A 57,671-nucleotide genomic window follows, 5' to 3' on the forward strand; every position below is an offset into this window, starting at 1 on the left:
GTATAGATTTTTGCAAATTCAGTAGCATTACTAATAGGATTAATAGGTTTGTTATCTATTAAAATATCACTAAATGTAGCCCTATATTGGGTATTTACTTTAATATTTTTCGTTTGACTATCATCTTTTACTGCAATTGTAGATAACGCTTTCCAATTGTTAACTTTACTAATATTAGTATTCTTGATTTCAGAAATTAATCTTCCTGTATAGCCTTTTCCGTTTGTTCCCCAGTAGGTTGCCCTAGTGTTGCCATTTAAGTTTTTATAAATCGTAAGTTGGACTTCAGTTCCTGGTTTAAAGCCATTCAAGTTCGTAAACTCATCTTTCCCCTCAATATAAATAGGGTATTTATCTTCACCTACTTTCATATAGGGTTTCCAAACATTATATGTTTCACTATACAAAAATCCAATATCTGATTCCACCGGACCAGAAAAACCAGAATAAATATAAAGTTCGCCACCTTTCGCTTTAAGAGTTCCATTACTATTTTTGATTTCTGGTAATGTTACTTTGGTAGTTAAAACTGAACCTGTACTATTTAAGATTGCTCGGCCACCAATTCCTTTTTTAATCGGTTCCGCTTGGAGCGCCTTCATATATGAAGGCGCTATCATTTCATCGGCATTGGCTTGAGTTGTACCAATCCCTCCCAATCCACTAATTACCATCCCACTTACTAACGCAACACCCATTATTTTTCTGAATTTACCCATTATAATTCCTCCTCTTAATTTTATATATTACAATTCAAATATATCATACATTTTATTCCATGGGATTATATAACATTTTTATAAAATTTAGACTAATTATTAAGAAAATTCAATCTTTAATTGAGTTTTTTTGTTCAATAAAAATGTTTTATTAACCAAATAGAACCGAATTCAAATAAACTTCTTTAGATAATAAAGTCCATTTCAATTGAAATGGACTTTGAAACATTATATAAGAAAGCTTCTGATCGATTTTTCATTACCAGAATTCGGAATCGCCTTTTAACTTATAATACTGCATGCCAACATGTAAAGTAGAACAAATTCATCATAGTTTTCCTTTATCAATAGTCCAAAAGGTAAGATATCTATTTTAATTTCAATGTATTTCCAATCTCTTATATATTTTATTTTTTCATTTCCATAAATCCAGCATATTTTAGTTCAAATTGATGTTCATTTGGCTTAGAAGATTCTAATTTAATGAACTGATATTCTAGTTGAACTACCCCCACTTCAAACAGTCCGTTAGGACGTTAAGTGGCGGGTAGTTCACTTACATAGAAATAAAAAAAGCCGCCCAACTGATGTGCACCCCAATTGTTAGACACGAAAGACAATTGGAGGTGTACTTTTTTATGGTTAAATTTTCACCAGAAGAAAAATTAGAGGTAGTAAGACGATATTTAGATGGCAGTGATGGAGTGAAAAGACTTGCGAGGTCTATAAAAATTCATCCAAGTGTAATACAACAGTGGGTTAAGCAATATAAAGCAGTAGGTGAAAAAGCTTTTGAAAAACGCTATACAAGCTATTCCCTTCAGGATAAACTGGATGTACTTAATTATATGGATAAACAAGGGACATCTATTAGAGAAACAGCAGCTATTTTTAATATTCCATCTTATGAAACAGTTCGTAGGTGGAAAGAAGCATATGATTTAAATGGCGTGGATTCCTTGCTTACAAAGAAAAGAGGACGTCCAGCTATGGAAATAAAAAATATAAGACCAAAATTAAATCATAAAGTCGTTGAAGGGTCTATAGAGGCATTACAAGCAGAAAATGAACGGTTACTTATGGAAATTGATTATTTAAAAAAGTTAAATGCCTTAATTCAGAACAAGACAAAATTACAGAACAAGACAAAGCAAAAGTGATTTATGAATTAAGGCACAAATACAAGATCATCGATCTTGTGAAAGTCGCTGGTATCGCTCGGAGTACATACTATTATTGGATTAAACAAATGAATCGTCCAGACAAATACGAGAAAGCTAAAGAACTGATAAAAGAAATCTTTGATGAACATCACGGTAGATATGGCTATCGTCGTATTACATTAGAATTACAAAATAGAGGATGTTTATTAAATCATAAAACAGTCCGTCGTTTGATGAATTCTATCGGATTGAAATGTCTTGTACGAATGAAAAAATACCGTTCATATCGGGGAACTGTAGGGAAATTCGCTCCTAACATTTTGAAACGTCAATTCCACACATCAAAACCTAATGAAAAATGGGTAACAGATGTGACTGAATTTCATTTGCATGGTAAAAGGTTGTATTTATCGCCTGTTTTAGACTTATATAACGGAGAGATTATAGCTTACAATATAGAAGATAAGCCTGCATATTCTCTCGTTTCTAGAATGATAGATAAGGCATTTAAATGTTTAAACAATGGGGAAACCCCTATCCTTCATTCAGATCAAGGGTGGCACTACCAAATGAAGCGATATCAACAATCGCTAAAAGAGCATGGGGTTGTTCAAAGTATGTCCCGTAAGGGGAATTGTTTAGATAATGCGGTCATAGAAAACTTCTTTGGCTTATTAAAGTCTGAATTATTGTATCTTGAAGAATTCGAGAGCATGGAACATTTTAAGATAGAATTAGATAATTATATTCATTATTATAATCACAAAAGAATTAAAACAAAGTTAAATGGAATGAGTCCAGTTCAATACCGGACTCACATTCCATCAGCTGCTTAAATTCTTTGTCTAACTTTTTGGGTTCATTTCAACAGGACGGCTTATGTTTTATTTCAAATACTCGTACCACCAGTTTCTTTCGTCCATCCAAGCTGTAATCTTATCAAGCTCACCATTTGGTAACACTTCGGTTTGCAAGTATGCTAAACCAGTTAATGGATCAGAAATAACTTGCCCTTTAGTTCCACGCTCATTCATAGCATATAGAGCTTCTTGAACTAATGAAATACCAAAACCACCAGATTTAACATATTGATAACCGCCATTAGCAACAGATTGTTTTGATTGTTTCTCTCCGGTAAACCAATCCAGCGTTTTGTCACCTTGCAATAAATTAATATCCACTTTTCCAATACCATCAATATAACCATTATCGGTATATTGCCAAATGTCACAAGTATAGGCTGGTTTCTTCTGTGGACTGCCGTCATTTGTTCCGTATCGTGGTAACCAAACAAAATCAGCTTGTACACTTTGTAAATTATAGTCACCGTACATATGGTGTGCTACATAAAATCCTACTTTCCAACCTGCAGCTTTACATGTATCAATAAAAGCTTGTGATGCTTTAGCTAAATCACTAAGGTTACCTTTGCTTTTCATTGACTTTACTGTGTCATCTTCCACATCTAATACAAGGAATTTAGCATTAGGATTTACCCTTGCTAAGAAATCCTTAGCTTCCACAATTGCATCTGCTACTGATACGAAACATCCATAAGCATATGCAGCATGTGGAATACCGTATTGTTCTGATTTTGCTACATGCTCCTTATACAAATGATCTACTAGATTTGAACCATATTGTACCCTAGCAATTACTAAATCTAATTGCGCTGCTGCTACATCCCAATTAATACTTCCATTCCATTTTGAAATATCTACAATGTGTCCCATTACTGAACATCTCCTCTAAATAGTTTTTATTTAATTTCTGTTACGTCTTTAGAAATAAATCCAAGAGCTTTTCCCTGTTCTTCAATAACTTCCTGGTTCTTTTGAATAACAGCTTGGTACTGCGCTTCACGCTGTTCATTCTTTTTTGTGTAATAAAAAGCATCCACACAAATAATGCTGCGCATGCTTCCTGTTGAATAACTGAAATAAAATCTCGATAAACAAAAAGAGCAACTCAATTGAGACTGCTCCTTTTGCTATCATTATTTAAATTTGTCTTTATTTAATTTTTTTCTTTTCTAGATTCCGATCTTCTAATTTTCGCTTCAATTTCAGAAGATACACTTTCTAACAACCAAGTAGGAATCCATCTATCCCAGCCAATTCGTACACAATTGGCTGTAAAGCTATTAAAAATATGATAAATCAAACCACCCGTTACCATAAAATAGAAAAACTCTGGTAGTTTAAATGCAATATCAAATAAATGCGCTAAAGAAGGTAATAAAAAAAGCACCACAGTTCGTGCAATGCCCTCAATTCCATATTGTGATGAATACGTACCATCTAATTTTGAAGCCTTACTACCAGTTATCCAATCTAATACAACTACCCATACCAAAATGATAATCCAAATTAAATTAGATTTACCATATAAAAAATTAAATATAGTTCCCAATCCTCCACTAATTACAGAAGCAACTTTAAATTGGGTGGTATTAATAACATCAAGTACATTTAATGTTTTTACAAGCTCATGAATCCGTTCCAAACTTTCACCCCCCTTTTTTACATTTCAAAGCAAAATAAAAAAGCCTGCTTTAGCACGCTATTGTATAAAAGATTTACATATTCATTTTCTTCCACGCATACTCTAGTGGTTCAGTTCGTGGTGGCTTCATTACTTCTTTTTCAGCAGTTCCTTTCTTACCTTGAGATAAATTGTGCACAACACCTTGACGGGTGGAAATCTGCCTAATACCTGTTCGTATCCAATCATCAGGATTTAAAATAACCCCTCGATGTGTTAGGAGTTTCCTAACTCCTGTATGTGAAAAATCAATTGGATTGACTATGGTACCTTGACGGGTGGAAATCTGCCTAATACCTGTCCGCATCCAATTATCAGGATTTAAAATAACCCCTCGATGTGTGAGAAGTTGCCTAACTCCTGTATGTGAAAAATCCACCGGATCGACTATATTACCTTGACGATGTGTATTTATTTCACGTAATCCGGCATGAGATAGCATTGTTGGAGATATGATCATACCTTGAAGTACTGCCATATACTTACCTCCTACTTATTCAATCCGTAAAGCTACATAGTAATCACTAAATGAATTAAATTGATTAGATATAGGGGCCGACGTGTAAAATAATTTGTACTTATGAATTTCCTCATTTTCAACAACCTCTGTAATATCACCATAAATAAAACCGCTACCTCTATAGATGTAAAAGCCATCGTACTTCCCTCTAAATCCTTCACGACTATCTCCCATGTATAAAGGAGTGAAAACTATCTTTCCTTCATTAGAGGGTGCCTTTAGAAGGACTTTATCCCAATAAAATGTAGAGTTTGTATCAGAATATGGAACGGAACCTGAAAATTTACTTCTATCAGTTATATGTGTAGCTGTTTGACCGCGAGAACCGCAGCTAAACATAACACTGAACGGGCAAGAATACGGTGAAAATAATTCCGGTTGATAGTATTCGTCTGGAAGGCCTATAAAACCAATCACTGTCTTTCCTTTGTGAGATGGGATTTCATCATCATTTGCATATACACAATAAATGACAGTATCTTTATCGACGTATAGATATAGGTCAACCATATATTTTTCATAATTTAAAGCAATTGCCCCACTAGAATAATTTGCTTTCCCTTGATGGAATACTAAAGAGAACCAAGCTTCTTCTCCAGTTCCACTCCCACCCTCTTTATCGTAACCTCTGATTAGTCTGTAACTACCATCTGTATATTTCACATTCGGTTCTCTTATGTCATACGAACTTGATAATGAAGAATTTTTTGCAAGCGTATCATAAGGACGCAGCTCAATATAATTGTTTTTGGTTCCATCATTACCTGTAGAATACATAACAAAAATATTATTCTTATCCGGTTTGTCAGCATTTAATTGCTGCCATCCAGCCTTTTTCATTTCATCGATAATCTTCATAAAGACTTCTCTGCGCTCTAGTCTGTGTAACTTACAAATTTTATTTGTCATTTTATATGTTCCTCCTTAATTTAAACGTATTGCTTTCATAGAAACATTAAAAGTAGAGGTTGCTACGCCCTATTTTCTATATAAAGATGTACCTTGTTTGTATGATCTTTATCCTCACAAGGAATAGCCAAAATATCATATGTTCTTTTTTCTGATAAGCTTTTATAGACTTGATTCCCATTCTCTTTTTGATCGTACATAAATAACATTGCTTCAACGTTTGAATCATTTGTAACTTGAATCGTACGAATATCGTATTTGTTACACCCTACATCCAGTGGCGTATATAGAACTTTCCCTGGTTCAATTGTAATTTGTATACTCCTCTCAATAAAATTTGTAATTATTTTACTTGCTATATGTTCGCTTTTTCCATGGTGATTCTAATGGTTCTTTTCTTGGTAAATTCTGCTCATAAATTTCTTCTTTTGATAAAAATGAGTTCTGCAAAAAGAATCCTTCTGTATCCCTGGGAGTTACTCGAACGCCACCAAGGTAGAAAAACCGTACAAAGTAATCACCTGCCTCATTAAGCATACTCATTGCTTCACCATCACCATACCATACTGCCGGAAATTCACTCATCGTATTATTCTGAGATAATTTGTCACCAGAATAATAAGTTGTAAGAACAAACTCACTCGCTCTATGAAGATATATTTTTGAATAGTTATTTTGAACTAACAAAGGAGTGAAATACTGAGCTTTAAATACCTCCATTGATATCCCCCTACCCTATTCTAATTGCTATGTTAGTACCAAAAAATGAACCTGTAGATTTATAATTAGAGTCACTACCAAAATATCCAGAAGGATGAACTATATACAAATAACGTTCTATATTATTCTCAGTGGTCACCTCAATAATATCACCATTTACTATTTTACCATTAGAAGGACATATCTTTATAAATCCTAATTTACCTCTTAATCCTTCCGTTGGTATATTTAAATAAAAGTCCGTAAGATACATCATACCCTCGGGTCCTGGACTTATCCCCATATAGTCGAACCTTGCATAATATGGACTATTATTAGTAATAACATTTGCAGGTTTATCCATTATAATATACGGATAATTATCTGCCCCCCATGTTGAATCAACGTTGTAATAAGAAGTTGATGATGCAGCATGAATAACAAATGAGTAACTTGGTTCATTCCTCTCTTCCAAGTAAGACTCTTCTGGTATTCCAAAAAAGTTAATATGAGGTTGAATAACTTGCCCCCATGCCTGATAACTTGATCCCCCTGGCTTATACGTAGTAAAATCATTATTGTCAGGTACGGTTACAAATATTACTCGATCCAAATCACAATAATAGTAGTAATCTACTTTAATATCAGAACGCATAGAGATATATCCAGACGAGGAAGTGGTAGGATATCTACCATTGAAGAAATTAAATCTTTGATAGCTAGAACCTCCTATCCCCTTTTTCTTCTCGTCATCCCAGTTTGTAAAGTATCGATATAAACAGTTTGACCCATAGGTCCCTCTTCTTATATCGTAGCTGGCATTATCAAATACGTTAGTACCTTCATATGGAATAAATTCAATATACATAGGTGTATTTCCTAAACTACCTTTTGAGTGAAGGACTACACTACCGTCAGCCGACACCTTAATGCCTTCATTCATAACTTTCCAACCTACGTCCTTCATTATATTAATAAATGTATCAAATAACCCAGCTTTTGTCGTTGAACCCTTTGTAAAAATAGCTTCCATTTTATATCACCTCATTCTACTCGAATTGCTACTGCTTGTGTAGGGAACGATGTATAATTCTGATCAGCCGCTCCCAGTGTTGTATAGCGATATCTTTGAACTTCGTTATTAATCGTAATTTGAATAATATCACCATCAAGCATCCCCCCCGGCGGTAATGCGTATACTCTCCCTAGCCGTGCACGCATTCCGATGCTGTTACCATAACTAATAAATATTTCACTTAAACAAAACTTATTATCTAGGTTTGGTGACATTTGAGGTATTAAACTGTTTACAGAATGTGGTTGGCTTGTTAAAGTAGCTAATTCTGGTAGATTTTTCGGATTGTCTACAACCCGAATACGCTTAGAACCAATCGTTGTCCCAGCATGACCACTATTAGCATAAATTCCACCTGAAAATGGTTTAGTGTAGTTTCGTTGAGCTTCCTCCACAAACGACTGTTCAGGAAAGCCAAAGTACATAATAGTATTTTCTTTTCCTGTATATTTAAATGGTAAAATAACAAAGATAACACAATCCTTATCTGCATAGTAATAATAATCAATATCCCAGTTTAACTCGTAACCTGCACGATTGTAGCTACTTCCATTTTGCCACGTATCATATCTCCGCCCTGGGAAGAATGCTAATGTATCCCATTGGTCTCCACTACGGAAACTTATAGAGTTGCTTGCAGGATCTTTGGTAACACAGCCTAATTTAAAAACTCCATCTGCATATGTTGTCTTTCGAATATCTGCAGCAGTTACGAAACCATCCTCCCAACATAAATTAATAGCAAAATGCCTGTTGCCATTTTTACCGTTTGTGTACAAAACGGGATATGAAGTTGGCGTATCTTCGTTATGGTATATCCAACCTGCATTTTTCATAATATTAATTAACGTTTCGAATAATTCAGATTTCTTGCAAGTTCCTTTTGTAAAAATAGCTTTTGTCATAAATTATCCTCCTCACTGTTTCTATTGATAACCCAAAACTATTTGTATATATAAAACTTACTTTATACTAACGTCGTTACTTTTAATACCACAGTATACAACGAAGGAACATTACTAAAATTTTCAATAAATAGGTGACAAGACTTTGTTTGATCTTTATCGTCACAAGGAATATTGATTATATCGTATGTTCTTTTTTCTTTAATACTGCTGTACTGAATTTGCCCATCTTTTTGTTTATCAAAAATTGTACACTCATAATCATTATTTGCTGTATTTTCAATAAAGATTGTCCTAAGTTCATACTTGTTTATACCTAGTTCAATAGGTATATACTTCTTTTCATTACTATTAATCTCAACCTTTACTTTTTTTTCGATAAGCTTTGGAAGAATATTTTCTGTTTGTTCTTCTTGCTTATAATATCGATTTACGACCATTGATGTTCCCATCTTTTCACCCCCCAGCTACTCATGTTCAAGATGTATTTGAAATTGTAATGGAGCAAGCCCAACATAATCTGTTCCCTTTGTTACTTTTAACCAAAACTTTATTGTTTTTTCTGGATTTACATAAGGAATATTGATACTATCTTGATATTGACCTGGTTTACAATTACTGTCTAACGCAAGATCCGCCCATGACCATCCAAATTTATCTTCATATTGAGCAATACTTAAATTCACATTATTCGCTCGTGCAACTGAAGGATTCACAAGTTCTAGCATAATTTCTGATTTCCCTGATATCATATCTGGCAATCGAGTTTGTGCTAATGTTGAAAGCTCCTCACCTGAAAATTTAATTTCTAAATTAGATCCGAATCCATATACATCTCCACCATAAAATGTAGTCTTAATAACACCCAATTCTTTACCTTCTACATTTGTCAAAATAACTTTACCTGTAAATTCTAGTGACGGGAGAGTAATTTGAATACCAGTGTTATACCCTGTATTTCCATTGAAAATAATTCCCCCAAATTCATCTTCCATCTCCACACTTATATTCGGCGCTATATTAGCAATGGTTAACTTTCTTCCTCTTGTAGCAATAATGGAATCAATATCAAGATTTACAAATTTTGAATTCGATCCTTTTTTTAATACAACACCAAACTTACTACAGTTCATTCTATCTGAGTCATAAAAATTAAAACCTTCGCCATAATCAGAAAAAAACGTCCAATCTTCATTATCTTTGCACGCCATCCACTTCAATTCAGTTGTTTCTCGAGTACCATCTTCTGTTTCTAAAAACTCAATATTCTCCTCACCGTTTTTCCAAACGATAATACCGCCTTTGTCATCTTCATGGGTTGGCGTATAATCAGCAGATACTTCAAATGCGAATTCTTTCTCATTTGGAAGATCTGCAAGTAATAATGTGTCACGCGAAACATTGTGTAGCATTCTAAAATATCCTTTTCGATCAATTAAAGAATAGCTACCGACAGGAGATGCAATCCATCTGGAATCGAACGTATCAAAATCATCCTTAAAGATTAAACCACTTCTTATTTGATATGGTTTTAATTTCTCATCAGGTAGTTTTAATAGTGTTGCACCTTCTTCTAAGTCAATAGCATCGATACTGATGTATTTCCCTGACAACTCAATAACATGAATCATATCTTCAAGGTTTTTCTTTTCATATGCAAGTGTTTGGTATTGCATATCTTCTCCTGAAAGTTTAAGGATTTCCTTTTGTCCATCGATTTTCAATTCAATGTCTTCCGGATAAGATGGACTTGTCATACTAATTAATCGGAACTTAGTACCCTTGAATAAAAATCTAGCTGATATGGTGCTATCGTTATTGTCTTCCTTACTCTTCCAATGATGAGTATTATTGTAGTAACTAACATCAGCTTCAGTTGTTTTCCAGAAACCGTTGTATTCAATATTCTTATGAGTATCATCGAAACGTACCCAACCAGGTTCCGGCTCAACTAACTTGTCACCTAATCTAGCAAGTAAGTATCCGTCAGCGTCAATATCAATGGAATCTAACGACATAGCTTTACCAATCACTTTTACAGTATGCTTGCCACGGTCTAAACCTATTTTCTCGTAACGTATGACTTGGTTACCTGAAGGACTATTGTAAATCATAGTTTCTTCTTTACCATCAATAAATACTTTAGAAGTTGCATCGTAACCACTGTCGCCATAAGCTAGAAGTCTAAGCTTAGTACCTACGAACTCAAATTCGAAACTCGTGTCAAGTTTCTTGTCGAGATTGTAATGAGTTGTCTTGTTGTAGTGCTTATCATTACCCGTGGTTAGTTTCCAGTTACCGATATAACGAATTAATGGATCGGTATCATCAATCCGTTTCCAACCTTTTTCAGGCTCTGTAAGAACAGTACCTACACCAGGTCGTGAAACAAGAGTACCAGAGTCATCAATATCAATAGCATCCATTCGGAAGTCATATTCTAAAGCACCGGGTTGAGTTGTGATAACTGTTACCGTTACATCGTGCTCAATATCTTCTAAACCGAGTTTCTCATATTTCAAGACTTGGTTTGTATCTTGTGGTGCAATAGCGTCAAAATACTCTTCCGGTAAGTCATCAATTTTTACTCTGATTCTATCTGAATAATATTGATTAGTAGCACAACCAACAATGAGTCGTAACTTAGTACCTTTAAATTTGAATACCATACTTGCATTTTTACCCTTTTTAGCACAAGTACTTTTTCCGCCATAAGCACCATTATAGGCTACGTTTTTACTCCAGTTAGCATCATATTGAATGTATGTGGCGTTGTCATCATAACGTTGCCATCCATAGTTTGGATAAGTAGAAACATCACCAATACTTACAGGTAGTCTATCAATGTGTCCAGTAGCGTCGATATCAACACCAATAAATTGAGGGTCCCAACCTTCATGAGTTCCACCGTTGACTGTTACCACGTGATATCCTTCATCTAGATTAAGTACTTCACAAGCAATTTTAGCTGGTCCGGATACAGGGAACATATTAACAGGATACTTTACTCCATCAATTAATACGTGACCAAGTTGGTCTTCATTTGAGCCTAAGTTAGACGAATAAATTAATCTAAATTTTGTACCGAAGAATCTAAACTGAATTTTATCGAACGAGTACTTGATTGGTGGTGTTTGATTTTGGTAATCCATGCCACCGGTATAATCGAAATACATATTCTCCTTCGTGAAACGTTCCCAACCGTCTTCTGGTGTAGCTAAGAAATCTCCAACTGTTATAGGTGGTTTTTCAATATAACCATCTGCATCAATGTCAATTGCATCAATATTAAGTCGATAAGTGCCTTTAGTTCCACACTGAATTTTAACTCTATGCTTCCCTTTAGTTAAGCCTAACTTCTCATATGCAAGACCTTGATATACCTTAGCAGATGCTATCTCGCTATACTTTTCTGTCACGCCATCAATTGTAATTAATATGTCATCTGTACGATATGATGCAACATCGAAGCAAGTAATAATTCTAAGCTGAGTTCCATAAAAATCGAATTCAACTGCACCTTTAGAGTCATTGTCTTTTACATAATGATAAGTACCATTATACCAATCAGAAGATGAGCCTTTTTCCCAAGTACCTTGATATTTAAGTAACGAGTCAGTATCATCAACTCGTTTCCAACCATCTTCGGGTTGTAAAAGTTGGTCCCCGATCTTAACTGATGACTTACCTCCAATTGAACCAGATTCATCAATGTCGATTGCATCGAGATTTATATATTTACCTTTTATTTCAACAGTATGCAATTTATTTGATAAACCTAACTTTTCGTATATTAACGACTGGTAGATAGCAGTTAAGCCTGAGGGTCTAAAGAAATTGATAGTTTCTTCTACTCCGTCAATTAGAATTTTAGCGCCAGAGTCATACTCAGATAACCCAATTCCAATAATCCTAAGTTTTGTCCCTGTAAAGTTAAATTTTATAGAAACTGGGTTAGAATCAGGTGGGATGTTTGAACTTGCTTGTTTATAATGAATGGTTTTGTTGTAGCATCTACCATCAGCATCGCTTGTTGCCCATACACCATTGTATTCAATATTACTATCTGTATCGTCAATTCGTTTCCAACCAGGTTGAGGCTCAAATAATATATCACGAAGGTTAGTAGAAGTTTCTACTAAATCACCGCCTTTTATATCAAAAGCGTCTACTGTCATTACCGTACCAGTAAGTTTCACTGTATGAACGCCGTTGGGTAAGTTTTTCTCGTATAGTATAACCTGATACCGAGTCTTGTCCTGGTCAGTTGGAGTTTTAACCTTATATTTCTCAGTCACACCGTCAATTTCAATGGTAACATCCTCCCAAGAACTTTGGGAGTAGTTTGCTGAAATGACACGAAGGCCTGTACCTTTGAAAGAGAACTCTACTGTCCCTAATGTCCTGTTCGAGTGGTCAGGAACTCTATAAGTTGCCGTTTTATTATATCCGGGTTCATACCCTCCACCCTTAACTAATTCCCAGTAATCACCTCTGTAATGAATTAGGGGATTTGTATCATCTACACGAGTCCACCCTGGTTCGGGTTGTAATAGAATGTCTCCTACTTTAGCAGGTGGGTTTGGTTTTACTATAGACCCCGTTTTGTCAATATCGATTGCATCTAGCGTTATGTCTATACCAGATAACTCAACTAAATGCTCTTTATCCTCAAGTCCACTTGCTTCGAACATTAAGGTTTGCTGAATTCCGCCAATTGGTGATCTTCCTTCAACCTTAGTTAAGTCGTAAGACACTCCGTCGATCTTTAAAATAGCTTTTTTCTGGAAGTAACTGCTTAATGCTACAAGTCTTAACTTAGTACCTTTAAATTTAAAGGTAGCAGACGCTTCTTCTGTACTCCCCGATGGTGCAGAATAATAATGAATAGTTTCATTGTATGCACCTTTCTGAGTAGTTATGAAATTCCATTTTCCATCATATTGAATATTTGAATCTGCGTCATCCATACGCTTCCATCCAGATTCTGGTTGGAGTAATTGGTCCCCTACTTTAACAGGTGGTTTTTCAATACTTCCGTCACTATCAATATCAATAGCATCGAAGTTTATATTAAGACCGGATAGTTTAACTTTATGCTCACCGTTTGCTAAACCTAGTTTCTCATAAACTAAGGACTGATATTGAGCATTTGGTTGCTCGAAGTTTATAGTCTCAACCGGTTGTTCGTCAATCCAAATTTGACCTTCCCTATACCCAGCAGAAAGTAATCCTATTATTCGTAACTTAGTGCCATTGAATACAAACTCAACAGTAGCAAGTTTATCTGAGTTCGGGCAATAGTGAGTAGATCCTCCAGACCATTTGGCAGCTGAATTAGTTGCCCATCCGTCTCCTGTATATTTAAAGTTTGAATTAGAATCTTCAATTCGTTTCCAACCAACTTCAGGTTGTAATAGAACGTCCCCAACTTCAACAGGCGGTTTAATCATCGAACCAGTTTCATCTATATCAATAGCATCTAAGTTTATATACAGTCCTTTTATTTCGACCTTATGAACTCCTTGAGGTAGATTCAGTTTTTCATAAACTAAACGTTGATATATAGTATCAGTTGACGAGAAGTTTATTACTTCTTCTCTGCCATCAATCAGTATTTTTGCATCAGAGTCGTAAGGATTAACTGTTAAGGCTATAATTCTTAATTTTGTACCTTCAAAGTCGAAACGTATTGATGCTGGGTTATTATCTACTTCAGGAGCTTTATAATGACATGTAGAGTTATAAAGACTTGAGTTAACAACATCGTTCTTCCAAACTCCTCTATACTTAATATTTACATCAGTATCATCAATTCGTTTCCAACCATCTTCAGGTTGAAGCAGAACGTCACCTACTTTAGCAGTTTTCACTAATTCTCCATCAAGAATGTCAATAGCATCCATTATAATTCCTTCAGGACCCTCAAGTTTAACTGAATGAAATTCATTTTTCAGACCTTCTTTATTGTAAAGTAGAACTTTCCAGTTATCTGAACCTAGTACTGGATTGTATGATTCTTTGACACCGTCGATCGTTATATCTACAGGACCATAACCTAAATTAACACTTTTAGAAACAAGTCTGACACCTGTACCCTTAAATGAAAATTCTACAACTGATTTGGTAAGAGAATATATCACTGTACTATTATAGTACCTATCATCAGTTACTCTATTCCAAGCACCATCACCATACTTAATTAATGAATTAGCATCATCGAAACGATTCCAACCAGGATCAGGTTTATCTAATATCTCCCCTACTTTTTTGGGTGTAAATACATAACCATAAGAATCGATATCAATTGCATCAAGATTTAAGTATGTACCTAGAATCGTTACTGTATGCGGCCCTTTATTAAGATTTGTTTTCTCATATATAACAGCTTGCCTTGTTCCCTCCCATGCATCGTAATCTAATCTCTCTGTATTGCCATCAATAACGATTGTTGCATATCTATCATAACCACCATTATTAACAAGTCCAATAAGCCGAAGTTTAGTACCTACGAAAGAAAATTTAATCTGTACTGAGTTTGATGGTTGACTAGAACTTTTATAGTGGAATGTTTTCAAATAATTATCAGAGTATTTAGAGTATCCACTAAACCAATTTTCTCCTTCAAAGATAATATTCCTATCGCTATCATCAATACGCTGCCACCCTGGTTCGGGCTGAGTTAATACTCTCACCATCATATCACCTCTCCATTTTTATCTTAAAATAATTTCAATTGCTCCATCAGTAGCAATTACTATGCCCTAACTATTTGTATTAACAGCTTGATGGATCAATAAATTTAAATATTTCATGCATAACAGAAAGGAACTAATTTACTTACTAAAAGACATTTAAAATACAATTGAACTGCTTAAGCTTTTACTTTTACAACAGCTCTAGCAGTTCAATTTTAAAAATTACATAATGCCATAAAATACAAATATTCGATATCATATACTTAAATAAAAACTAATCTAGCACTCTACTTTATTATCTCGTTTTCTTCCAATTCCAATTATTCCACCAAGATTCCCGGCTATGTTTTAACCATATTTTTGGTTCTTCTTCGATTAATATATCGCTTTCCTCAAATTCAACCGGTTCTTCTGCCTGATAGATATTTTCTAATTTAAACGTATCGTTTTCAACAAGTATACTTTCGTTGTCTAAAATGCGATTAAATTGTTCTATTTCATCTATATTCGTATGAACGAGATTTCTTCTATTCACTGGGGTTGATTGGATCTCTATACTAGATAATTCTCTTACATTTTCAAACATACCGTATGTATTTATGGATGCTTTATGAGTTGATTTTCTTTCCCATTCATATAGCTCATGTATATTTAAAGCCCCTTCAATTGACTTCCGATGCATATCCTTCAATTCTAAAATATTCATCATTATATTTCGTACTGTACGTTCTACTTCTTCATTCTTCACTACATTTGTATTAAATTCTCTTACATCTTTATGAAATTGATCCGTGACTACTATATTTGCCTCTGCCTCTTTCATAAGCTTTTCCATTGGGGCAGATGTAATATTCTTTACATACCAGTTTCGATCATTCATTGCGGTTTCATATTGTTCAATACTAATCTGTAACTCTCTGTCAATAATCTTAAAATTCTCTTTATCGATCATTTCTGCAGCTAATTCTTTTACGACTTTTACATTATCTATCGTTGCAACAGTCGCATCAACTTCTTGCAAGACATTACCAAATTGATAGAATGAACTAATTTCTGCTCTTGTTTCATTTTCTTTATTCATTATTTCATACGTATCTATATTTGTTTGTAATTCTCTTTGGATCCTTGCAAACAAATCATAATCTGGTAAATAAACTGGAATCCCTAATCCTTCGAATAGATCAAACTCTTCATACAATGCTTCTATTTCTTTTTCTTTTTCTAATACAAAAGTATCACTTTCAACAAGTATACTTTCACTGTCTACTGTTCGACTGGATTGTTCTATGTCACCAATAGTAGTATTAAAAGTATTGTACTTATTTGTTAAAGTTGTACGGATTTCTTCACTAGCTAGTTCTCTTCCAGATTCACTTACATCATATTCATGTATTGATGCTTTATTATCTGCTTTTCTTTGCCATTCGTCTGCTTCAAAAATATTTGACTCGTACTCATTATTAATTTGTCGCATATCATCAAAATGCTTAATTTTCATTATGAGTTGTTTCGTAAGTCGTTCTAACTCTTCATCCTTGATTACATTTGTATTACGTTCTTTTATTATTCTCTCGAGTTGATCAGTAGCGATTATATGCGTATCTATTTCTGGCACTCGTTTTGTCATCGGATCAGATATAGTACTTTCTGCATACCAATTCCTATCATTCGTTGCAGTTTCATATTGTTCAATACTAGTTTGTAACTCTTTCTCAATATGTCCTATATCAGTACTATCAATTATATTAGTTGCTACTTCTTTCACTAAATTACCAATCGAATCAACCGTATTAATTTCTGCTTCTATATTATTTTCTCTATTAGCTATTTCAGCTGTCTCTATATTCGTTAGTAATTCCCTTTGAATCCTTGCGAATAAATCATACTCCGGTAAGTAAACTGGAGTTCCTATTAAATCAAAAAGATCAAATTCTTCGTAACGAGAATCCTGTTCTTTTACGTGTCTACTAACAAGGTCATATCCTTCTTCATTATGTGCTATCAATTGTTCTTGCTTTGTAAACTCTACAGGGCTAATACATTCTGATTCATTATCGATTTTAACTCTTTCACTTGTTATTGGTTCATTACTTTCTTCACTTATAAACAATCGATCATACAATACAGAATCCGCTACTTTATCATCCTCCACTAACAACTCGTGAAGGTTGCGCTTTGCTAATTCATAGACATTTGTAAATGGAGTTTCTATTTCACCTAGAATCCGATCCATGGAAGATATATCCGCTTGGGCAGTATGATACTGTCCATTTACTCGATTAAAATGTTCATATCCATATATCCCCATTGCTTCTTGCTCATCTATAACTCGATTAGAAAGTTCATAAGAAGGTACATTCACTTCCATTTGTAATACTTTTCTATCTATAGCAGCTACATCGAAAAAGACTCCCTCTTTCTCTTGTATGCTTCTATCTGCTAGATCCGTATCACGAACATTACCATATACTGAACGTATGTCTCTTTTAGCTGAATTAACTGTTATTTGTTTCGCTTGTAGTTCTCTCTGTACACGAGCAAATAAATCATAGTCTGGCATATAAACTGGGATTCCTAAACTATTAAAAAGATCAAATTCCTCATAAAATCCAGTCAATTTTTTGATTTGTCTACTAGCAAATTCATAGTTATCTTGAATAGTCCCAAATAATTGTTTATGTATTAGGTCCATTTCCTCATGGTGTATATATTCAGTCCATACATGTTTCGTTTTCTTATTAACTTGTTCGTCTTCAGCTAATTTTACTTCTACTTCTTTTGTGAGCACATTACTCTGTATCATTTCTGGAAGATTATAATCCATGTACAAATGATTCTGACTTGATACCATCAATGTTTCTACTAAATTTACCTCATTAGAATGGTACTGTCTTTCCAATAACTCATATTCATTTATGAATTTACTTTCATATTCATGCGTTATATGATTCATGTCATTCATTTCTATGTGAGATGAATCATATTCTATTAATAGTTTTTGAGCGTTATTATATACATGGCCACCATATGTATATATGTCTTGTATTATGCGGTCCGCATATGACACATCATATTCATTAGTTTGAAGTTCTAACTTTTTACGCTCTAAATCTTCTATATTAATAAATCTTCCATCTATCTTCAGTGCTTTTCTATTTACAAATTCAAAATAATTCATTTCACCATTCCGCTGAATGGCATTTCTATTCGCTGTATTGTAATTTATATTACGAGTCTGTATTTCTCTTTGTTTACGAGCAAACAAATCATAATCTGGCATATAAACCGGAATTCCTGTATCAGTAAATAAATCAAATTCCTCATAAGAAGTAGTTACTTCTCTTGGCAAGTTATTATAAAGCTCAAAATCACTTATCTCTTGTACAGGTAATTCTTTTTGGCTAATCTCTACATGATCCACATTTCTAACTACAGTACTACATATTTCTTTTTCTCTTCTTTCAGTCAATATTGTTTCATAAAATCCTTCGCCATATAAAATACGTGCAACCTGTACCCATCGCGGTATTTCATCTACATTGGTTGCAAATTCTCGTAATTTCTGTTTTACTCTCTCTTGCTCAATTGGGAGCATATTACCTGCTTTATATATCTTACGATCTGTACTAGACATTTCTGTTACATCTGCATACTTTGTATCTAATCTGCTTCCATTGTTCCCTTCCATATGTTCCATATCAAAAGTTCGGTCATGTTGCATTGCTTTCTGATAGTAATGAACATCTGCAAGAATTTCTTTAAGCGGTTTAGAATCCTGTATGCTTAACAGTTCCATGTTGATACTCCGCATTAGGTTTGCAATATCCACTTTAGCAATATTAGCAGTCACCTCAACTTGCCTTATTGCCTCTACAACAAGGTCTGTTAATATACCTTTTCCCTTTACTATTTTGGTTGCAAATACCCCAGCATCTTCTTCCTTAACAGCTTTGAATCTTGAATATGGTGGCAAACTGACTGGAAAATTATTCGCATTTTTTACAAAAGGATTTAAAACAGAAAGCGAGAGACTATATGTTTTCTTCATTGTTGATCCCAAAGGAATCGAAACAACATGACTCTTCTTTTTCGTACATAAAGAAGGGGAAGCAATAGAATAAATTTTCTCACTCACTCTCTGCATTCCCCCTTATATGATTAAATATCTTCTTTATAAATAGCTAGACCAATTGGATTAAATGGCGTTGCTTTCGCTTGTGTCATCGGAGAGACTGCGGTAGTCGGCAACGTATAACGATATAATTGTGCAAATTCATAACTTGCTGTAATCTCTACCCCGTTAATTGGAATTTCTTTAAACGTCACTGTTTTATCATCTTCATTTAAAATAAAGTCAGTATTAGGAACTAGAGTACATGCATTAAACAACTTAAGTGTTCCTGCTTTTGGTTTATGCTCTAAATGGAAAACTTTTCTCATTCCATTTCCTTTTCCTAAAGATTCACTTGTAACTTCCTTTTCAATTTCCAATTCATCGGCCTGTTGAATATTTTTTGGGTGAACAGCATAAACATCATCTAATTTCCCAACATATCCATCATTAGGATGAACGATATAAATCTGTGACAGATGATATTTCCCACTATAGACAGATGGATTAAATCGACCTTGTCCACTATCAATATCCATATCGTGCGTAATAAATGATAAATAATGTTTTTGATACATTGCACCTGTGTATGATTGAGCTAATAATACAGAATCATTTCCATTACCTGTATTTTCTCCGTAGTCTAAATTTGCATTTCCAATTTTTTTATTAGGCGCATAATTATATTGATCTCCGTTACGACAACCACCAATAATTACAGTGTTTTTACGCGGTGCATTATCAAATGTGTACATTCTTCCAATATATAATGGTACAAATAATGCTCGAACAGGACTTGGTGTTGGATCTACACGCATAAACATAACAATACGGTCTTTGTTTCCATTTCCATACATATAAACGACAGAATCACGTTTCCAATCTTTTGTAAAACGAGCATCTGGTGTAAAACTAATTGGTGTATAAGGCGAAGGGTTTACAAAATTAACTGTAGAATATACTTCAGCCATAATACTTTCCATTTTTTGCACGTCAAATGATGTCTTTGCTACTAAAGTATCTAACGTTCCGTCTGCCTTTGGTGCTAAAAAATACACTCCAGAAAATTTAATGTTCTCGGAACTTTTTGGGGCAGTTTGAAATTCAATTGCTGTATCTGAAATTGTATATTCCCCCGGATCGACCATCTGATTATTTCTATAAACCATAAAACGACTTTCATCAAAGTTTGAAAATGGCAAATTAAATGATTTTTTTGAACCGGTACCGTTTCCTAAATCACTTTCAGCATCTGATAACTTTACTTCCTTCTCAATAAAATATTGGTTAAACGTAAAGAAAATCATATCATTATTTGGTTCGTATGCATCATTTGTTAATCGATACTCACAGGTGATTTTATCTCCTTTTGCAATCGCTTGATTAAAAATAACTTTCCCCGCTTTAGCATCAACTTTATATTTATCCTTTTCTAGTAAAATGCTATTTACATACACTAATAAAGAACTTTCAACTACAGGAAATGTCGGAATTTGAAATTCCTTTTTCACTCCATCTCCCATGCCTAGCTTTCCTAGTGGAGAATCCACAGGAATAAATCTACCATCTGTAAAATCAGAATCGCTCGTATCATAAGCATTTGCCACTCCAAATCTGCGCCATTCTCCATCGCTACCTAACGATTCAAATAATCGAACATCAATAAATTTATTGATACCACTTCTAATTTTAAAGTATAACTTTCGACTCCATCCTCGCTCTGTAATCATTTTCTCTAACTCAACTGGTAATGTTTGTAAATAAGCTACTTTATCAAACCACATGTTTTTCTCTCCCCTTTACATTGACTTCTCATAAATTCCTAATCCAGCTGGACGATATGGTGTCGCTGGTCTTTTTGTGATTGGCGAAATCGCATCAACATTATAAAAACGATAAATATCAAATGTATCTGGACAAGTATTCTTTCGCACTTTTAACTTATCCCCATTCAATAATCCTAAAGGAGATAGTAAAACCATATGAGGTAAGAAACCTCGCACACCTTCATCTGGATGAACAATATAAGCACGAGATGTATGAACTCGACCACTATATACCGAAGGATTAAATTGATACTTATATTCATCATTATCATGAGACTGCCAAGCTAGTGGATATTGACCACCATTTACTCCTTTTCTATCAGGCGGCATCTCATTCGGAGCAACATTCCAAGCAATATAATGCGCTTGATATCTAGCCCCTAATCGCGAGCGCTTAATAATAACGTTATCAATACCATTACCTGGTGATTTAGGATATGTTTTTAAAATTGGCAAGCTATCATTGACATTTCTATATGGTTTCTTATCATTAAAATCAAATGCATGTGAGCTATTTTCTGTACCTGTATCAAATGCTGTCCCAGCCCAAAGTGCGTCACCAATTTGATCATCTTTCGCATAGCTTTCAATTTTGCCCATGTATAAAGGTGTAACCGGAACTACATTATTTTCAAATGCAGGTGTATTATCTGCTTGAATTAATAAAACTACACGATCCTTATCTACTTGGCCAGTCACTCTAACTAATGAATCAGGCCACCAATTTGTTTTCACATCAACCCCTTCTAAATTTGGGTTACGTAATGTAATTTTTACAAACGGTGACATCATAACATCCGTATTAACATCAGTATATTCTATAGTTGTAGAGCCATTTTTTATAACAACATCTGTTTTACTCACTTCAACATCTATTAACATTTTTAGGAAAGAATCAAATGCTACTACTGTCGCTGTCCCATCTTTAAATACAGGTTCTTTTTCAATCATATAAACATAAAAACAGGAACGATCAAGATTTCTACTATATCTTAATTTTGCATCCTTAATAAACTCCGCTTTATCCTCTTCCGTATTAAATTTATACGAAAGATCCTTTTTAGCAATATCCCAAGATGCGATTTGGACTAATCCATACATAGTCCCTTCTGCGTTTTTAATAATTGTATGTTCCGCAATTCCAAATCGGTATAATGCGTCATTACCACCAGAATACCTTAACAATTCTGAAGGATACCCCGCCTTTTGAAACTTTTTAACCTTTGTCCACCCGTTACTAGTTGCTACATTTATAAGATCATCTAAGAAACTTCCTTCTTGAAATACCTTTTCAATAAACGCCACTTTACTTCACTCCTAATCTTTTAAAAATTGATAATTAAGCCAAATAGCTTTTTTCTCTAAAGATTTATTTATATATTCAAAACGGATAATCGCTTTCGCAGGAATTTGTTTAACAACAGAAAAATTGAATCCTTCGGGAACATCTTTCATATAAATTTCATCTGCTATTTTTTCATTATTAATATATAAATTCCAATAGTCATTATCGTTATATTTTGATGCACCGATAGAAAATGCAATCATTTCCATATCAACTGGTGCTATAAATTCATTATGATGAATATTTTCATAAACACCTATTCTTCTTCCTTTTATAAAAGGAATCGTTTTGGTTGGAAAGTATGGAGCATCTAATCGGCCACCTGCCATATAATTTACAGCAAAACTCATAATCTCCCTCCCATTACTTCAAAAACTGTAAAGCAATCCATACTTGCTTATTATTAATTCCTTGGTTATGAAATTTAAAAATAATTTTATCTCCGGCCTTTAATTGCATATAGGACATAAGACTTATACCTTCTGGTATTTTTTTTGTATAAATATCCTCACAAACAATACCGTCATTTACAATAAGCGACCATTTATCATCGATTTCATACATAGAACTACTCACGCTAATGGCATAAAACTCCATGTCAATTGGTAATACGTATTCCATCTTATCTTCTGTCCATGCTTTAGAATCCATTATAAAACCTTTCATATACGGAAAAGTTTTCGTTGGATAAAATGGCGCATCTAATCGGCCACCAGCTATATAAGTTGTTTCAAACAAAGGTAATCACCCTTTTTATTGTATTAAAAAATCCCCATACATCATTACGACACATCGGGAATTGGTAAATCTGATAACATACCGTTACCTTTATTAATAAGCCTTGGTTGTACTCGATCTAATTGTTTATTTGCGTTATAAATTAGTTGAATCTCCATCTTTTTACCTGTTATTTTATGGGATATAATGACCTTTTCAAGTAGTGCTTGTCCATTAAAAACCAAATCGTAGTGCAGATATTTATCTCCATCAACTGCCGATAAACGAGCACCATCACGAACCAGTGTATACCCTTCGGTCATAGCCTCTTTAAAAACATCATTTGGATCGTTACCAGGCATCGGTTTTCCACCGCTGTAAAATTCTCTATCAATTAATCCTTTCATTAAATACATAATAGGATCATATAAGTTCTTTTGCATTATCATAGAATCACCCCTAATTTACCCTTGTAACAGACCAAGTTTTTGCTGGCCTTTGGGTATAATAGTGATCTTTATCTTGATTTACTCGAGGAAATGATAAATCTGGTAAGGAACCATAATCGAACAAGATATTATTCTTGGTATCTAGTACTTGCAAACGGCCTGTAAGAATCCCTTTAGGATTTCGAACCGCTTCAAATACAATGATATTTACTCCATATTCAAGCGAAATATCAACGTATGTAGGATTGTTCCGAATAAAATAATTTTCTTCGACTAATTTATTGTTACAATAAATATTTAATAAATCTCCATCCTCTACATCCCAATCCCAAAGCTTTAATCTTAATGTATCAACATTTACTGTGATTCCTGCTATATCTGTATATGGGGTAGGTTCATACCCATAGTTAACAGATAAATCTAAAGTTTGATAGAATCCATCATCAGCAGAAATCATTGTGTTAATTCCTTTAACAAAGTAGTTCCATTGTTGCCCAGAATCCCTATTATAGACGGAAACCACATCAAACAATTGAATTCGCGGATCCCCTATCACAGCAACTGTTAATGTTCTGAACTTTTGAATCGCTTTTAAATGATAAGCTGCAGCAACTGCCCTTCTTGCAAAGAATGTTGTTGCCCAAGGTACTTCTATCATTTCCTCTCGCAAATCCCCTAAAGAGACATTTTTAAGTAAGAATGAATTAATAAAACCATTAGCATAATCTCCACATTTAATAACAATACTGTTACTAATGTCCTGATCTGTTAATTGCATATCTAAAGAGATAAGGTTTTCGCCTTCTCTAAAACTAAACTTTGCAGGCTCATTAATTGCATAGTCTGGCATTTTCATAAATGTACAACTTCCATCTGGTTCATGTTTAATGTAGTGGAATGTTGTATCTATAATATCCCTTACAATTTCATCCCACTTTTGAAACCTCTTTCCAGTTGCCCCTTCAACAATCCAGCTTTGATTTGTACCGGGAATATTTACCCTACTACCGTGTAATGTAACTCCTGCTTTTTCAAGGAAGAATTTCACTACATCATACACATTTCCAGTCGGTGCAACAATTTCATCTGATCCCGGCGTTGGAATTACTGATTTTTGTAGAACCTTTTTATAAGATGTTGTGCAGGTAACTGATATTGTGCCGCTTTCGGCATTCACCTTTACGTCAGATACAAAACCATGTATATACGGTAAAGCTTCTTCACCATAACCGATAGAAACCTTAAATTCAGTCTGCGGATATAGTTGGTTTGTGTTTGTTACTTCACTGTTGTAAAACCATTCTTGAATGGAAGAAAACTTACCATACCAGTTATCAGGTGCCATTTGCCCATATTCATTAGCAAAGGTAATAGAAAATGTACTTGCGAACTGATCTGCGTTCTCTTGCACTTCCAGGCTTACTACACGATGTTGTATTTGTACATAAGAAGAAGATTCTCTTTTTTTCATATAAACAATTAAATTAGGAGCATTATTCCCCACTTGGAAATAGCTCCCCAACATTCTGATTAAAGAAATAGATCCTTCTCTCACATTCCATCAACTCCAATACCTGCTTGTGACATAGATATTAATTTACACTTTGCTATTACTAGTGTTCCTTTACGTATTGCATCAACTTCATTAGGCGGTATTATACCACCATAGGTACCGTAATCACCTGTAATAATATGAGGGCGATATATTTCACTCATGAACTCACGCCAATGACTGATATCATTGAATAAAGCAGTAAATTCTACTTCACATCCTTTATTACCAGTACTTTGGTAACGAGGATATCCATGCATAACATTGTAATTTTTTAATCCGTTTAAGGATTTAGGCATTTTCGTTTGTTCAATCATTGCAATTGTAGGTATCGGTCCATATGCATGATAATAAACATCGCGCAAATAGGCTACGTCAGAAGAACCGTAACCGATTGTTGTAAATTCAATTGTTTGTGGCCCTGCACCAACAAAAATTTCTCTTGCTTCCCAGGCATAAGCACCTCTTGCTCTAAATTTTTCAATACCATTTACTCGAACAATAAAGTATTTATCTGGTAACATACCATCAGAACCAATAGGAACTTGGGACATAAAAGAAAAATTATATGTCCCAGGCCATGAAAAATTAATAGTATATTTAATTGTACTTTTTAATTCTGTAACATCCCATAAGAGATGATATGAACCAGCTCTTCTATGCAATGTTTTTAATATACTCATACATTACGCACCGCCATTCCCATTAGATCGTCAGCAACTACGTTTTGTAGTAATTTTCTCATTTTCACAAAATCCTCTGCAGTTTGCAATTTTTCAACAGCAACTTTGAATGTAGCATTTTGAATTGTAACACCTTTATCTGTTTTCTTTTCAACAGAAGAGTGTCCAGCAAATGGATGTGCAGATTTTCCAATCATATCAGCAGAATGTGCCCCCATTTGTCCAATTCGGGTAGATACATCCGTTACTAGTTGCATCGGTTTCGGTGGAACAACCGCTTTATTTAACAATCCAGAAGCCTTGTCCACAGCCGGGATCATTTTTTCCATCCCTACACCAAGACCTTCTGTAATATATCCGCCGTACTCCATCATTAGACGAGAAGGAGATTTTATACCAAAGAAACTTTTAACTGCTTTTGGTATTCCGTCTACAACGCCTTTAGCTTTATCAACAACCCAGCCAGCCATAGATGTCATACCTTTACCAATACCAGCAATAATATCTTTCCCCCAGCTTACAGCGTCGTTTGCTATCCCTTTCACTATAGAACCAACTTTACCGAATACATCCTTTACTGTATCAACAATGCCGTCAAACGCTCCGACGATAGCTTTTTTAATTGCTGCAAAGTTACTTACTATGAAATCTCTAATAGCACCAACAACACTAAATATTGTGTTTTTTATCTTATTAAAGTTATCCACCACAAAGTTAACAAATGTCCGAACAGCAACTATTATTGTTTCTTTAATAAAATTCCATGCGGTTACAATAATAGACTTTACGATATCCATTACAGTCGTAATTGTGTTTTTTATAAAATGAAATGCTGTAACCACAAAACTCTTTATAGTCTCTAATACAGTTATAAAAACTGTTTTAATTACATTCCAAATCGTAGAAATAACCGTCTTTATTCCATTCATTACAGTTGTAATTATGCTATGAATTGCTTGAAACACACTACTTACAACTGATTTTAAGAAGTTTAATACAGTCGTAAAAATTACCTTTATTCCATTCCACACTGTAGAAATGACGGTTTTTATCCCATTCATCACAGTCGTAATTATGCTGCGAATTGCTTGAAATGCACCACTTATAAATGTTTTCAAAAAGTTTAGCACCGTCGTAAAAACTGTTTTTATAATATCCCAGCCAGTTTTAAAAATATTTTGCCATGTTTTAATAGCAGTAGAAATATAGCTTTTAATAAATTCTAAAGCAAACTTAACAACACTTTTTATTACGTTTAGCACTGTATTGAATATCGTTTTTATTAAATTCCAACCAATTTCAAATGTCTTTTTCCATATGTTGATATACATTGTAATTACAGTGGTAATTATTTTCCATGCCCCGCTAAGTATTTTATCTATAAACGATACCGCAGATTGGAATACTTTTTTTGTTCCTTCCCAAAAACTTGAGAAAAACTTTGACAAGCTATCCCATACTGACTTCGCAACTTTAACGATAGCATCCCAGGCTTTAGAACAAATATCACTGATCCATTGCACTGCCTGCTTTGTATATTTCACAATTGAATCCCAATTTTTATACAGCACATATACTAAACCAACCATTAAAAGTATTGCAATGCCCCATGGACTTAATACTAATGAAAACATTGATTTTCCAAGACCAGTCAATATCTGTGCGAACTCACTAAAAACTTTAATTAGTTTTAAGGCATCTTTAATAATCGCCGTAATTGCACCCGGTATTTGCATTAATGTTTTAACTATATTTACAAGGCCACCAATGATTTCACTCGCCTTAGATATAAGACTAGAAACAGATTTGATTAACTCAACCGTTTGCTTCAACGATGGTATTACTATATTGGAAATCTTCACGACTTGTTGAGCGATAGGTTGAATAGTTCCAGCCAAACTCTTTGCATCTTTTTCAGTTAACCCAAGCATATCCTGTAGTTTTTTTTGAGAACCTTCCAAATCGGTAGCAAATTGTAAAGCTTTGCTATTGACTTGTTCTATAGGTTTTGTAACTTTATTTGAAATAGTGTCACCAAATGTTTGCATTTGCTTACTAATATTCCCAAGAGAATCTGCTGATTTTTGGATTTTTTCTTGCATTGTATTAGAGGCTTTTTGCACTCTCTCTTCAAACTTTTCTACACCTTTATATGCCTGATCCGCTTTGTTACCAATCTTCCCAAAAACATTGGTCGCTCCGTTACCAAATTTTTGAATTTGGCCATTTATTTGATTAAGTACTTCTGCTGGTTTTTGAAATTTTTCTTGTATGTTCTTAGAAGCCTTTTGTAAACTTTCCTCAAACTTTGCTAAATCCTTATAAGCTTCATCTGCTTTAATTCCAATTGTACCAAACAACTGGAATACTTCTGTAAACATTCACTCCCCCCTTTCTAACTAGGAAGTTTTTTATTCCTGATCGTCTTCAAACTGAAACTCTGCAATCAGCTTATTTGCATGGTCGATACATTCCTCTTTGGACCAAACTTCCATAGTCTCATTTTCTTCCCCATCCGACGTAGATTCCGTAAGTCCAAAAGCTTGCAAATAGTCCTGAAAAGTTGTTCCTTCTTCTAATTGCCTTGTTTGAAATCCGATAAAGGCCATCTTTTTCCATTCATTTAATTCTTCTTGCTGCTCTTCCTGACTAATAAAAGAAAATAAGTCCATTAAACGAGAATACGGTATGGATAAGACATAATCATCTGTCCATCCATACCGTTTTTGGACTTTATCAAAAGCCCTTAGCATATTTTGCTCTGTTTCTTCTATGTATTTATTAGAGTCATTTTCTACATTTCTTGTTTGTTCCACTTGAGACTTTGAGATTTGATTAGACCCTTGACCTGATTGAAAAAAGACATTAAATCTTCACTTTCTAATAATCCTTCAATAACTGCAACCATAGCTTCTGGTGGTAACTGATCGAATTCTTCACGCTTAATCTGTAATAGACTAGAGAAAAATTCCGAAAACTCATCTTCACATTCCGGAATCATAGACAATAATTGAAAGACAAACTCTAAACCCTTTTCTTTTTTTTGTTTTTCAATTTCATTTAACTGTTCTTGTTGCTCTTCATTCATTTGGGCCAATTGAATTTTTTCATCAATTTCATTCTTTTCTTTCCCAAACTCCATAAAATCAGTCATTGCATGACGACCAACTTTAGAAATAATCTTAGTAAAACGCCAAACATCTTTTACATTTAAACGTCTCATCTTCATCTTCTGACCTGAAATTGTAATTTCTGTACTATTATGCATCATTTTTTCTAGCATTGTTGTCATATTCAATATCTCCTTTTATAACCTAAAAATAAAACCTACAACTTATTTACTTGTTGTAGGTAATTTAGGTGCTTTTTTCTTTGGTAAATAAATTTCATAAGGGGGTGTATTAGGCGAACTTTCACTATAATGACCAATAAATTTGCATTTAAGTCCTACAGTTCCTTTACCATCTTTTAAATCAATTTCTACAGAAGAAACTACCATTGCATTTCGGATAACAAAAATAACCGGAATATCACTTCCTGAAACTACACCTACTATTGCAATATCACTATAACTTGCGTCTTTAATTTCATTGGTTGGTTTTACAATGTTATAATCGTTATCCGTCGTACTATCTACATCTACGCCTGGTAGAGCTAACTCTAAATTTTCTTTTGTAAATTCTACAAGTGTAACCTCCATATGTGGTTCATCTTTTAATAGCCATTTTCCGCGAACTAGTTTTCCTAAAACACCATCAATATCAGCATCATAGTATTCTCTAGTAAACCCCACTTTACAGCCACCTGTAGTAGCTCCTAACATCTCACCTAGGTCTTTAACACTTTTAAAACCTTTATACATTACACCCGGTCCAATAACAAAATTATCAGTTGTACCCTCACGTACACCATTAATAAGCTTCCAACTCATTTTTTTCCCTCCTTAATATAATTCCATTCTTCCTACCCGTACAAGAAACTTAATACTAATATGAATAATTGATGGATCTTCATCTGGAACTGTAATACTGCCTGCTCGATGAATCGTAATAATACCAGAATCTCTTAACAATCCCGCTTCTCTGTCTAACAAATGTTCTATTCGCCTTGAAATTACATCCGCTTTTTCATAATCACCTTGGCCACAATATATATCAAAAGTGAGGATCATACGATCAATTACCTCTATATCATCCGGATTATTAGATTCAATTCTCATTACCACATAAGGCATTTTCATATCATTTTGTGCAGTTTGAAATGTTAGAGCGGGCTCTCCTTCATATTTCGATAGATTACTTTGCACAATTGTATCTTTCTCAATAATATTTCTAATTGTTGCAATCGCTTTTGTCGTCATTGTTCTCCTCCCAATGTCCTTTTTAATTCCCCACGCTCTTTTTCAAACGTTTTTAAGAAAAAAGGTCGGGCTTCTACAGTACTTGTACCATTTTCGACATACACCGCTCTTTTTAATTGACTTCCAATCGTACCTACTACTTCGTTATCTGTAATATGTAAGCCATATTTAATAGAATCTTGTAATTCTCCCGTTCTAGAAGCAAATGTCTCTCCTGGTTTTGAAGCAATATATGTGCGACTTGATCGTGGAATTTTATACTTCACACCATTGTGACTACCTGATACTGTTTGTTTCATTTCTCGTTGCAGTTGATTGCAAGCACTTATAATTCTTTCTACCATCATTTTATTAAGTTGTTCTTTAACCTGTTCTACATTACGTGTAACCATGAATTCCGATGTATTCGTCATTTTATTCCAACAACTCACAATACAATTCAATATGGTGATTTAAAAATGATGGATTTCTTGGTTCTCCTCTTACCTCAAATACATAATCATGAAAATAAATTACATCATTTGTATGGATGTTATGTTCTGCAGAAGTATAAATTTTAAAATTCGGCTCAAAATTTTGTTTATTTCTTTTTAACCTTTCATTATCTACTGCTGTGTGTGTCGTTACCCGACACTTCATTCTTTCATAAATAATGACAGGCTCTTCTTTAAAATTTCCTGCCGGCTGTTTTACCTTTTGATTCCTTTTCACAGTTACTTCATGTATATATAATTCTTCCATATCTAATGCTCACAGCCTATTCTTTCATTCATAATGCTATTAAAGGGTTTCTACTTCGGTATTTTTTTAATACTTTTAAAATCTTTTTATTAACAGTTTCTTCATCTAGCGATTCAATATTTATTTCATATGAATAATCTCCGATATTTGCTGATTTTTTCATATTTTCATATTGTAGATTTGTTCGAATTACCGCATAACACGTCATATCGATGATGCATTTTTTCATTAAAGTCAAAAGCCCATCATAATCTTGTATGGTATACTCAAATTCATATAATTGATTCTCACTTAAACCATATACAGTGCAACCATCAGAAAAAACTGAACTGGTAACTTCTTCTCCAGAACCAATATGGATTACCTTGATCAAATTTTCTGCTCGAAAAGAAAGCCAAGCCAATTTACTTGTTCTAACTTTCTCTTTCATTGGGTTACTTGGCATACTTCTCAAATAGTTTTTAGTAATCAATTCATATTGACTAATGAGCTCCTGGATTACCGTATCGGGCATTCGTTGAACATTTACCCTGTTCTTTATGTCCTGTACAGTAATTTCCATCCTTCCACCTCTTTTACTTCTCTTTCTTTTTAACCTCTATACTATCTATTAACTTAAAATGTCCTGTACTTAGTAAATAGTTTGCTTTCTCATTTGCAACCTTTTCCTTTACTCCGTTAAAAAAAGTATAGCCATATGCAGTATATGTACCGCCTAATTTTAATTCTATAATCTTCATATGCAAATTACCTTACTTAATTTCCAAATTTATCAGGTATATTAGTAAGAATTGCTACTGCGTCCATTTCTTGAATAACTGCATCATCATCCAAATGAATAACATAGAATCGCTTATCTTCCATAACAGCAGATTTACCTTCTACAGTCTTACGAACTCGCGTGTCATACGTATTTACCGCAATAAAGTTTTTAGGATCTGCAAAAATAATTACATCATCTTGAAGAGAAGGAACTGTAACAATCTCATACCCTAACGGCTTATTAACTTGATCCCCTGTACCTAATAACGCAGCATCACCTAAGCCAGTTGAACGAGTTGTTAAATATTCAATCCACTTCTCTCTACGAGCAGGTGACATAATCCACTTTAAACCTTCATTTTTATATTTATTAGGCATCGCCTTAGATAAATTAAAGATTGAGTCTTTACTAAATCCGGCGCTAGCTTCAGCATCTCCCGTTCCCGTCACTAATTTAAAATGATCGACAATATGAGATTTACTTGATTGTTTAATTTGTTTTAACCAGCCATCATTAATTTGAAGAAATGGATCTTCTGAAGTTACATCCCCATTCCAATGAAGATCTTCAAGGTCAATACCTAACTGAGTTGACATTAATGTCATAACAGTATCTTCATATCCTTCACCTTCGATATTTTCTCGAAGTAGCTCCTCCGTAATCTCCCATGGTAAACGAATAGAAACTGTATCATATTCAACTTTCGACGTTTCTACACCCGCTCGATAGCCATCATCACTATTTTCCATTTTCCTACGTAAAATTCGACCACCGATTGCAATTTTATCTAATTCACCTTTTTTCGCTTTACGAATCTCTTTGCGATGCAATTGAGAAAATGGAGTTGCATCAAATACCATTCGGAAAAATTCTTTACTTTGTTCCGGATATAATAGCCCCGCTTTCATTCCTCCTGTTGTCATTGTACTCTTTTCAATTCGTTCAATACGTGCTAATAATTCTTTATTATTCATAGATTCATTTCTCCTTATCTTTATAGATCTAATCCTACCCATTTATTTACTGGTTTTCTCATCTCGTTTGTTGGTTTGGCATCAGCTCCAAGACTTTTACGAACTTGTGCTGATCGCTCAATTACTTCAAGTCTCTTTGAAATGGGGTCTATTACCTTCTGAATAAATTCACTTGTCTTTTTAGATTCTCTGTCATTTTCTAATTCATTAGTATCATGAGTTGATTCAAGTTCTTTATTTAACTGTTCTTCCAACTCCTGTAATCTCTCAAGAAAAGGACCCATTTCTCTCTTTACAATGTCTGCAATCTCATCTGAATTTTGATCTGCGTTTTTTTGTAACTTATTTTCTTTAATTTGGTTCATCAAAGAAATCATTTCATCAAATTTTTTATCATTTTTCTTATATAAGATTTTGCCTACTTCATTTATGGAATTAATAGTAATATCTTCCGGCGAGAAATCTGTATCACCACCCTTCATTGTATTTAAAATGTCCTTCATTTCATCTAAGGTGGAAACCATCTGCTTAATATCTACATTTCCCTCCCAAATCCCAACATAAAATACATCTTCAAACAAATTAAATACCTTTTGCATCTTAGAGTTTTGTTTACTATTTAATGACTGATTATCCATCTCCTGAGTTTGTTCCTCGTCATAATGTGACTTAAAAAAATTAAACATCTTACGAATTACACCTTTCTCATCTTGTGTAAACTCATCCATTTGTGGCATCTCCATTCTTTCTCCAACCCCTCCCATCGAAAAGCCTGTGATTTTCCCTTTTTTGATCTCTTTCCATGTTTCACTATCGTCTACTCGAACAGTCATAAGCCATGTTCCTTTTTTAATATTTTGTTTCCCAACAATCGTATTATTTTTAGAAATCCAGCTTTCTACTACTGTTCCTTTTCCCGCCAACTCGTCATGGTTTTTATCTATGTATCTATATTTCTCTAAAAAATTATAAGCCGCTCTTTCAATTTCTTCAGCCGTCATGATATCACCATGTGCATCTTCTATATTTGGTTCATAAACAACCCCTGTTACAAGTTGTTTTTCATCTTCCCTCTTTAAAATAGGGACATTTTTCAAAACGTTAGAGCCATTCATGTTCATACCCTTCATAATTGCAAATGGCCTACCATTAGCCCCTTTTGTTACTAATGAAACATAACTAATTTCTACATTTTTCAATTCATTTGGCATAATATATTCCTACTTTCTAGCAAGACTACTAAATCGAATTTGAATCTTCATTTAAAAATTTATCTCCTTCTAGAACTGGTTCGTATCCGATGACTTTTCGGCATTCATTTCTTGTTAATATACTCTTTTCGTATCCATCTATTGCATATTGCATATCACTTGCTCGATCATCTGTATCAATTTCATTCAATTGAAACTGCCAGTCCAATTCCCCTAATGTTCCTGTAAACTCTTTAAATAATTGTGTATTTAATCGATGTTCTAAAATTTGTTGACCTGGTTCAATAATTGATCTTTTATACATTTCATTCATTTCTTTTGCTGTCGTCTGCCCAAGTGATCCTGTCATAGCCCAACCAATTCTATATGGTGGCACTCGATGAGCTACACAAATTTCCATAGCATTATCTTGGCGATATAAACGAAAGCTCGCTTCTTTGACATCAGGCCCTAATTTCTCTAAGCGAGCTTTTGCTCCTTCAGGAACAGGAACAACTGCTAACTTATGATGTTCTCCTTTGGTTTCGACAGAGAAAAATGTTTTTAATTCTCTTTCAACTGAATCATCTATTTCATCAACACCCTCAACAAACAAAACAGCATCTGGAATTGTTTTACCAGTGAAATAATTAATATTGTAATCTCTTACAGCTTGTGATCCTACAATGGAACCAATAGAACTCACATAATCGGGAATACCATAGTATGATGATCTAGAACCAAATTTACGAATTACAATAACTTCACCAGCTTTTTCTTCAGTGTCTAATAACGAGTTTTCATCTAAGCTATCACTAATCATTTCTCCATCTACTAACTTAAAATCATATGGATAACTAAATCTTTTAAACCATCTCTCCTCATTATTTACAATCTGTGCAAATCGAATCTTATCTTTATGCGCACGTACCGTATGTGCTGGAATATGGTGAAGCTGCGTTGGTTCCCCTTTTAAATTACGAACAACCTCTATAATTCCCCAACCTACAGTTTCATAATCCTCCCAAACTGCCCTAAGTATTTCGCTACTTGTCATTTCATTGTTGCAATACCTCATAAAACGCTTTAATTCTTTATATTGTTCTTGATTTGCCTCTGTCACTTCATCTAGCGGTGCAAAATCAAATCCCATACCAGCAATATCATTTACTTTTGCACTAATACATGCCGAGTGAATAGGGTTACTTTCTCTCAAATTTAATAATACTTGCATATCATATGGAGGCTTTACTAGTTCTTTATCACCGTACACTTGTGCAAATGGATCAATTGCCATTTGTTTACTTTGAAGTTCCTCATTACGTAAAGTCATCTCACGATTTTGTAATTTAAGTACTTTCACATTCTTAATTGCTTTCTTCTCAACCATAAAATTTATGCCTCCTTTCATATACAAATCATTTATTCAATGTTTTTCATAAATACTTTACCAATATAAAAAAGCTGAACATTACATGTTCAGCTAAACCCTTTTTATTTTTCCACCCATTATTTTTTTTTGCTTAGTAAAAAAGTATTCTAAGGCTTGTGACGTTGTATCTACTTGATCATTATGCTTACCAGATGGGAAAGAAGCTAATTCATCTACATAATCATATACCCAAGATTGTATTTTAGGATTAGGTATATATACATTTCCAGATTGAAATTCAGGGGATATTGCCTCAGCACGTGTTTCTTTTGAACCCTGTGGATTTATAGGGATAATTCCACTTATTTCATTCTTCAATGAACTAATAATGGCAGGGCCATTTGCTTTTTTTTCAACTAATTTCGGAATGGACTTTTTAAAACCAGAATTCCGAAGGATCGACTCATATTTATGATGAAAAACAACAAATGCTTTCTTTGTTTCTAGGAAATTCATTTGCGCCCTCACTTGATCAATTAAATATTTGTCTCCATCTATTTTTCCCCAAATCTGTCCAACTACAAATGAACTTTTATTTGTAGTATTATCAAAAGCCATATCCCAGGAAGTAATAATTTGATCAAATTGTTCCCAATTTGGTAACACATCATAATATTGAAACCAGTTCCTTTTAAAAATATTCCCTATATCACTTGATGGTTTTTGTTGCCATAAAGATAACCAAGAGCGTGCAGAGGAAAACTTCTTTTTATCTTCATAATAATTTTGGCCATAGTGTTCAACCCATAAGCCTCTTCCTATTTCTCTGTTCAATGGATCATCCCTTGACTCTGCTATAGCAGGAATTGATAACACAGTCCATTTCTCCTGCTCTTTCTCTAACAATCTACCAGCTAAATCGTCCTCATGCCATCGCGTCAAAATTAGAATTACCTTTGCACCTTTTTGCAAACGTGTAGATAAAGTGTCTTCCCATTCATCCCATAGTCTATTTCGGTATGTAATTGATTCGGCCTCTTGGCGATTTTTAATAGGGTCATCAATAATTAATAAATCTGCTCCTTCCCCTGTAATCGAACCACCAACTCCTACAGACAACATTCCACCAGAGTGGTTATGTAGTGCCCAATCTGTTACTGAACCTTGCCGCTCATCAATTCTAATGTTAAATATTTCTTTACCAAACTCTTCAATCTTAGCACGATTTCTTCTACCAAACTTTTCAGCTAAACTTGATGCATAAGATACCTCTATAACTCTCTTATTTGGATACTTTCCTAAATACCAACTTGGCAATGTTTCTGTTATAGACTGTGATTTTGAATGCCTAGGTGGCATAAACACCATTAATCTATTAGTCGATAATTTCTCTTCAATTAAATCTTGGCAAATCTTTGTTATTAATTTTGTGTGTTTTGCATGTTTATAGAATCCCTTATGTGTATACTGAACATAGAAAGGGGTAGTTCACTTTTGCCAATTCCTTAAATGTATTTTCATCTATTAACTTATGCACATTCATCCGTGTCATGATTGTAATTCCCCTCCTTGAACTTTCTCAAATAATTTCATAGCTAAATCAAGCATTTCCTCATCACACCCAATTTTCATGGCCATTTTATTATGCTCTACTTTCATTTCTCCTGAATGATTTACGTTTGCTTGCAATTGATCTTTTCTTCCCCATTTAGTTGGGAATTTTCTTTCTAATCTCCATGCTGCGGCTTTCCAATTAGATTTTGCATGCTCCCCAATTGTCTCAACGTCTCTAGCTTCACTAAATGCTAATGCCTGATCAATTTCCATGACTAACTTCACATAAATCTTATCTTTTCTCGGTACTACTTCACCTGTCTTTTCACTCGTTTCAATTGCTCTACGCCCTTGTTTTAACCAAACATAAACTATACTTCTACTAATTCCAACTAACGCACATGCGGTTTCAATATAATTCCCTACTCTAATATATTGGGTCAACCTATTTATCAGCTCATCATTCAATTTCATTGGTCGCGCCACTAGCATTCCCTCCCGTTTTAACTCATCATTTGTACTTCTTTTTCTAAACACTCAATACATATTGTTGTTATATTGTCGTCAACTACCTCACGAATTAACATTTGTTCACAATACTGAATTGTGATTGGAAATTTCAAAACCCACAAACATTTTTCAAGACAAATTGAACATATTGGCATTGTATCTATATCTTGTTCTAACATCTAATCGCATCCTTCTGTAGTTTTTCATGTACTACTGCCTATTTTGTAGTAAATAAAAAGATGCCGTCACTTTTAAAATCTCTCATTTAATTTATAGATATCCTTTGGATCACTCTTTCTTTTTGCTAGTATCCATTCTTCATTTTTTATATTTCATTTAAACTTATTTTATTACTCTCTATTTATAGGTGGCACTATGGTGACAAGAATGTATTTGTAAATGAAAAAAAGCCTTAACTACTTTCGCAGAAAAGACTTTTTCTTACTTGTTTAGCAATTTTTATTTCAGATCTATATAGAATCGTTTTAATTGTGCTTCTTGAAACATTCAAATATTTAGCAATTTTCTCTTGTGTAATGCCTCTTCCTCTTGACATGATATATATTTCTCTTTCATATTTTGTCAAAGTAGAGAGCGCATCTTCTAGTTTTATTCTTTCCCATTCTGAAATGACACTTTCTTTGTTTTCATCATCCCATTCATATGTTGTATCAGTACTACGAAAATACCTTTGCATTAACAAGGAATCATATGATTTTTCTCGTTGGTAAGCAGCTCTACGTTCTATTCCCCGACGATTCCCCGGCATCTTTGCATTCTTCATCCACTCCAAAGCATATGTGACATCACTAATCATACTTGTTAATATTTTAATCTCTTCTTCTTTTGCACTTATTTTAGCACTCTCTAGCTTACATAACGTTTCTTTATATTGGATAATTAAATCTCGCATATACCATTCCCACCCTTATAACAAAGCAAAATTGTTAAAAATAGAGACCATCTAAATCTACATTTAATTTCCATTTATTTTTTCTCATCAAAAACTAAAATTATTTTTAAAAAATCTTCCTTAATACTATTTATCATTGCTACTTTGTACTTATATGATATATGTATATAACGATTCATTTTTATCTCTTTTTCATCATTTTTTTACATAAAAATAACCACCTGTTTGTTTACACAGGTGGTTATAATCCATATTAAAAACTTATTTATGATTAATAATCTTAACACTCCTCAACCTCAATCCCTAATGCATATGCATAGTTGTAAAAAGCAGTATTTCTTTTTCTATAATAATCTCCCTCGGATAAATTCAACTCTTTCATAACCTCATATCTATTAACTCGATTCTTTAACAAATATTTTTGAATAATTATTCTATCACTTTCAATATCTAGCTTTTCTAACCCTTTGTTCATCGCAATAATATAATTGACCCGCTCTTCTTTCGCATTTTCTTTTAATATATTTTCTTTCGAGAGTACCGTTTCATTAAGATAATTACACTTCATAAATAATCTGTATTTCTTTATAGCTTTCAGTACATTTTCTTTAGTAGCTTCTTTATTTAATACTGGTAATTCTATATTTAACATGTTAAGCCCCTTTCTTATCATTTATCCTTAATCATAATTTGAATTTCACATATCAAAATCATTACAATGATTTGCTATTAAGGCTTATATCCCTCATGTATTATTTCATACATTGTATTGCTAACATTTATTTTCTTATCCTTATAATTTTTGATTAATTTTATTAACTCATCACTATTTAATTCGTACAATTGTTTATCCTCATATTTGTAAATTCCATTTTCAATAAGTTGATTAATTAAAAATAACTTCATCTTGCTGCACCACCATATCTTCAACGAAAAATTGAATCTCTATATCTTTTGAATTATAATAACAAATTGCGCCCCCATTAATCGGAACACATCCTACTACAATTTGAGATTCACTTCCACTTTTTACAATAGCCACTTTATACAATTTATTATCTCTTTCAACTACATCACCAAGTCTAAACTCATTTATTTTACGCCCTTTAATAGCGAATAATTTTGCCCGTTCAAATAATAATTTTTCACTTTTTTCAGCTTTCCTAATTTTTAATTTCGTACTCTTTTCAAAATGACCATAATTATTAGAGAACTCCTCTCCATTAATCCAGAACCAACTACCATGCTTTATTTCTTTTTCATTTTCTTTACAATATTCAGCGATGAATTTTTCACTTTTTTCATTTTCAATATACAATAGTTCTCCTTTTCGAATTGTTTCTCTACAATCTATAAATTCATTCTCAAAAAAGAAATTAATTTGTTGATAGCTTTCTTTTTTACCTAAATAATCAGCAATCACTCTTTCACCTTCTATCTTCCAACACATCGGTGTCTCTTGTACTGTTGTAATCCAATTTGTTTTCATTCGTTTAATTGCTTCAAATCCTTTATATGTTCTCATTTTCAAGATGCCTCCATTTAATTATTTAAAACATATAGAATAAACTTAAAAACTGCTTTCAATGTACATATGTGGAATTTCTGATTAAATGCTCTTTCCATTCCTCATATTCTTTCTTAACTTCCGAATCACTTCACTTACTCGCTAATTAAAAGAACCAATTCATACAGTACAAATTTCTTGAACAATATGTTTTCATCTGCATCTATATTTCCTACACATTATATATTCTTTTCCTAAAAAGGTAATTTTCTCTTACGCTTATCTCTTGTTTTTTTAAATTCTATGTGTCGATATGTATTAAACATACGAGATGTAACTCTTTCATCGTACGCTTTTATAATTGCCTCACCAGTTAAATTCGTTGTGATAATTGTTTTTTTCCCTTGTCGTCCATCAAATAGTTTAAATAACACACGATTTACAAATGCTGTTGCTTTTAAATCATTAATATCCATATCCCCTAGCTCTGCTCCTAGATCATCGATGACTAATAAGTCCATAGAAATTAGCATATTTGTTATGCTATGCTCTGTTTCACAAGATTGCGTATTAAATGTCGAACGTATGTAATCAAAGAGTTCTGAACTTGTAACATACATAACTTTATCCGAACTTTGTTCATTCATTTCATGCGCTATAGAGTAAGCAATATGACTTTTTCCGGCTCCAACTTTCCCCACAAGAATCAAATTAAATCGAATATCATTTAAATAGTCTGTAAGAGCCTTTTTAGCTAAAATTAAATTCTTTTCATCCTCTTCACATTCTGATATAAATGTCGAAAATCTAGCTAATTTAATAGTTTCATCTTTAATAAGACTATGATCGTAAAATATACTTTTACGTTTTCTTTCCTCTTTCTCATAACGAAAAACATTCATTTCTTTTTCTAACCTTCTATTTTCTTCTTCTAAACGACATACTGGACAAATCGTTTCACCCTGAATCTCCATCAATCTTACCATTCGCTTCCTCTCCTGATTACATATCACACATGTTTCAGAAAGGAAGTTCATTTTCTTCGAAAGACTTTGTACTATATCTGTTACCTTTGTTAAAGCCATTTGATTTCACCATCTTTCTCTGCTGCAAATATCCCTCAAATTTAGTTCCAAATAAGGTTTCTGGTCTTAAATATTTTGCCTGTTCTGTATAAAGCCATTCTTTCGCCTTCGTCTCAATAACTTCTTTGAATTCATTTATATTAAATCCCTCTTGTAGTCTAGATTTAATTAACATTTGTGTCTTTTTAGTTGAAATACGATAACTTGTATTACATACACTGTTGAGATAATTAATTATCTCTACTATATCTTTTTGAGTGGTATTCTCTGAGTTAATCTTTTGTGTAGTCTCTGGTATTGGTTGAGACATATTATCATTTTCCATCATGACAATATGTTCTTTTCGTTGAGACAATTTGTCACAATCGTTATCTATTTCTAATTCAACTAGTCTGTCATAATTTATTGAATACCATTTTGTTTTATCAAACTTTAATTTGTTATAGTTACCACTTATCAATAAATTAAACTCTTCTAGATTTTTAACAATACGTTTCAACGTTCTTTCATTCCAAAACGGGAATTGTTTATGCCAATTTGAAATGCTATTATAGACCCAATAACGATCATCATAATAATGTTTCGAGCGCTTGAGCCAATAATGTATTTGTTGAAGAAAAATTGCCTCGTTCAATCCAATCTTACTTGCTAATCGAGGTAATACTAATAATGGCTCATCCTGTATTAGCAAACTACTCATTTTATCTTCCTCCAGATTTTTTCTTAAAATCAATATATTAAGCTTCTTAAATATTAAAGGTTTTATTCTCCAAAACCTTTAAATTTCCCAACCTATTAATACTTTTATAGCTTGATTAGCTTGCTTCCTTGTAAGATCACTCAGTGATTGAATTTTAAGTTTTACTTTTAATTTATTTTTGATTTCCTCTTTTGAAATTACTCCATCATATTTCAATGCTATTATATGAATTTTGGCATAAATCATTTTTAACTGTTTATTCGAAAGTTTTTCTGATTCAAAACAACTAGGATTTCTAAATTCTTTATTCTCATTAGTACTCTTGCTGACATATCCTTTTTTTGTCACTCTAAAAACCATGATTAATCCTCCTTACAATAGGATTTCCTATAAGATTTGTTTTTTTAAGACGATAGTCTTTCTTTTCTTACACCACATTCTCTGTTAGCCAATTTAATAAAAATGCCTTCGTTTCTTTAGCCGAAAAATACCATTTCCCTTCCACTTTAAATTTTTGTAAACGCTGATCAAAATAGAATTCTTTTTGAATAGTAATCCTCGACATGCACGTTCTTTTTTAAAATTCCCTTGTATCCCAAAATAAAAATTCTGCACCCATTTCTTTAAGCTTTTCTTCTAATTTTTCTAAATATAATCTTTTGATCACTCTTTCACCTACTTGAATATTTAGCATTCTATATTTCATCTCGATTTTTATATACCAAATACACTTTAGCGTTTCATTTTTTAGATTTCTTTCCTTCTTTTCTAAGTAAAAACTATATATAAAGTACCTTTAATAGTAGGATTATTAGATATTTTGTTTAAAATACCTCAAAAAAACATCCTATAATCCATATATAAATACGTGCATTTTTGTCACAAATTATTTAAAAAAAGATCAGGGAATAATTCTTCTATAGATTTCTCTAAATAGCACGATAACATATGTGCCTCTTTCAGAGTGAATTCACTTTTATTATGTTCTTTTGCCCAATATGTACGTGGAGAAACATTAAGAAAATCAGCAACTTCTTCAATAGTTTTTCTCTTTAATTTTCTTTCTAAAAATATCATCTTGTGCATTTTTGTCACCTCTTTTCAAATTCAAATATAGTACTACGTGACAAAACAGTCAAGAATTTTTTTACCAAATCACGAAGAAAGTTGCATTTTTGTCACACCAATTATATAATCAATCAAGACGGAGGTGACAAAAAGTCATGAAATCATTCGGTTTAAAATTATCTCAATTGATGAAGAAAAATAATATGACAGACGAGCAATTAGCTGAATTATTATCTGTTAGTAGAACTACTGTTTTGCGGTGGAGAAATGGTGAAAGAAGCCCTAAAATGTCAAAAATATCTCAAATCGCTAAGATATTAAATGTCTCTGCAACCTACTTTATTGATGAAAATGAATCCTATTGTCCTGAAGATCACGCAATGACCAAACGGAATATTCCCATTTATGGTACAATCGCAGCTGGTAAACCAATTGAAGCTATAGAAAATGTAATTGGGGATATACAGGTACCTGATATCATTTTAGATAAATATGGATTTGAAAAACTATTAGCACTTCGTATAAACGGAGACAGTATGAATAGAATTGTACATGATGGACATATAGCTGTACTTGAGAGGACAACAAATATAAATAATGGCGACATAGCCGCTGTACTCATCAACGGGTATGACGCCACTTTAAAAAGAATTTACAAAACCAATAATAGAATTATACTTGAACCAGATTCTTTTAATCCTAGTATACATCCATTAATGTTTGATTGTACAGATATAGAAAATTGTCCAGAAATAAAAGTAGTTGGAAAATACATTTGGAGTTGTGCACCAATTCAATAATATTTTATCGATGAATTAAGTTATTTTGTAATAAATTTTAAAGTAAGGGGGCTTTCTCCCCTTCTTTTTTATAGCAGGGATTTTATCTTGTCTAGTTTCAGGAAATCTTGATTTTTTATGTGAGCGTTTTGTGGGTGAATTACTCTTCTTTCAAATAAAAGTGTTTTACCCACAACATAAAAAAACTCAGCACGTTTTGTGTCAGGAATTTGAACCTCTTATTATAGAGACATATACTGCCCGCTTTCGCCTCTTAAACGTTCAATCATACTTGATATTTCTTCAAAATCTATACATGATTGCTTTTTCTTGCTCAATACAAAATACCTTCCTTACAAATTATAATAAATTGAATCTTAGTAAAACAAAAAGAGATGTCTTAGTAGTATACCTCGGACATCCTCTTCATTTTATAATATCTAGATTCTATACATCCCTATCAATTAAATTTTTATTCTACCTAATACATCGTATTATCATTAGCTGCTTCACTTGGAATCTCTTGAATTACATCCCAGTGTTCGACAATCTTTCCATCCTTGTTACGAAATATATCGACTATAGCAACTTCCCTTATCTTGAGAATTAGTACGAGAATGTACATGAAGAGCAACTGTATCCCCTTCAGCTACTACACGTTTAATCTCTGCAGAGGAATTAGAGTTTTTAACAAAATCTTCCTCAAAGAAATCCATAAAGGCTTTTCGTCCATCAGCAACAAAAGGATTATGTTGCTTATACTCTTCACCTACATATTTTTAGTAAAAAACTCATAGTTGAATTTAATATATCTAATTCCTTTTATTATCAGAATAAGCCTTTACAACAACTATTGATTATTTTTTATATCATTAATTCTATAATTTCTTTAATACACTTACCATTATCCATTGCTATATCTAATTTCCGTTTAAATCCCTTATTTATAAGTTTATACCTATACATCGTGTTAAATTGTGTGTGGCAAGATAATACAAGCTGCTAAATTGAATTATTGTTAGGTAGTTTCTACGGTATGATATTATCACACAATTATTTATACATATAAAAAGATTTCCTGCTTTGTAACAGGAAACCTTTTATGTATCTTTAACCTACAAACCTAAAATTTCAACAATCTGACGGGCCTTAGCATTATCTATATAATAATGCATCTCTAACCCTCTTCTTTCTGAGCGGAGTACGGTTCCCCTCAATTTTGATAAATGTTGTGAAACAGTGGATTGTGGAAGTCTCAATATCTCCGTTAACTGTGTAACATTGCATATTTTATGGTGCATTAATTCATTTACAATTTGTAATCGAACAGGATGTGCCATTACTTTTAATACATCTACATCGTCTTCATGGATTTCAGCTAGATTTCTTTCAGATATTAATGTTATCATTTCGCATTCTCCTTTATTATTAATTTCTATTTTCCTGTTGTCCTTATAATTAATACTTATAGCTAATTACCATTTGTCCTGTTGAGAAAATATATTCTCTTTTTAAAACAAAAAGGACACCAATTCATAAAAACGTTTTTTACTGCTTTAATGAATTGATGCCCTCTAATTTTTTGACCAGAATATATCTTGTTTTAAAGGATATTTTCAATTCCTTTTTCTCAAATCTAGTAAAAAATTTGTATTTTCTTTAAAATCCATATTAAGAATATTCTTCAAATCCTGAAAGCATAAGTTTGCGGCAAACTTATGCTTCCTATCACATTCCACACCAATCAGGATAATTAACACTATCAATGTAGTACTAACTATCTTAATTGAATATTAGTAATAGTGAGTCTAAATATTATCAATTTACTTTATATTACATGTATGTAAAAATAATGACATGATAAGCTTTTTCAAATTTTTCTCCTTGTAAAGATTTGAAAATAGCATTTCAATACTCTCCTTACTGTTAATATGCCTAGAAAAAGAACCCCATAGGGTTCTTTTTCTGTTCATTCCCTAAAATCCCATATTAATAAAAAAAGAAGAGGGATATATCCTCTCTTCACCAATAAAATCGAACATCTTTACATTTAAGGAAGGGCATCCATTCATCAAGAGATGAATGGAACAATAATAGTTCACCTAGTGAATTATAACACAAACCCAATTCCATTAATAGGTAATATTAACATTATTGGAATAATTGTGGCAAAATTGTTAAGTATCTTAATATTAAAAGGCTTTATATGTATGTAAATTGAAATTGGATAGTGTAAGGATAAAATATAAGGGGGATATATCATGTTTAACAAAAAACAAACATTCGTAACAACGGTAACAGCTTTAACACTAGGATGTGGATTTACATTCGGATTAACACCGGCCTTTGCAGATTTTAACAAGATTTCCGCCAACAATATTCCTGTTCATTCTATTCAGAACCAAGAACAAGAACCTTTTACTGGATATGTCATTTCAGTAGAGAACAATTATTTAGTAGTTGCTGCTACGTCTACAAAAGATGAAGCTCTTGCTTATCAACATGATTGGTGGGATCTAGTTTCTCAAAATAAGATTTTAAGGGTCCCTGTTTCAGATGGTGCAAACTACACATTAGGTGAGAAATTAAATGTATATGCAGCTGCATGGACTAAATCCCTACCACCAATAGCTGTTATGCCTACAATTGAAAAAGTATTTCAGTAGGTAATATTTCCAATAATTAAGCTATGCCATATAAAAAGGAGTCGAATAATGACTCCTTTTTATATTCTTTTTTACGTTTCCCTGGATTCCTTACCTTCTCGTACCCTTAATATTTAATAACATGCTTCTTTCTCACTAGCTAACGCAATTTTCATCTTAGAAATTATTCCTCATATTACTTATTTGAATCCTTATTATAGTTTTGAATGATCTCTATTATAAAAAACTTATCCCACCTACATTTACCTATACAAATTTAAGAAATAAATAATTCAAAAAGAAAAAGAAAAATACTATAACAAAGAATGTCCATTTGTTTCTTTTTGTTGGTTTTCTAACATGTTATATATAGAAAAATAAGGAAATACCTGTCATTGTAATTAAAAAGATTTGATAGTGATCAATCATCTGTAATACCCCTCCATATAAAAATAAGAAGTCTCCTTTTAAGAGACTTCCCATTTCTAATACAAACGACATACATAGGATAAATATACACAATATTATCAGGATGGTGTGCTTTGTTGCCCTTTTAGCATAACACACAATATCTCATTTTTGTTTAATAATTCCAAATTATAAAACTTTATCAACATTAAAATATTTCATTTAAAGCAAACGAACAAAAATAAACTCAACGAAATATTCACTTATAAACCAACGTATGTAAAAAATAGCTACAATTCCATTCATAGTTTTAAAAATTTGTCCTCCTCTTATTCTAAGAATACTCTAAACCTCAGATAGATTATCTTATATCGCCACCTTATGTATGCAGAATTACATATCGAACTCTATTGAAAATCATTCTCATTGTAACTATAATGGTTTCAAGGAGTGGTATTTTCACTTCCTTTTCAAATCTCAAAATATATTAAAGGAGGAACTAGCATTATGAAAAAAGCTATTTTAGCAGGGGCACTAGGAATTGCAGTACTATCAGGTATGAATTTACCAGGAGCAGAGGCACCAAAAGCGAGTGCAGCAACTACGAATTTAGAAATTCAAGAAGTTACAAAATATTACTCTATGAATTCCTATGAAGTTTCTCAAAAAGAATCATTTAATCTTAGTAAAGGGGAAGAACTTACAGTTTTTGTACAAAATTCCGGCTTCCCAATTTCTTATACAGTCTTTGATGCAGATAATCAAGTAATTGGCACATACAATGCTAATTCACCATATGGTCGCGTATTCAAAGCACAAAAAGACGGTAATATTTCTGTACAATTTCAAGCAGGAGTAAATTCTTCTTACATGAAGAAAATGAATTTCACAGCTAAATTTGCAGTTTCTAAACTTAACCAACAATAAAAATTTTAACGATCCTCTTTAAAAGAAAATTAAAAAGGTATATCCCTTCAATGGGATATACCTTTAACTTTAGTGAATTTTATATTGACTAGATAACTGCTCTTGCGCCATACGAACTAAACGTTTCGTAATCTCTCCACCTACTGAACCATTTGCTCGTGATGTTGAATCTGGTCCAAGTGTAACGCCAAACTCCTGAGCAATTTCATACTTCATTTGCTCAATTGCACTTGCTGCCGCTGCTATTAAGATTTCGTTTGAATTATTATTTTCACGAATTTGCATTTTTTAAACACCTCCGTTGAATTTGGTAATATCATGCTCTATTTCCAACAAAATATGTAAAAAAATTATTCGTTTAGCTATTTTACATATATACCTAAGCTTTCATCTCTTATGTGGGAATAAATAAAGGTATAGGTCATACTCTATACCTACACCTTCTCCTATCCTACTTACTTTTGAATTCCCCTATTAACCCCTGTAACTCTTGCGAGAGCCAATTTAAAGAATTTGCTAACTCTGCAATATCTTGTACATATAGTTCTTGCTCTTTCATACTTTTCTCCACATTACTACTGCTATTCACATATGTATTTACAATGTGTGATAATTCATTTACAAACTGAACAATTGTTTGATTATCTTTTAGAATGTCACTTGAATTATTCGAATTCGCTTTAATTTGATTTGTAACAGATTGTGCAGATTCTGAAATCTTTTCAAAGAAAGCACCACTACTTTGAACAAGTGTTATTCCTGATTCAACTTCCTTTGAACTCTTCTGTATGGATCTTACAGCTCTCTCTGCTTCAGCCTGGGTTTCACCAATTAATTTAGCTATATCCCTTGCAGATGCCTCGGTTCTTTTCGCTAATATACGTACCTCGTCCGCAACACCTGAAAATTCTTCCCCCATCTCTCCAGCACATGAGGATTCAGTAGAAGCATTTAAAGCTAATGAATGTGTTTGATTTGAAATGGTTGTAATTACAGTAAGAATTTCATGAATTTCCTTAGATCGTGCTTCTAATGCATAAATACTAGAAGATACATCCTGAACTGTATCTTTGATTCTTTTCATTTGATTCACGATTTGCTTAATCAAATCTTTTCCCTTTGCAGAATGCTGGTCCATGTCTTCCAAAGCATTGCCAACTTGTTTTGCAGATCCTTTAATTTCTTTCATCTTACTTTCCATTTCTTGAACAATCCCTAAACATTTTTGCACTACATATTCATGAGAATGTGCTCCTAAATTTAATCCTGTAATAGCACTTGCAATTTCTTTAAAGGCTATGCTATTCTCTTTTGTACTTACCGATAATTCCTGTGAAGATGTAGACACCTGTTCAGCAGTCTGCCTTACTTTATCTATAATACTATTAAACTTTTTAATAGTATTATTAAAATAGATATTAGTTATTCCTATATCATCAGATCTTTCATTCAATTTAATACTTAAATCCCCTTCACCAACTTTACGTAACCCTTCTTGTAAATCCTTTAAAGGCGATAGAGAGCTTCGTGAGATAAATATTTGAATTGTAATTGCGATTGTTAATGAAATTATAATAAATAGTAAACCTTGTATCATAAATTGTTTCTTTGTAAGAGGAATAATAGAAGCATCCAAATCCGCTGCAACAATTGCAATTATATTTTTATTTTCATCTGTAACTGGCTCTAAAATTGTTACCCAGAACCCTAATTCATCTTCATACACTTCTGTCATTTGTGCCTGTTTTGTTTGTATTACTTTATCATATGTTTTCATCCAATAAGTAGGCTGCTCATAATATTCACCTGGTTTTACAGAAACAGTATTTGCTAATTTTGTATCCAAAGCTACTATTTGTAATTCAGCTTTATCATTTAGCTTGGCTCCTGTAACATATGTTTGTCCAACACTTTTCATATCTTTTATAGCTTTATCTAATTGCTCTGTCAATTTTTCTTTCTTCACTCTTTGTGCCGTGGGGTCTTTTGCTACATCTCTCACTATTTCTACATCTAATTGATTTATTACTGTATCTCCTGTTTCAAAAGACTGCCTCTCAAATATAGACATCATACTATTTTGAAACATATTAAAACTTAACGCCCCCATACTTCCCACAAGCGTCAGAATTACTAATACCGTTAGTAATATATTTTTTTGAAGTAACGATAGCTTAAGCCAATATTTTTTCATTAAAATCACCTTTCAAATTTTCCATAATAAAAAACAAAGTAGTAATACATTTAAAAGACACCCTATTCATTTTATTATTATAAAGTAATATTTAGGACTCTCTCCTGATAAAATAAAAAACGGACAATCTGGTCCGCTTTTTATTTTATGGTAATTCCTCAAATTTCTCTATGCTATTTTCTGCCTTAGATTTATTTTGAGATAATTAAAACTTAAAACTATATATATTTGAATGCTGACAATTTAGCATAATAAATATCTTTGCTTTTCAGGATTTGTTTACACATAAAACTCAGAGTTAATTAAAGAAACATTAGTGTTTAGATGTAAACGCAGTAAATCAAAGAAAGACACTCTTTAAAGAGTATCTTTCCACTATGCAGCCATATATTACTTGCTTCTTTCATCTTTAAATCAAGTAGGCAAACAACTAAATTGTTATGTTAAAATTAGAAAAGAGCATATCAATCTCTCCTCACCTATATAGTGTCTCCCTATAATTCCAATATCCCCATAACTTCTTTTGTAAATATTTTAAAATCAGTTAAATGTTTTTCAATAATTTGCCGAACAATATCTAAATTTACACTTTGATAATCATGTACAGCGATATTTCGAAATCCAACCATCGCCTTTAACTTATTTGCCAGCTCTGCGCTAAGTAGTCCTGCTGTAACCAATAAATCAAAAGCTTCTCGACTAGATTGAGGTAGTCCTAGTTTTTTTCCAGCAACAATATGCATTGCTAAATCAATACTCGCTTCACAAGCTCTTTGTATATTTAATATTATTGAATCTTGCTTTGTGTAATCCTCCAGATTTTCAGGGTCATTTCCATACACGTCTTGGATTCTTTTTAAACAACGCTCTATTGTGGAGATTTTATTTAAAATAACCTCATTCTTCATATATTGAGCCTCTTTTCTTTATATCATCGAATACTATCTTGCGTTCCTCATTCAATTTTGAATACATTTTTAAAGTTTTCATTTCAAAAATGATTTTCCGTTCTTCATCAGAACAAAATATTGTCTTTCCTGTATGTATAATCTGAGCTTGAAAAACTGTAGAAGCTTCGGATAAATTAACTAAATCAACATCTCTATGAACAATGTTAGCTAACTCCTGTGCTAATAAAAAACGTTCATAATTCCCTAAAGTTGTATCACTTACATAAGCTATATCAATATCACTATCTTCCCGTTCTCTATTCTCAGCCGTTGATCCAAACACAATTATCCAATAGGGATTTACCGTCTCTTGTAATTTTTCTATAATAGCTGTTATCATGCTTTGAAAAATCATTTAATTAATCCCCCTTAGTATACTTGAACTTTATTATATCATAATCATTACGAAATCCATTAAGCTTCAACAAATACATAAACAAAATTAAACTTTCTTAGTACTTAAAGACGGAACCGAAAAAAAAGAAATTAAAGATGATATAAATGTTATGTCACTTACTTCTTTCCTTTCTTCTTCCATGGAAGGAGCTATTATGGCTAGTCGAGTATCAAAAAATAATATACACCATCATTATTTTATAGAACAAGTAAGACATCTCCTTAATTCATATGCCAATTAAACCTTCTTAAAACGCGGCTTGTATATAAAAACAAAGAGACACTTTGAGGTGTCTTTTTTCAATATATCCATTGTAATAATTAATTTGTTAAAGCAAATAAAATATCCGATAACAAAAAATAAAGGTTTTGGAGCCTTCTTTATTATAAAAGTTTCCTTCCTGATTAATGCAATAATTCCTTCTGATCCTTATTCTCTTCTTCAATTAGTAACTCGATGTATGAGGAGGTATCATCGCTCATTAGACCGTTAACCTGTCCGTGTCTACAAGCTTTTTTTCCGATGGAGCAAGAAGATGAACAATAAATTTAGCAGACTCTGCTGCAATCCTTAACAAGAAAACATTTTTCTAAAATAATCAGTTCCCCTACTTGTATGGTCAACGAACAGTAAAAAATTATTTTGTCCTGACAATTTATATGTGAGAATTTTCCGGTTAAATATCCAAATATTAGTTGCAGCTTGTTTTATTTCTGAGTTAAATCTTTTTATTTGTACAATCTGCTCAAATAATTAGTAGAATTTATCTATTAAACTAGAAAAACATCCTTATATTCAAATTCCATTCAAAGAAAAAAGAGTGCTCCCTCATGATTCTATCCCAAAACAAATTTTATTTAATAATTGTTCGACAAGAATTACATACTTAACAACCGTAACAGGATGTAATAAGGTTTCATCAGAACCAACAGATACTTCACCACGTTTACAACAAAATACTTCAGTTTCATCAGAACCAACGAATACTCCACCACGTTCACAACAAAAATCTACTGTTTCATCAAAACCTACAAATACTCCATCATGTTCACAAAAAATTTCCACAGTTTTATTAATATTACCATCCCCACTTGCTCCGCAAGCAGAGTCAAAAAGATTCAAGATAAAACAAAATAATTCACAGTCAATTTCTAAGTATCAAATCAACACGTCTAAAAATATTAAAGATATTACAAATGAAATCCAAAAACTTTTACGTGATTATCAATTAATTCATTTACCCATCATAATATTTTTAGAACAAATTCATATTAAAGGTTTTATAATGAGTATTGGTAAAGAATCAATTGCTGTTACTGGGCCAAATCTACAGATAAAAGATAATTCAACTAATAAGATTATACAATCTCCAAATAAAATCACTATTAAAATTAAATCAATTCAAGCAATTAGTAATACGAAAAACTTCCTTATAAAAAATAATGCAGATCAAATATATTAAAATAAAAAAACATAAATGGCGGAAGTTTACAAAATTATAGATTCCATGAAAATATAATATTTTAAAATTGCTTCTCCATTCCTTTGTTGCCTAATTTATTTTAAAATAAGGGATTCTACCGCATCAATCCGCCATTAACTTAACAAATAAAAATACCCACAAGTACGAATTCACTATGTTCATTGTAACGCCTGGTTTGTTAAGCAAGGTAAATATCTAAAGAAGTACTTTCCCTCTTATATAGTTAAAAGTACAACAGATAAGCTCTTATGCTATTACACATAAGAGCCTATCTCACCATTATTATAATCAACTAGTTATATAAAATTTTTTTATATTAAATAGAAGATATCCCTACAATTATTCTGGGAAAATGAAGCTAGAGTTCCCTTCACTATTAGCTGAATCCTCTTTTGGGAATGTAATAGTAGATCCTTCATTTCCCTTATTTCCATTATTTATTTCTTGTTCCTCAGGAAATACAATGGAAGAATCGTTATTTAAGTTTGGTGAAAAACCAAGTTTAGATAAAATGGCTTTTAAGTCAGGTAACACACCAATTTTATCGGCAGTTGGATCATTAGATTTCGTTCCAGTACTAGAATCACTTAAAATATCCCTAAGCTGTCTTGGTGTATATACTCTCCCCTGATTATTTTTTGCAATTCCTTGAATTGATGCTGCAGCGCCAGCAATAATAGGCGATGCACTAGATGTTCCAGCAAAACTAGATGTATATAGATTTGTTATAAATTCACTTGGTTTAGCATCTGTAGTATCTACTGCATTCCCCCATCCATACACATCCACTCTACTACCGTAATTAGAGAAATATGAACGCTTATGAGGAACCCTTGCAGAAGCTGCCCCAACCATAATTGCCCCTGAATCTTTAAAATCAGGACTATTACGATTTAAAACTTGTTTACCATTACGGTCTCTAAATTGATCCAAGTCATTTCCGCCGTTTGCACCTGCTTCAATAATAATAATTCCCTTATTTGTTCCCATACGAATTGCATCAAATATGTCTGGTTTTACTTCCACTGGAAAATAGTTCTTATCTCCATATCCATCGTAAGTTGCTTGTGCCTCTAGTAAAAGAATATCTCCAGCTTGCATATTGTTAACCGCACTTAAAATAGCATCAGCTGTATTATAATTTCCGTTATCCCTAATCTGGGATACAACCTTTACCTTAGCCTTTGGTGCAATCCCAATTCCACCTATGTTATTATCCTCTGCAGAAACAATTCCCAATACTGAGGTACCATGATCATGGTGTTCACTCTTATTCTGTCCGGACATCAATTCAATCTTTTGATTCACTAAATCTTCATGACTTAATAACCAACCATACTCCATATCTACGAAAGTAGTTCCTTTTCCGTCCCCACCTTTTATACTCCAGGCATAAGGTGCATTAATTCCTAATGGTGCTGGTTCAAGGTAACCTTGTCTTGTAAGTCTAGGCTCATCATATGGATTAACAGATAAATTTGGTAAATGCTCTTCAGGTGGCGTTTCTTCTTCCTGTAAATACGCCGTTTCAATAAGAGATGATTTCTCAAACTTTGCAAGTAAGGCTTGTACATCAATATCACCTTGGTTTTCTACAATATAATAGTTTAGCAAATTAGAAGAAATATGATTGGAATCTTTTATTTCTTTACCAAGATTTTTAATTTCTTTAGGATTTAAAGAATTAAAAAGTCGATTTATAGTTACATTTGGATATTCAGCTAAAATTCCAATTAATTCAGGATCTTGTTTTTCTTCTTTAATGAACTTTTCTATTCCATCCTGATACGGTAAATTCGCTTCATTTTTGAATTTCAAAATTAATTGTTTCGTAACTTGCTTATGTACAGTAGAATTCAATTGCTTATTTGAATAATTGTAAGTAGCTGCATAGGCAACTTCTGATTTTTCACTTGGAAGTAGTCCACCCACCCCATTAAATGCCGTTAACGCAATTGAAGAAACTATAATTCCCTTAAAAATTTTCAAAATGTGCACCTCTTTTGATTTATATATGATTATAAAATGCTTTATATGGCCTTAACTCTTTTTATATACGCTTCTTATATTTCCAACTCCGTTCATTTTTTAATATTTGCTTAAACATCATTAATACAACTACTTCATACCATCAAACCTATTAATTTAGCTGCATAACTGTAACCATTATAGTTACACCTATAACAAATAGTCAATCTAATTTTTTATGCAATTTCGCATTTTAAATAATACATACTTCTAATTATTTTAAGATAAGTTAAACTTCTATCATTTTAAGTAATTGCATATATGTAATATAAAACATATAAAGGGGGCAAAACGTGGTACTCTCAAGACAAGATTCCTGGACTAACGATAACGATTTACTTCTCGCATCAACAGTACTCCAGAATATTCGTAACGGTGGAACACAGTTAGCTGCATTCAAGGAAGTAGCAAAACTACTAAATAGGACACCTTCGGCTTGTGGATTTCGTTGGAATTCATACGTGAGAAAACAATACCAAGAAGAAATACAACAAGCAAAACAAAATCGAAAAGTGGGAAACAATATTTCTCTCTCTCAACAAAAAAAAGAAACAAATTCTTTATCTATGACATTAGATGATATTATTCTCTTTCTACAAAATTATAAAAAAACAAATGAATTTACAAACTTACAAAACCAAATAAAAAACTTAGAAGCAGAAAACCAGTCCCTTCTACAAAGTGTAACTATGTACGAAGAAGAGTATCGTATGTTACTTAATCATATTGATAGGTCAAGAAGTTTAGTTATAATTGATTAAAAGAAGGAGTAAATTACTTTTATATACTTAGGTCGTAACCTAAAAAATTTATATATGAGTTAATTTAAATACTAATAAAGTACACGTTTATTAATAATAAACGTGTACTTTATTTAATTCTTAAAACATAAAATTTAATTTTCAACTCATTAACAATATTAAAATTAAGATGTTTGTTTTATAGGTAATTCTTTACTTCTATTCTCAATAAGTCTATCTAAAAGTAAGTAAACAAATCCAGAAATAATACAACCTACACCTAAGATTGTAAATAACATATGCCCTAAAAGCTGATCCAGTAATATACCACCTAGAAGAGGCCCAAATACATTACCTGTAATCCATTGCAGATTAGCTGCTCCCATATAAGTCCCCCTCAAATGTTCTGGAGCTATATTAGCAACAAATGTCATTTGGACAGGTGACATAATCATTTCCCCTACTGTATAAACTGTATAAGCTATTAACAATGAGCTTAGGATAACTAAATCATTTGCGTCTATTACATGAAACCACTTTGGTAACCACCCTATTGCTAAAAGGCCAATGCCAAAAAGAATGGCACCATATAGCATTGATTTACCAATTGATTTGTGAGTTAACCACTTTGAAATAGGAAATTGAAAACATACAACCAATAAGCCATTTAAAGTCATTAAATACGGAAATGGATTACTATTTCCAAAAATCATTGTATCCTCATTACTAAAATGAAGTGGTAACATACCTTCAGATTGTGAGAATCCCATAAATATAATGATTCCCGTCACTATATAGAATAGAAATATTCTATCTCTTATAACAACTCTTAACGTAAACCTTATTGACTGTTTATGTGTTTCCTCATGTATTATGATATTTTTAGGTTTTGTTTCCTTTAAAAACAATAACATTAATATTGTATAAAACAGCATGGTTCCAGAAGTAATCAAAAATATGACATCTTTTGATACAACCACAACTGCTGCACCAATGATAGGGCCTATCGCAGCTCCTATATTATGAGCCATTCTAAGTAATCCATATGCCTCAGTTCTTTTTTCGGGTTCTGTTACATCGGTAACCATTGCAGATGCCGCTGGTTCAAAGAAAGAATTACATAGTCCTAAACCAATAGATAAAATGGCATATGCTATAAAACCATCAATAAACAAAAAAACAAGCATTAGTAGCCCATTACTCGCCATTGAGAGCACCATAGTTGGTTTCCGACCATAAGTATCTGCTATATGCCCTCCAATTAATGAACCAATACTTGCTGCAATTGGAGATAAGGCTATAATTATACCTACCTCAAGTAGAGAATCCACTTTGTCCTTCAAATATAATGCAAAAAATGGCATTAACATCATCATTGCAATACCATTTAAAGCTTCCCCAATAAAGCGGATCCAGACATTAAGGTCCATCCCCCTTAATTCTTTCCATGTACTCCTCATATAGTTACCTCGCCTATGCTCAAAGTATATTTTTATCCCCAAAAAAGTTTTACTATATTATTATTAAAATCTAAATTTAGCCGGCTATGCTGAAACCTCCGAAAAACCTATCTTTTGGTAAAGTAATACAAACTTGTCCCTATAATTTCTAATGCCTCCTGCATACGTTGAGGAGAAATATTTTCTAAAACGGTATCTTGAGGTGTATGGAATACCTTTTCAACATGATAAATTAGAGGATTCCAGCTCTCTACATCCATCCAAATAAATAGTGCCGAGGAAATTCCAGCTTCGTTAAATGGTACATGATCACTAGAATCAAACTTTCCAGTTAATACAACCGATTTCCCTAATGCTTTACTAGTAGCTACCGCAGTATTTGTTACTTCATTTTGAGAACCATCTAGTGTCATTGCATATAAATCCTTAGCCTGGTGATAACTAGTCGCTATCATATCTGCATTAAAAACCCCTAGAATATGTTTCTTATCTGTTGTAGATAACTGATTAATATAATGGTAAGCACCTAAAGATTCATTTTCTTCTGCTCCAAAGGCTATAAATTGAATTTCTTTATTAATCTCTATATCTTTAAAATTGTATGCTAACTCTAATAAAAGTCCTACGCCGGAAGCATTGTCATTTGCTCCAGGTGCTCCGATAACACTATCATAATGAGCACTCATTATTGCTACATCCTCATTATCTGTCTTGTATTTGGGCTTTTTTTTCGCAATTACATTTAATGAACTCAAATTCATTTCGTGTTTTGCCTTTAAACTAACTATATTTTTATTATGCACTATCTTATCTTTCATTCTAATTCCCTGATTATAAGCAAGCCCAAATACAGGTATTGATTGTTTCTTTTCTAGAACTGGGTTAAAGGCTTCTCCATAGTTGCCTCTATCCCCAATCGTACTATATAACAATACAGCTTTTGCTCCCTTTTCTGCTGCATACTCAACTTGTTCATTATATTTCTCATACGTATCAGCTTGTTCCAAT

Annotated in this window: 56 protein-coding genes and 5 pseudogenes (1 of these 61 running past the window's edge); 7 read left to right on the top strand and 54 right to left on the bottom strand. The window is 32.8% G+C overall.

The annotated features are described in order from the left end of the window. Nucleotides 1-719 (bottom strand): YrpD family protein (locus ACO6VI_RS22625; RefSeq protein WP_422424132.1); only part of this gene is annotated, 719 nt, incomplete at its 3' end. A gap of 638 nt (nt 720-1,357) precedes the next feature. Here ACO6VI_RS22625 and ACO6VI_RS22630 point away from each other — a divergent pair. Beyond that, nucleotides 1,358-2,718 (top strand): IS3 family transposase gene (locus tag ACO6VI_RS22630; protein WP_422424133.1). Its coding sequence is split into 2 segments (ribosomal slippage): nt 1,358-1,814 and nt 1,814-2,718, totalling 1,362 coding nucleotides; the frame shifts between segments, so codons are not numbered across the junction. A gap of 48 nt (nt 2,719-2,766) precedes the next feature. Here ACO6VI_RS22630 and ACO6VI_RS22635 read toward each other — a convergent pair. From ACO6VI_RS22635 to ACO6VI_RS22845, 43 genes and pseudogenes are all read right to left on the bottom strand, one after another. Further along, entirely contained in the window at nt 2,767-3,615 is an 849-nt protein-coding gene (locus ACO6VI_RS22635) for a GH25 family lysozyme (RefSeq protein WP_422424135.1), read from the bottom strand. 26 nt (nt 3,616-3,641) lie between these two features. After that, nucleotides 3,642-3,814, bottom strand: a pseudogene (locus tag ACO6VI_RS22640) (BhlA/UviB family holin-like peptide). 84 nt (nt 3,815-3,898) lie between these two features. After that, complete coding sequence (locus tag ACO6VI_RS22645; RefSeq protein ID WP_071731740.1) at nt 3,899-4,387, bottom strand: phage holin family protein; 489 nt, start codon at nt 4,385-4,387, stop codon at nt 3,899-3,901. A 73-nt stretch (nt 4,388-4,460) separates the two neighbouring features. Then, nucleotides 4,461-4,904: a hypothetical protein gene (locus ACO6VI_RS22650; RefSeq protein WP_422424137.1), complete on the bottom strand. Its 444-nt coding sequence runs from the start codon at nt 4,902-4,904 to the stop codon at nt 4,461-4,463. Nucleotides 4,905-4,919: 15 nt separating this feature from the next. Beyond that, complete coding sequence (locus ACO6VI_RS22655; protein ID WP_422424139.1) at nt 4,920-5,855, bottom strand: hypothetical protein; 936 nt, start codon at nt 5,853-5,855, stop codon at nt 4,920-4,922. 15 nt (nt 5,856-5,870) lie between these two features. Then, nucleotides 5,871-6,214, bottom strand: a pseudogene (locus ACO6VI_RS22660) (hypothetical protein). Beyond that, entirely contained in the window at nt 6,204-6,575 is a 372-nt protein-coding gene (locus ACO6VI_RS22665) for a hypothetical protein (protein ID WP_000451643.1), read from the bottom strand. The pseudogene ACO6VI_RS22660 and the gene ACO6VI_RS22665 overlap by 11 nt, the downstream one beginning before the upstream one ends. A 10-nt stretch (nt 6,576-6,585) precedes the next feature. Next, complete coding sequence (locus ACO6VI_RS22670) at nt 6,586-7,587, bottom strand: hypothetical protein (RefSeq protein WP_098818648.1); 1,002 nt, start codon at nt 7,585-7,587, stop codon at nt 6,586-6,588. 11 nt (nt 7,588-7,598) lie between these two features. After that, nucleotides 7,599-8,534 (bottom strand): hypothetical protein, encoded by a 936-nt coding sequence (locus ACO6VI_RS22675; RefSeq protein ID WP_422424140.1) that lies wholly within the window; start codon nt 8,532-8,534, stop codon nt 7,599-7,601. A gap of 62 nt (nt 8,535-8,596) precedes the next feature. After that, nucleotides 8,597-8,986, bottom strand: a complete 390-nt coding sequence (locus ACO6VI_RS22680) for a hypothetical protein (RefSeq protein ID WP_098818646.1) — start codon at nt 8,984-8,986, stop codon at nt 8,597-8,599. A 15-nt stretch (nt 8,987-9,001) separates the two neighbouring features. Then, nucleotides 9,002-13,987 carry a hypothetical protein gene (locus ACO6VI_RS22685; protein WP_422424142.1) on the bottom strand — a complete coding sequence of 1,662 codons (4,986 nt, stop codon included), beginning with the start codon at nt 13,985-13,987 and terminating at the stop codon, nt 9,002-9,004. A gap of 1,540 nt (nt 13,988-15,527) precedes the next feature. Then, the gene (locus tag ACO6VI_RS22690) at nt 15,528-19,376 is read right to left on the bottom strand and encodes a hypothetical protein (protein ID WP_422424143.1); all 3,849 of its coding nucleotides are present in this window, start codon (nt 19,374-19,376) and stop codon (nt 15,528-15,530) included. Nucleotides 19,377-19,390: 14 nt separating this feature from the next. Then, the gene (locus ACO6VI_RS22695) at nt 19,391-21,127 is read right to left on the bottom strand and encodes a hypothetical protein (protein WP_327898293.1); all 1,737 of its coding nucleotides are present in this window, start codon (nt 21,125-21,127) and stop codon (nt 19,391-19,393) included. Nucleotides 21,128-21,142: 15 nt separating this feature from the next. Beyond that, the gene (locus ACO6VI_RS22700) at nt 21,143-22,474 is read right to left on the bottom strand and encodes a hypothetical protein (RefSeq protein WP_240853369.1); all 1,332 of its coding nucleotides are present in this window, start codon (nt 22,472-22,474) and stop codon (nt 21,143-21,145) included. A gap of 12 nt (nt 22,475-22,486) precedes the next feature. Then, nucleotides 22,487-22,864, bottom strand: a complete 378-nt coding sequence (locus ACO6VI_RS22705) for a hypothetical protein (protein WP_000006644.1) — start codon at nt 22,862-22,864, stop codon at nt 22,487-22,489. 13 nt (nt 22,865-22,877) lie between these two features. Further along, entirely contained in the window at nt 22,878-23,252 is a 375-nt protein-coding gene (locus ACO6VI_RS22710) for a hypothetical protein (RefSeq protein ID WP_000464270.1), read from the bottom strand. Nucleotides 23,253-23,296: 44 nt separating this feature from the next. Further along, nucleotides 23,297-23,680 carry a hypothetical protein gene (locus tag ACO6VI_RS22715; protein WP_069603979.1) on the bottom strand — a complete coding sequence of 128 codons (384 nt, stop codon included), beginning with the start codon at nt 23,678-23,680 and terminating at the stop codon, nt 23,297-23,299. Between the two features lie 10 nt (nt 23,681-23,690). Further along, nucleotides 23,691-25,235: a hypothetical protein gene (locus tag ACO6VI_RS22720; protein ID WP_001206668.1), complete on the bottom strand. Its 1,545-nt coding sequence runs from the start codon at nt 25,233-25,235 to the stop codon at nt 23,691-23,693. After that, nucleotides 25,232-25,915, bottom strand: a complete 684-nt coding sequence (locus tag ACO6VI_RS22725) for a hypothetical protein (protein ID WP_000025596.1) — start codon at nt 25,913-25,915, stop codon at nt 25,232-25,234. Before ACO6VI_RS22725 ends, ACO6VI_RS22720 begins: the two co-directional genes overlap by 4 nt. Further along, nucleotides 25,912-28,296 carry a phage tail protein gene (locus tag ACO6VI_RS22730; RefSeq protein ID WP_422424147.1) on the bottom strand — a complete coding sequence of 795 codons (2,385 nt, stop codon included), beginning with the start codon at nt 28,294-28,296 and terminating at the stop codon, nt 25,912-25,914. The genes ACO6VI_RS22725 and ACO6VI_RS22730 overlap by 4 nt, the downstream gene beginning before the upstream one ends. Before the next feature lie 30 nt (nt 28,297-28,326). Then, nucleotides 28,327-28,731 carry a hypothetical protein gene (locus ACO6VI_RS22735; protein WP_000438521.1) on the bottom strand — a complete coding sequence of 135 codons (405 nt, stop codon included), beginning with the start codon at nt 28,729-28,731 and terminating at the stop codon, nt 28,327-28,329. Further along, nucleotides 28,710-29,207, bottom strand: a complete 498-nt coding sequence (locus ACO6VI_RS22740) for a hypothetical protein (RefSeq protein ID WP_000210326.1) — start codon at nt 29,205-29,207, stop codon at nt 28,710-28,712. The genes ACO6VI_RS22735 and ACO6VI_RS22740 overlap by 22 nt, the downstream gene beginning before the upstream one ends. Before the next feature lie 42 nt (nt 29,208-29,249). Further along, nucleotides 29,250-29,846, bottom strand: a complete 597-nt coding sequence (locus tag ACO6VI_RS22745) for a hypothetical protein (protein ID WP_000118565.1) — start codon at nt 29,844-29,846, stop codon at nt 29,250-29,252. A gap of 12 nt (nt 29,847-29,858) precedes the next feature. Next, the gene (locus ACO6VI_RS22750) at nt 29,859-30,275 is read right to left on the bottom strand and encodes a hypothetical protein (RefSeq protein WP_000208342.1); all 417 of its coding nucleotides are present in this window, start codon (nt 30,273-30,275) and stop codon (nt 29,859-29,861) included. Further along, on the bottom strand, nt 30,272-30,688 hold the full coding sequence (locus ACO6VI_RS22755; RefSeq protein WP_002153798.1) for an HK97-gp10 family putative phage morphogenesis protein: 417 nt from the start codon (nt 30,686-30,688) through the stop codon (nt 30,272-30,274). Before ACO6VI_RS22755 ends, ACO6VI_RS22750 begins: the two co-directional genes overlap by 4 nt. Before the next feature lies 1 nt (nt 30,689). After that, nucleotides 30,690-31,016, bottom strand: coding sequence for a hypothetical protein (locus ACO6VI_RS22760; RefSeq protein WP_000392019.1), 327 nt, complete (start codon nt 31,014-31,016; stop codon nt 30,690-30,692). A 28-nt stretch (nt 31,017-31,044) separates the two neighbouring features. Beyond that, a complete protein-coding gene (locus tag ACO6VI_RS22765) occupies nt 31,045-31,578 on the bottom strand; it encodes a hypothetical protein (RefSeq protein ID WP_098630053.1) in 534 nt (177 codons plus the stop codon). Between the two features lie 13 nt (nt 31,579-31,591). Beyond that, a complete protein-coding gene (locus ACO6VI_RS22770; protein ID WP_000691127.1) occupies nt 31,592-31,756 on the bottom strand; it encodes a YqbF domain-containing protein in 165 nt (54 codons plus the stop codon). A 16-nt stretch (nt 31,757-31,772) separates the two neighbouring features. Beyond that, entirely contained in the window at nt 31,773-32,753 is a 981-nt protein-coding gene (locus tag ACO6VI_RS22775) for a phage major capsid protein (protein WP_001060157.1), read from the bottom strand. A 20-nt stretch (nt 32,754-32,773) separates the two neighbouring features. Next, nucleotides 32,774-33,964, bottom strand: a complete 1,191-nt coding sequence (locus ACO6VI_RS22780; protein WP_422424150.1) for an XkdF-like putative serine protease domain-containing protein — start codon at nt 33,962-33,964, stop codon at nt 32,774-32,776. A gap of 28 nt (nt 33,965-33,992) precedes the next feature. Further along, the gene (locus ACO6VI_RS22785) at nt 33,993-35,333 is read right to left on the bottom strand and encodes a phage portal protein (RefSeq protein WP_422424152.1); all 1,341 of its coding nucleotides are present in this window, start codon (nt 35,331-35,333) and stop codon (nt 33,993-33,995) included. Between the two features lie 93 nt (nt 35,334-35,426). Then, on the bottom strand, nt 35,427-36,674 hold the full coding sequence (gene terL, locus ACO6VI_RS22790) for a phage terminase large subunit (protein WP_002094259.1): 1,248 nt from the start codon (nt 36,672-36,674) through the stop codon (nt 35,427-35,429). Between the two features lie 189 nt (nt 36,675-36,863). Beyond that, nucleotides 36,864-37,355, bottom strand: a complete 492-nt coding sequence (locus ACO6VI_RS22795) for a hypothetical protein (protein ID WP_000113637.1) — start codon at nt 37,353-37,355, stop codon at nt 36,864-36,866. A 17-nt stretch (nt 37,356-37,372) separates the two neighbouring features. After that, complete coding sequence (locus ACO6VI_RS22800; RefSeq protein ID WP_000892960.1) at nt 37,373-37,558, bottom strand: hypothetical protein; 186 nt, start codon at nt 37,556-37,558, stop codon at nt 37,373-37,375. A 233-nt stretch (nt 37,559-37,791) separates the two neighbouring features. After that, nucleotides 37,792-38,292, bottom strand: a complete 501-nt coding sequence (locus tag ACO6VI_RS22805; RefSeq protein WP_001205173.1) for a sigma-70 family RNA polymerase sigma factor — start codon at nt 38,290-38,292, stop codon at nt 37,792-37,794. Between the two features lie 280 nt (nt 38,293-38,572). Then, nucleotides 38,573-38,944 carry a hypothetical protein gene (locus tag ACO6VI_RS22810; RefSeq protein WP_000931950.1) on the bottom strand — a complete coding sequence of 124 codons (372 nt, stop codon included), beginning with the start codon at nt 38,942-38,944 and terminating at the stop codon, nt 38,573-38,575. 77 nt (nt 38,945-39,021) lie between these two features. Continuing rightward, a complete protein-coding gene (locus tag ACO6VI_RS22815) occupies nt 39,022-39,198 on the bottom strand; it encodes a Fur-regulated basic protein FbpA (RefSeq protein ID WP_016513552.1) in 177 nt (58 codons plus the stop codon). Next, the gene (locus tag ACO6VI_RS22820; RefSeq protein WP_001261479.1) at nt 39,179-39,817 is read right to left on the bottom strand and encodes a hypothetical protein; all 639 of its coding nucleotides are present in this window, start codon (nt 39,815-39,817) and stop codon (nt 39,179-39,181) included. The genes ACO6VI_RS22815 and ACO6VI_RS22820 overlap by 20 nt, the downstream gene beginning before the upstream one ends. Before the next feature lie 236 nt (nt 39,818-40,053). Beyond that, complete coding sequence (locus ACO6VI_RS22825) at nt 40,054-40,836, bottom strand: ATP-binding protein (protein ID WP_025117877.1); 783 nt, start codon at nt 40,834-40,836, stop codon at nt 40,054-40,056. Next, nucleotides 40,820-41,584, bottom strand: coding sequence for a conserved phage C-terminal domain-containing protein (locus tag ACO6VI_RS22830; RefSeq protein ID WP_098818638.1), 765 nt, complete (start codon nt 41,582-41,584; stop codon nt 40,820-40,822). The genes ACO6VI_RS22825 and ACO6VI_RS22830 overlap by 17 nt, the downstream gene beginning before the upstream one ends. A gap of 78 nt (nt 41,585-41,662) precedes the next feature. Beyond that, entirely contained in the window at nt 41,663-41,944 is a 282-nt protein-coding gene (locus tag ACO6VI_RS22835) for a hypothetical protein (RefSeq protein ID WP_422424155.1), read from the bottom strand. Between the two features lie 67 nt (nt 41,945-42,011). After that, the gene (locus ACO6VI_RS22840) at nt 42,012-42,149 is read right to left on the bottom strand and encodes a hypothetical protein (protein ID WP_180232816.1); all 138 of its coding nucleotides are present in this window, start codon (nt 42,147-42,149) and stop codon (nt 42,012-42,014) included. Nucleotides 42,150-42,463: 314 nt separating this feature from the next. Next, on the bottom strand, nt 42,464-42,670 hold the full coding sequence (locus ACO6VI_RS22845; protein WP_000549412.1) for a helix-turn-helix transcriptional regulator: 207 nt from the start codon (nt 42,668-42,670) through the stop codon (nt 42,464-42,466). Between the two features lie 137 nt (nt 42,671-42,807). Here ACO6VI_RS22845 and ACO6VI_RS22850 point away from each other — a divergent pair, with 137 nt between their 5' ends. Continuing rightward, on the top strand, nt 42,808-43,452 hold the full coding sequence (locus tag ACO6VI_RS22850) for a LexA family protein (protein ID WP_098630062.1): 645 nt from the start codon (nt 42,808-42,810) through the stop codon (nt 43,450-43,452). Between the two features lie 460 nt (nt 43,453-43,912). On the opposite strand, the pseudogene ACO6VI_RS22855 reads toward ACO6VI_RS22850, so the two are convergent. Continuing rightward, a pseudogene (locus tag ACO6VI_RS22855) lies at nt 43,913-44,210 on the bottom strand (ester cyclase); the annotation flags it as partial. 336 nt (nt 44,211-44,546) lie between these two features. Then, a complete protein-coding gene (locus ACO6VI_RS22860; protein ID WP_000631352.1) occupies nt 44,547-44,840 on the bottom strand; it encodes an ArsR/SmtB family transcription factor in 294 nt (97 codons plus the stop codon). An 852-nt stretch (nt 44,841-45,692) separates the two neighbouring features. Between ACO6VI_RS22860 and ACO6VI_RS22865 the strand changes: the two genes are divergently transcribed. Both ACO6VI_RS22865 and ACO6VI_RS22870 read left to right on the top strand, forming a co-directional pair. Continuing rightward, a complete protein-coding gene (locus tag ACO6VI_RS22865; RefSeq protein WP_098818637.1) occupies nt 45,693-46,097 on the top strand; it encodes a DUF3221 domain-containing protein in 405 nt (134 codons plus the stop codon). 894 nt (nt 46,098-46,991) lie between these two features. Next, complete coding sequence (locus tag ACO6VI_RS22870) at nt 46,992-47,411, top strand: hypothetical protein (protein ID WP_029443236.1); 420 nt, start codon at nt 46,992-46,994, stop codon at nt 47,409-47,411. A gap of 69 nt (nt 47,412-47,480) precedes the next feature. Here ACO6VI_RS22870 and ACO6VI_RS22875 read toward each other — a convergent pair whose 3' ends face one another. The 4 genes from ACO6VI_RS22875 to mntA all read right to left on the bottom strand — a co-directional run bounded on the left by ACO6VI_RS22875 (nt 47,481) and on the right by mntA (nt 50,910). Then, nucleotides 47,481-47,696: a small, acid-soluble spore protein, alpha/beta type gene (locus ACO6VI_RS22875; RefSeq protein ID WP_422424159.1), complete on the bottom strand. Its 216-nt coding sequence runs from the start codon at nt 47,694-47,696 to the stop codon at nt 47,481-47,483. 166 nt (nt 47,697-47,862) lie between these two features. Then, nucleotides 47,863-49,605 (bottom strand): methyl-accepting chemotaxis protein, encoded by a 1,743-nt coding sequence (locus ACO6VI_RS22880; RefSeq protein ID WP_098818635.1) that lies wholly within the window; start codon nt 49,603-49,605, stop codon nt 47,863-47,865. A gap of 494 nt (nt 49,606-50,099) precedes the next feature. Beyond that, entirely contained in the window at nt 50,100-50,513 is a 414-nt protein-coding gene (hepT, locus tag ACO6VI_RS22885) for a type VII toxin-antitoxin system HepT family RNase toxin (RefSeq protein WP_000787553.1), read from the bottom strand. Further along, on the bottom strand, nt 50,503-50,910 hold the full coding sequence (gene mntA / locus ACO6VI_RS22890) for a type VII toxin-antitoxin system MntA family adenylyltransferase antitoxin (protein WP_098818634.1): 408 nt from the start codon (nt 50,908-50,910) through the stop codon (nt 50,503-50,505). The genes hepT and mntA overlap by 11 nt, the downstream gene beginning before the upstream one ends. 100 nt (nt 50,911-51,010) lie before the next feature. Between mntA and ACO6VI_RS22895 the strand changes: the two are divergent. Beyond that, nucleotides 51,011-51,193, top strand: a pseudogene (locus ACO6VI_RS22895) (TetR/AcrR family transcriptional regulator); the annotation flags it as partial. Between the two features lie 252 nt (nt 51,194-51,445). Here ACO6VI_RS22895 and ACO6VI_RS22900 read toward each other — a convergent pair. Then, nucleotides 51,446-51,831, bottom strand: a pseudogene (locus tag ACO6VI_RS22900) (hypothetical protein); the annotation flags it as partial. Here ACO6VI_RS22900 and ACO6VI_RS22905 point away from each other — a divergent pair. Beyond that, nucleotides 51,830-52,414, top strand: coding sequence for a hypothetical protein (locus ACO6VI_RS22905; RefSeq protein WP_422424179.1), 585 nt, complete (start codon nt 51,830-51,832; stop codon nt 52,412-52,414). The pseudogene ACO6VI_RS22900 and the gene ACO6VI_RS22905 sit on opposite strands and share 2 nt — an antisense overlap. A 360-nt stretch (nt 52,415-52,774) precedes the next feature. Here the strand turns inward: ACO6VI_RS22905 and ACO6VI_RS22910 are convergent, their stop codons facing one another. Beyond that, complete coding sequence (locus ACO6VI_RS22910; protein ID WP_422424162.1) at nt 52,775-54,424, bottom strand: S8 family peptidase; 1,650 nt, start codon at nt 54,422-54,424, stop codon at nt 52,775-52,777. 332 nt (nt 54,425-54,756) lie between these two features. Between ACO6VI_RS22910 and ACO6VI_RS22915 the strand changes: the two genes are divergently transcribed. Continuing rightward, entirely contained in the window at nt 54,757-55,224 is a 468-nt protein-coding gene (locus ACO6VI_RS22915) for an RsfA family transcriptional regulator (RefSeq protein ID WP_098150120.1), read from the top strand. Between the two features lie 164 nt (nt 55,225-55,388). Here ACO6VI_RS22915 and ACO6VI_RS22920 read toward each other — a convergent pair whose 3' ends face one another. Both ACO6VI_RS22920 and ACO6VI_RS22925 read right to left on the bottom strand, forming a co-directional pair. Continuing rightward, nucleotides 55,389-56,663, bottom strand: a complete 1,275-nt coding sequence (locus ACO6VI_RS22920) for an MDR family MFS transporter (protein ID WP_422424164.1) — start codon at nt 56,661-56,663, stop codon at nt 55,389-55,391. A 107-nt stretch (nt 56,664-56,770) separates the two neighbouring features. Then, nucleotides 56,771-57,671 carry the 3' portion of a M28 family metallopeptidase gene (locus ACO6VI_RS22925; protein WP_422424166.1) on the bottom strand. It continues 473 nt past the right edge of the window, so the window shows 901 of its 1,374 coding nt (coding positions 474-1,374); its start codon lies beyond the right edge, outside the window; its stop codon occupies nt 56,771-56,773.

The sequence above is a fragment of the Bacillus sp. PSXD-155 genome, from assembly GCF_049310765.1.
GTDB lineage: Bacteria > Bacillota > Bacilli > Bacillales > Bacillaceae_G > Bacillus_A > Bacillus_A cereus.

Excerpts from the sequence above, each read along its gene's own strand:
- ACO6VI_RS22635 (WP_422424135.1), bottom strand. The coding sequence starts at position 3,615 with ATGGGACACATTGTAGATATTTCAAAATGGAATGGAAGTATTAATTGG.
- ACO6VI_RS22650 (WP_422424137.1), bottom strand. The coding sequence starts at position 4,904 with ATGGCAGTACTTCAAGGTATGATCATATCTCCAACAATGCTATCTCAT.
- ACO6VI_RS22655 (WP_422424139.1), bottom strand. The coding sequence starts at position 5,855 with ATGACAAATAAAATTTGTAAGTTACACAGACTAGAGCGCAGAGAAGTC.
- ACO6VI_RS22665 (WP_000451643.1), bottom strand. The coding sequence starts at position 6,575 with ATGGAGGTATTTAAAGCTCAGTATTTCACTCCTTTGTTAGTTCAAAAT.
- ACO6VI_RS22670 (WP_098818648.1), bottom strand. The coding sequence starts at position 7,587 with ATGGAAGCTATTTTTACAAAGGGTTCAACGACAAAAGCTGGGTTATTT.
- ACO6VI_RS22675 (WP_422424140.1), bottom strand. The coding sequence starts at position 8,534 with ATGACAAAAGCTATTTTTACAAAAGGAACTTGCAAGAAATCTGAATTA.
- ACO6VI_RS22680 (WP_098818646.1), bottom strand. The coding sequence starts at position 8,986 with ATGGGAACATCAATGGTCGTAAATCGATATTATAAGCAAGAAGAACAA.
- ACO6VI_RS22685 (WP_422424142.1), bottom strand. The coding sequence starts at position 13,987 with ATGATTAAACCGCCTGTTGAAGTTGGGGACGTTCTATTACAACCTGAA.
- ACO6VI_RS22690 (WP_422424143.1), bottom strand. The coding sequence starts at position 19,376 with ATGCAGAGAGTGAGTGAGAAAATTTATTCTATTGCTTCCCCTTCTTTA.
- ACO6VI_RS22695 (WP_327898293.1), bottom strand. The coding sequence starts at position 21,127 with ATGTGGTTTGATAAAGTAGCTTATTTACAAACATTACCAGTTGAGTTA.
- ACO6VI_RS22705 (WP_000006644.1), bottom strand. The coding sequence starts at position 22,864 with ATGAGTTTTGCTGTAAATTATATGGCAGGTGGCCGATTAGATGCTCCA.
- ACO6VI_RS22715 (WP_069603979.1), bottom strand. The coding sequence starts at position 23,680 with ATGATAATGCAAAAGAACTTATATGATCCTATTATGTATTTAATGAAA.
- ACO6VI_RS22725 (WP_000025596.1), bottom strand. The coding sequence starts at position 25,915 with ATGAGTATATTAAAAACATTGCATAGAAGAGCTGGTTCATATCATCTC.
- ACO6VI_RS22730 (WP_422424147.1), bottom strand. The coding sequence starts at position 28,296 with ATGTTTACAGAAGTATTCCAGTTGTTTGGTACAATTGGAATTAAAGCA.
- ACO6VI_RS22740 (WP_000210326.1), bottom strand. The coding sequence starts at position 29,207 with ATGACAACAATGCTAGAAAAAATGATGCATAATAGTACAGAAATTACA.
- ACO6VI_RS22745 (WP_000118565.1), bottom strand. The coding sequence starts at position 29,846 with ATGAGTTGGAAGCTTATTAATGGTGTACGTGAGGGTACAACTGATAAT.
- ACO6VI_RS22750 (WP_000208342.1), bottom strand. The coding sequence starts at position 30,275 with ATGACGACAAAAGCGATTGCAACAATTAGAAATATTATTGAGAAAGAT.
- ACO6VI_RS22755 (WP_002153798.1), bottom strand. The coding sequence starts at position 30,688 with ATGACGAATACATCGGAATTCATGGTTACACGTAATGTAGAACAGGTT.
- ACO6VI_RS22760 (WP_000392019.1), bottom strand. The coding sequence starts at position 31,016 with ATGGAAGAATTATATATACATGAAGTAACTGTGAAAAGGAATCAAAAG.
- ACO6VI_RS22765 (WP_098630053.1), bottom strand. The coding sequence starts at position 31,578 with ATGGAAATTACTGTACAGGACATAAAGAACAGGGTAAATGTTCAACGA.
- ACO6VI_RS22770 (WP_000691127.1), bottom strand. The coding sequence starts at position 31,756 with ATGAAGATTATAGAATTAAAATTAGGCGGTACATATACTGCATATGGC.
- ACO6VI_RS22775 (WP_001060157.1), bottom strand. The coding sequence starts at position 32,753 with ATGAATAATAAAGAATTATTAGCACGTATTGAACGAATTGAAAAGAGT.
- ACO6VI_RS22780 (WP_422424150.1), bottom strand. The coding sequence starts at position 33,964 with ATGCCAAATGAATTGAAAAATGTAGAAATTAGTTATGTTTCATTAGTA.
- ACO6VI_RS22785 (WP_422424152.1), bottom strand. The coding sequence starts at position 35,333 with ATGGTTGAGAAGAAAGCAATTAAGAATGTGAAAGTACTTAAATTACAA.
- terL (WP_002094259.1), bottom strand. The coding sequence starts at position 36,674 with ATGCCACCTAGGCATTCAAAATCACAGTCTATAACAGAAACATTGCCA.
- ACO6VI_RS22800 (WP_000892960.1), bottom strand. The coding sequence starts at position 37,558 with ATGTTAGAACAAGATATAGATACAATGCCAATATGTTCAATTTGTCTT.
- ACO6VI_RS22805 (WP_001205173.1), bottom strand. The coding sequence starts at position 38,292 with ATGCGAGATTTAATTATCCAATATAAAGAAACGTTATGTAAGCTAGAG.
- ACO6VI_RS22810 (WP_000931950.1), bottom strand. The coding sequence starts at position 38,944 with ATGTTAAATATAGAATTACCAGTATTAAATAAAGAAGCTACTAAAGAA.
- ACO6VI_RS22815 (WP_016513552.1), bottom strand. The coding sequence starts at position 39,198 with ATGAAGTTATTTTTAATTAATCAACTTATTGAAAATGGAATTTACAAA.
- ACO6VI_RS22820 (WP_001261479.1), bottom strand. The coding sequence starts at position 39,817 with ATGAGAACATATAAAGGATTTGAAGCAATTAAACGAATGAAAACAAAT.
- ACO6VI_RS22825 (WP_025117877.1), bottom strand. The coding sequence starts at position 40,836 with ATGAACTTCCTTTCTGAAACATGTGTGATATGTAATCAGGAGAGGAAG.
- ACO6VI_RS22830 (WP_098818638.1), bottom strand. The coding sequence starts at position 41,584 with ATGAGTAGTTTGCTAATACAGGATGAGCCATTATTAGTATTACCTCGA.
- ACO6VI_RS22835 (WP_422424155.1), bottom strand. The coding sequence starts at position 41,944 with ATGGTTTTTAGAGTGACAAAAAAAGGATATGTCAGCAAGAGTACTAAT.
- ACO6VI_RS22840 (WP_180232816.1), bottom strand. The coding sequence starts at position 42,149 with ATGTCGAGGATTACTATTCAAAAAGAATTCTATTTTGATCAGCGTTTA.
- ACO6VI_RS22845 (WP_000549412.1), bottom strand. The coding sequence starts at position 42,670 with ATGCACAAGATGATATTTTTAGAAAGAAAATTAAAGAGAAAAACTATT.
- ACO6VI_RS22850 (WP_098630062.1), top strand. The coding sequence starts at position 42,808 with ATGAAATCATTCGGTTTAAAATTATCTCAATTGATGAAGAAAAATAAT.
- ACO6VI_RS22860 (WP_000631352.1), bottom strand. The coding sequence starts at position 44,840 with ATGATAACATTAATATCTGAAAGAAATCTAGCTGAAATCCATGAAGAC.
- ACO6VI_RS22865 (WP_098818637.1), top strand. The coding sequence starts at position 45,693 with ATGTTTAACAAAAAACAAACATTCGTAACAACGGTAACAGCTTTAACA.
- ACO6VI_RS22870 (WP_029443236.1), top strand. The coding sequence starts at position 46,992 with ATGAAAAAAGCTATTTTAGCAGGGGCACTAGGAATTGCAGTACTATCA.
- ACO6VI_RS22875 (WP_422424159.1), bottom strand. The coding sequence starts at position 47,696 with ATGCAAATTCGTGAAAATAATAATTCAAACGAAATCTTAATAGCAGCG.
- ACO6VI_RS22880 (WP_098818635.1), bottom strand. The coding sequence starts at position 49,605 with ATGAAAAAATATTGGCTTAAGCTATCGTTACTTCAAAAAAATATATTA.
- hepT (WP_000787553.1), bottom strand. The coding sequence starts at position 50,513 with ATGAAGAATGAGGTTATTTTAAATAAAATCTCCACAATAGAGCGTTGT.
- mntA (WP_098818634.1), bottom strand. The coding sequence starts at position 50,910 with ATGATTTTTCAAAGCATGATAACAGCTATTATAGAAAAATTACAAGAG.
- ACO6VI_RS22920 (WP_422424164.1), bottom strand. The coding sequence starts at position 56,663 with ATGAGGAGTACATGGAAAGAATTAAGGGGGATGGACCTTAATGTCTGG.